This window comes from Micromonospora sp. CNZ309, assembly GCF_002846525.1.
Genome location: NZ_PJNG01000001.1, coordinates 1,044,522 through 1,101,588, shown reverse-complemented (window position 1 = coordinate 1,101,588; position 57,067 = coordinate 1,044,522). Strand labels below are relative to the sequence as shown.

Here is a 57,067-nt window from a genome sequence, read left to right as displayed (position 1 = left end):
TTCCCCACCACCGGGAGGCAATGTGTCCACCAGACTCGCAGGAAGAGCGCGCCGCTCGACGCTCGCCCTGTTCACCGGGGCGGCGCTGGCGACGCTGTTGTCCGTCACCGCGGCCGGCGCCGCGCCACTGGCCGGCCCGACGGACAGCCGCGCCACCGCCGCCGCCGTCGACGTGTACATGCAGGACACTCCCGCCGACGTGGGGATCGAGCCGCACGCGCTCAATCCTCTCTGGCAGAGCTCGGACATCAAGGTCTGCCACACCGCCGTCGAGTGCGCGACCAGCCAGAACCCGATCGTCGGCCAACGCAACTACATCTTCATCAAGCTGCGTAACCCCGGCCCGTACGGCGACAGCGTCATGGAGCAGGGCACGATCTTGGTCTACCGGACCACGCCCGGCGGCGGGGCGGCCTGGCCGGGCGCCTGGACGCAGATCGGGGCGATGGCGGTACCGGTCTACCCGGGGGTCACCTCCGTCACCATCCCGTGGGACGACGTGCCCGGCCCCGGTCACTTCTGCCTGCTGGCCCGCTGGGTCTCCCCCAACGACCCGATGACCTTCGAAGGCCCGGACATCGGCGTCAACACCCGCCACAACAACAACATCGCCTGGCGCAACGTCGACTCGGTGGCGCTGACCGCCGGCGGCCAGGCGCAGATCCGCCCGTTCGCCATCGGCAACACCCTGACCCGTCCGGCCCGCAGCAGCGTGGTCTTCAGCCAGAACGGTGCCCCGTTCCAGACCGCCGGTGGCCGGCTCGTCGCCGACCTCGGCCCGACCCTGTTCGAGCGCTGGGCCAAGGGGGGCAAGGCCGGCAAGGGCGTGCGCGAGGTGGGCCGCAACCAGGTCGAGATCGTCGACATCGGCCAGGCCAGCCTGGACAACCTGGAGCTCAACCCCGGTGAGCGGCTCGCCTTCTCCCTGAGCTTCACGGCGACCGTGCCGACCCGGGAGAAGACCGCCGTCAACGTGACCCAGGTCGGCCCGGACACCACCGGCGCCGCCCGGGCCGACCTCGGCGGCGTCCGCTACGACGTCACCGTCGGCCAGCGGGCCGGGTAGCCCTCCGAGGGCGGGAACGGAGGTCGCGGACGGGGCCCGCGACCTCCGTTCCACCCGTCCGGCCGGCACCACGGCCAGACCCGCGTCGCCCGGCACCGGACCTGCGGGGCGAGGACGAGCCGCACGTACGCCGCCCGCCCCGCCCGCAGCGGCCCACCGCCCACCCGGATCGGCACGGACCGGGCACGCTGCCGGGCGCACACCGGTCGCCCGGCTCGGACCGGAACGCCGCCCGGCGCGGATCGACGCGGACCGGAACGCCGCCGGGCGCGCGCGACGGCGGCGAGGTGGCGTCCGGTCAGCGCAGGCTGACCCAGGCGGTCGCCACGGCGTACCCGGCGGTGCGGGCACAGAGCTGGACCGGGCCGGCGGGCGGCACGCCCATCGAGAAGAAGCCCACCGCGTCCACCGGCACCTCCTCGTACGCACCGACCGACGTACGCGCGGTGACCCGCCCGCCCCGGGCCGGCGAGAGCTGCCCGACGATGCCGGCCCGGGTCACCTCGATCTCGACGACGACCGCACCGGCCCGGAACGTCAGCGTGCGCGCCGATCCGGTGGACCGGGTGAGACCGGCCGGCTCCGGGTCGCAGGACGAGTCGAAGGTCAGCTCGGCGAGCGCCAACTCGGCGTCGACGGTCCGCCACCCGTACGCGGCCAGCGCCCCGGCCACGAACTCCTCCGGCACCGGACCGGGCTCGCGCAGGGCGGCCCTCAACTCGGCCAGCAGGGCGTCGTCAGCGGCTGGCGGCCACGGCTCCATCCCGGTCACCTCCGCTCCCGTCGTTGCCCGGGTGCGCCCCGACGAACGGGGCGAGCGCCGGGCAGTTCCGCAGCTTGTGCAGGCACCGGGCCTGGGTGGGACCGACGCTGCCCACCGGCATGCCCAGCCGCGCCCCGATCTCGCGGTAGCTGACCGGCGGCTCGGCCATCAGCAGGGTGAGCAGTTCCCGGCAGCGCGGCGGCAGCTGTGCGAACGCCTCCCGCAGCGCCTGCCGCCGCTCGGCGCGCAGCAGGTCCTCGTCGGGGGTGACCGGGTCCACCAGCAGGGACGCGCCGACGTGCCCGCCGACCGAGTCGTCGTACGGGTCGAACGGCTGGGTCCGCCGGCCGAGGCGCAGCAGCCGGTAGCACTCGCGCCGGGTGGTGGTGATCAGCCAGGCGGGCAGCGCGTTGGACTCCCGCAGCCGGCCCAGCTGTTCCACGGCACGCAGCCAGACGGTCTGGTTCACGTCCGCCGCGTCGACGTGGTCGAGTCCGTGGGACCGGATCACCGACAGCACCAGTGGCGTGTAGCGGCGGACCAGCTCGCCCCACGCCCCCTCGTCCCCGCAGGAGGCGGCGGCGACCAGCCCGACCGTGCCGCGCTCGCTCATCCGGCCACCGCCCGGCGCGCCGCTACCGGCCTCACGCGACGAGTACGCCGTAGTCGGGATGCCAGCGGGGGCCGGCGATCAGCGCGGCGTGGGCCGCCTCCGCGCTGAGCCCGGCGCTGGTCATCAGCGCGGCCAGCCGGCCGGCGACGTGGCCGGTGGCGAACGAGGTGCCGGCCCAGGCGGCGAATCCGTCGAAGTAGCGGGTGGGATGGCCCGGCAACGGGAGCCGGCCCCGGACGTAGGTGCTGTGCCGGTCCCCCAGGGCGCAGGCGTCCACCCACGACCCGTGGCTGCTGTAGGGCGCCGGCACCGGGCCGGTCGGCCCGGCGCTCACCGCGCCGACCGCCAGCACCCGGTCGAGGGCGGCCGGCCACGTCCGCCGGCTGGTGCCGGCGTTGCCCGCCGAGGCCACCACGGCCCTGCCGGGCAGCCCGGCCAGCGCGTCGACCAGTGGCAGCGGAGGTTGGTCGTCCTGGGTGAAGTAGCCCAGCGAGAGGTTGACGACCGACACCTGTGGACCGAGCCGCCCGAGCGCGGCGACCAGCATCTCCTCGTCGCCGACGCCGGTGGCGTCCAGCGCGGCCTCGGGATCGAGACGTACGCCCGGCGCGGCCTGCCGGACCACTCCGGCGACGAACGTGCCGTGGCCGCCCTGAAGCGCCAGCACGTCCGCGCCGACGTAGACCGCGTCCTCGTCGTCGACCTCGGGCAGGTAGCTGCCGCCCAGCCACTGCGGATGGCGGGAGCCGGCCTGCCGCCAGATGCCGGTGTCGCAGATTCCCACCGTCACCCCCGCGCCCTCACCGGCGCGCGCCGGATCCGGCGCCGGCAGGGCGGCGGCGACGCGCGGCGGGCCGCCCGGGTTGCCCATGATGTTGCCGAAGCCGACGAGGACGTGGTGCGGCTGGACCAGGGGAACCGGCTGCCCGGGCCACTGCTGCGGGTCGCGCAGCCTGGTCACCACCGACGGGATGTCGGTCTCGACGGCGAAGAGGAGCCGGGCGACCCCGCCGAAGCCGACGCCCTCACTGACCGGGTGGCCGTAGCCGCGCAGCCGAGCCATGACCCGCTGCACGTCGGGGCGGGCCACCAGGAGTTGCCGTGGCCGGTGGAGGAACTCCCGGCCGGCGACGGCGTACCGGCGCACGTCGGGGTCCGCGGCCAGGGCCTCCAGGAAGAGCCGCTGGTAGGTGGCGTCGGGAGACTCACCGGCGGCGGCCGGCGCGCCCGCCCCGACGAGACCGAGCGGCGCCGCCGCGACGGCGAGGGTGGACCAGGCCACGACCTGCCGGCGGGACAACCCGGCGGGCGGGCGCGGCACGAAGGAGTCGTCGGACGGCACCGGTCCTCCAAGCGGTCGGAGATGCGTGGTCGGCGACGGGCCGGGCAGCCACGGAAGCGCTCCGAGGCACGGGACGATTATTTCAAATGATAGTCGGGTGTCAATTGACCGTCGTTCCGGCGACGGATTTCCGATACCGTCCGCGCGATTGACCGAGGAGCGCGACTGCGGGATTCTTCTCGGCATGGCCGACAGCGCCGGTTCCGGTGCCGGCACGGCCCAGGCCGCGCTCGACGCCGTCCAGCGTTACCCCCGCGAGGCGATCGCCATCGGCCGGCGAGTCCTCGCCGCCGGGCACGCCGACGCCGACGAGCGCTCAACCGCCGAACGCGCCATCGGGCTGGCCCTGCGGGAGATCAACGACCTGCCGGGCGCCCTGCGGCACCTGCGCCGGGCGGTGCGGGCCGCCGACTCGCCCCGGGTGCGTGCGCTGGCCCGGATGAGCCTCGGGTACGTCCTGGCCAATGCCGGACGCACCGGCGCGGCGTTGCGCGCGGTGACCCTGGCTCTGCCCCGGTTGACCGGCGCCGACGCCGGCCGGGCCCGGATGCAGCGGGGCGTCGTGTTGCACTACCGGGGGCGGTTCGACGAGGCGGTCCGCGACTACGGCATCGCGGTGGAGGTCGCCCGGCGCGAGGGCGACCTGCTGCTGGAGGCCCGCGCGCGCAACAACCGCGGGCTCCTCAACGCCCACCGGGGCACCGGCCGCGACGCCGACGACGACCTGTCCCGCTCCGCGGCCATCTTCAGCCAGCTCGGGCTCGACCTGGCCGCCGCCGACGCCCGCTGGAACATCGGCATCGCCGCCGGGCAGCGCGGCGACGTCGCGGGCGCGCTGCGCGACTTCGCCATCGTCGACGAGGAGTACCGCCGGCTGTCGGTGCCCCGGCCGGCACTGCTGCTGGACCGGTTCGAGCTGCTGTTGTCGGTGCCGCTGGTCGACGAGGCGGTCGAGGTCGCCACCACCGCCGTGTCGGAGCTGCGCCGACGGGGCATGGCCTCGGATCTCGCCGAGGCGTTGCTGGCCCGGGCCCGCGCGGCCCTGCTCGCCGGTGACCTGGACACCGCCGCGACCGCCGCCGCCTCGGCGCGGGCCCGCTTCCGTCGGCAGGGACGCCGCATCTGGGCCGCCTTCGCCCGGCACGTCGAGTTGCGCGCCGAGTTCGCCCGGGGCAACCGTTCGGCGGCCCTGCTCACCGCCATGGTGCGCACCGCCGGGCAGCTCGACGCCACCGGCTGGCCCTCGCCGGCGCTGACCACCCGGATCGAGGCCGCCCGCCTGGCCGAGGCGTTGGGCCGGCCCGCCCGGGCCGCCGGGCTGCTGGCGGTGGCGGCCCGGGCGCACCGCCGGGGCACCGCGCCCCACCGCGCCCAGGGCTGGTACGCGCTCGCCCTGCGCCGCCGACTCGACGGTGACCTGCGGGGCGCGGCCCGGGCCCTGCGCCGGGGACTGGCGGTGCTCGACGGGCACCGGGCCTCCCTGGGTGCCACCGAGCTGCGCGCACACAGCGGGACGTACGGGCACGAACTGGCCGCCGAGGGCCTGGACCTCGCCGTGCGCGCCGGCAGGCCCGCACAGGTGCTGGCCTGGGCGGAGCGCTGGCGGGCCAACGCCCTGCGGATGCGCGCGGTGCAGCCGCCGCAGGATCCCGAACTGGCCGCTGCCCTGGCCGAGCTGCGGATGGTCAGCACCGCCCTGGAGGACGCGCTGCTCGCCGGCCACCCGGTGCACACGCTGCGCCGCAGCCAGGGCCGGCTCGAACAGCGCATCCGGGAACTGGCGCGCGGAGTGGGCGGCGCCGCGCGGGGCGCCGCCGACGACGGCCTGGTGGCACCGCCCTCGGTGCGGGCCCTCGCCGCCACGCTGGGCGACGCCGTGCTGCTGGAACTGGTGACGCACGGGCCCCGGCTGCGGGCGGTGCTCGTCCGCGGCGGGCGGACCAGCCTGCACGACCTCGGTCCGCTCGACGAGGCGCTGGGTCGGGCCCGACGGCACCGCTTCGGCCTGCGCCGGCTGGTCACCACCGGCGACTCGGCCAGCGCCCGGGCCGGCGTCGAGTTCGCCGCCACCGCGCTGGACCGGCAGCTCTTCGACCCCGTACGCCGGCTCCTGGGCGACCGGCCACTGGTGATCGTTCCGATCGGCGCGCTGCACGCCGTGGCCTGGGCCGGCCTACCGACCTGCTCAGGCCGCCCGGTGACGGTGGCGCCCTCGGCGACGGTCTGGTTGCGCGCCGCCGCTCGGATCGTCCCGACCGGCCCGCCGGTGCTGGTGGCCGGGCCCCGGCTGCCCGCCGCCGAGACCGAGGTACGCCAGCTCGGCGCCGCCCTGCCCGGCGCCCGCCACCTCACCGGCGGCGACGCCACGGCCGACGCGGTCACCGACGCGCTGAACGCCACCGCGCTGGCGCACGTCGCCGCACACGGCACCTTCCGCGCCGACAACCCGCTCTTCTCCACCCTGGAGCTGGCCGACGGGCCGTTGACCGCGTACGAGTTGGAGCGGCTGACCCACCCACCTGGCTGTGTGGTGCTCTCCGCCTGCGACTCGGGCCTCTCCGGCGTCCGGCCCGGCGACGAGGTCATGGGTTTCACCGCCGTGCTGCTTGCCATGGGTGCGCGCACCCTCATCGCGACCGTGTTGCCGGTCCCGGCCGACCTGACCACCGCGCTGATGCTGGACCTGCACCGGCGGATGCGCGCCGGCGCCGCCCCCGCGGTGGCGCTCGCCGACGCCCAGCGCGCGTTCGCCGCCGGGGGCGCAGCCGCGCACGCCACCGCCGCCGCCTTCGTCTGCTTCGGCGCCGGCTGAGCGCCGCGGCCGGGAGGGCGGTGTTTCGGCGCCCACGAGGCGGGGCACAGACCGCAGCCGACGACAGATTCCTCGGCCCGTCCCGCGCGGGACGGGCCGACGCATACCCGGGGCGCGACGCCGGCAGAAGACCCTGACGGACGGGTGTCGTGTCGTAGGACGCCCCGATCGACACATGTGACGAGGGAGAACCAACCGATGGCGGCTGAAGGCAGCACCAAAGCCGTGGTGACGGCCCTGATCGCGAACCTGGGCATCGCGGTGAGCAAGTTCGTCGCGGCCGCGATAACCGGCTCGGCGTCGATGCTCGCCGAGGGCGTGCACTCGGTCGCGGACTCGACCAACCAGGCGCTGCTGCTGATCGGCGGCAAACGCGCCCGCCGCGCCCCCTCGGCGCTGCACCCGTTCGGGTACGCCCGGGAACGCTACATCTACGCCTTCATCGTCGCGATCGTGCTCTTCAGCATCGGCGGCCTGTACGCCCTCTACGAGGGCTACCACAAGATCAGCGATCCGCACGAGCTCACCTCGCCCCTGATCGCCGTCGCCGTCCTGGTCATCGCGATCGCGTTGGAGAGCTACGCCCTGTACACCGCCGTGAAGGGGGCCAACAAGGTTCGCGGCAGCCGGGGCTGGGTCTCCTTCGTTCGGCACGCCCGCGCCCCCGAGCTGCCGGTGATCCTGCTCGAGGACGCGGGCGCCCTGCTCGGCCTGGTCTTCGCGCTGGGCGGCGTCGGACTCAGCGTGCTCACCGGCAACGCCATCTTCGACGGCATCGCCACCCTGTGCATCGGCGTCCTCCTGGTCGTCATCGCGGTCGTCCTCGCCGCCGAGACCAAGAGCCTGCTCATCGGCGAGGCCGCCCTGCCCGAAGAGATCACCGCGATCCACACCGAACTGGTGTCCACCCCGGGCGTGGACGGTGTCATCCACCTGCGCACCCTGCACCTCGGACCGGAGGACCTCCTGGTCGCGGCGAAGATCGCCATCGGAACCGTCGACCGGGGAGCGGACGTCGCCGCCACGATCGACGAGGCCGAGGCGAGAATCCGCAGGGTGCTGCCCACCGCTACGGCGATCTACCTCGAGCCCGACATCGACCGTCGGTCCGTCCCGGCAGTCGAGCCGGCCGGTCACACCGGCTGACCTCCCCGATCCGAACGAGAGGTGCCTGCGCCGTCGGCGGCCCGGTGCGGGAAGGCGTCCCGCACCGGGCCGTACGCGGTCAGCTCGCGGTGCAGGTGGGGGTGCCGGTCGGTCCGGTTCCGGTGCCCTGGAAGCCGAACTCGGTGGTGGTCCCGGCCGCCAGCCGGCCGTTGTAGTCGACGTTCTGGAACGTCACGGCGCCGGTGGCGCCGCTGCCGCGCGCGCTCCAGGTGTTGGTGACCGTCGCGCCGCCCGGCAGGGTGAGGGCGACCGTCCAGCCGTCGATCGGCGAGGCTCCGGCGGTGACCCGTACCGTGGCGACGAAGCCGCCGGTCCACGAGTTCAGCGACACCGACGCGGCACAGCCACCGGACGGCGGCGGGGAGCTGGGCGGCGGGGTCGTCGGGGGCGCGGTGGTGGGAGGCGGCGTGCTGGTGCCGGCGTTGAGGGCTTCGAGGGTGGCGTCGTATGCCGGCTTCTTGTTGCCGTTGCCGTCGAAGAGCAGCGGGGTGCCGCTGGCTCGCCAGGAGTCGGTGTCGCGGATGCCCCAGACGGTGATGCCGGTGCAGCGGGTGACGGCGAGGCAGTCGGTGACGACGTTGCGGTAGGTGGTGGCCTGGGTGGTGCCGGAGCCTTCGATGTCGAGTTCGGTGATCTGGACGTCGACGCCGAGGGCGGCGAAGCTGGACAGGGTGGTGCGGTAGTTGCCCGGGTAGGGCGAGCCGCTGTTGAAGTGCGACTGGAGGCCCACGCAGTCGATCGGCACGCCACGCTGCTTGAAGTCGCGGACCATGTTGTAGACGGCCTGGGTCTTGGCGTGTGTCCAGTTGTCGGTGTTGTAGTCGTTGTAGCAGAGCTTCGCGCCGGGGTCGGCGGCCCGCGCGGCCCGGAAGGCGGCTTCGATCCAGTCGTTGCCGGTGCGCTGGAGGTTGGAGTCGCGGCGGGCGCCGCTGGACCCGTCGGCGAACGCCTCGTTCACCACGTCCCACGAGTCGATCTTGCCGCGGTAGTAGGTGGCGACCTGGGTGACGTGGTTGAGCATCGCGGAACGCAGGGCGCTGCCGGACATGTTCTGCATCCAGCCGGGCTGCTGGGAGTGCCAGGCCAGGGTGTGGCCGCGCACCTTCATCCCCCGGCTGCGGGCGTGGTTGACGATCCGGTCGGCGTTGGCGAAGGTGAACTGCCCCTGCTGCGGCTCGGTCGCGTCGATCTTCATCTCGTTCTCGGGCGTCACCGAGTTGAACTCGCGGTTCAGGATCCCCACGTACGTGCTGTCGGAGAGCTTGTGCGCCGCCACCGCAGCACCGAAGTAGCGCCCCTTCTCGGCGGCGGACGCCCCCAGGGTCGTGCCGGCGTTGGCGCCCGACGCCACCGCCATCGTCGCTGCGGCGACGGAGAGACCGACCACGACCGACGCCAGCGCGACGCGCGGCCGGCTGCGGGCCACCGGGCGCCCGCCGGCGGGGGTTGGATTGTTGTCCATGGCAGAGCCTTTCGATGAATCGAACGGATGGGCAGGGCCACCTCGACAACCGCCCGCCACGGTGGGGCCGATGGAGTGGTCGCCCGGAGACCACGCCGCCGTCAGCATCCTCGACACCGTGTGTTGATCGAAGCCCTTCCATGGGACCGTATCGGAAGGTGTCCGGAACCTCAACGCCCGATTATCGGATTCTTCCGGCGCTGGCGTTCCGCTCCGCCCGCCTCGTCGGAGCCTCACCCGGACGAATGGCCCTCCCACAGCCGGCCAGGGCGTCGGAAGTTTCGGGAATCAGTCCACACCGCGGCGGAGAACGTCGACCATGGCGGCCGGTTCGATGGTGGACGGTCGATCGCTGACCTGCCCGTCGCCGAGCTCGACGATCCGCCATCCGCCGTCGGCACGCAGGGCCAGGTCCACGGTCACGAACGGCAGTGCCAGCGCCGCCACCGACCCGCTGACCAACCCCGCATCGAACGCCTCCGGCGGGGTGTCGTGCGGGCTGTCGGGATGGGCGCCGACCAGGACGCAGACGCCGTCCACCCACCACGTACGGACCTCGGCGCCGGTGAACCGCTCGAACCGGCGCAGCACCAGGCCGCCCACGAGATCGTCCCCGCGCAGCTCGACGAAGCGGCTCGCGATCCGCCAGGCGGCCTCGCCGTCGTCGAGATCCGGGATGAACGCCGCCTCGTGCCAGTGGTGCTTCATCGACTTGGTGAAGTCGCGCAGCACCGCCGCCCCGCCGCCGAGCGCGTGCCGCGCCCGGTCGAAGTCGGCGCGCCGCGTCCCGACCGTCCACGCCGAGCGCGGCGTCAGCTCGGCCAGGCCCGGATACCAGCCGGGCAACTCGTGGGCGCGCCGGTACTGCTCCCCGGTCGTCCGCAGGGCGACACCCCGACGGGCCAGCGCGTCGGCGAAGGCGGCGTACCGCTCGCTGCGCAGCATCCAGCCCCGGTAGACCGCGACGCCCTCCCCGGCCACCCGCGACACCGCTCGCGGCACGTCGCCGCCACGGGCCAACGCGTCGTGGTCGACGACGGCGACCTCGACGCCGGCGTCCCGGGCGGCGTGCGCCTCCGGGGCGAAATGGGCATCCGGGTGGCGCGGACGCAGGGGATCCGCCGGAACGAGCAACAGCACGGGTGCATGCTCCCCCATCGACGCCGACGACGCGAGTGCCGCCGCACGGCGCGGGTAGGTCCGTCGCCCACCCGGTCGCGGCGCGGATCGGGCAGACCGGCTGGCGCACCTCGCTGTTCCCGAAGGACGGGCGCTACCTCGTGCCGGTGAAGGCGGCCGTACGACGGGCCGAGGGGCTGGCGGTGGGCGACCAGGTGACCGTCCGCCTGGTCGTCGACGGCTGAACGCCCGGCTCCACCCGCACGGCGTACGCCATCTTTCCTGATCGCAGGAGTAGCGCCGGCGGGGCCCAGGGGGTAGAAACATGCCATCCCTTCCATCCCGACGTGAGGTAAGCCCGCGGCGGCGAGAGAGCGCTCTCACGGATGCGCTGTCCCCGCCGTCGCCCCCGGCGGCAGGTCGACGACGACCGTCCGCCTGACACCGGCGCACCCACCCGCACCCAGCGCCGGAGCGCCTTCCCCCACCGCGTCGCCGCGCCCGGCACCCGCCCCGGCCGGCGGAGAGGAACACCATGAGAATGCAGTCCCCCGACGAGCGACGGCGGCTGCGCCGCGCGCTCGCGCTCGGTCTGGTACTGGCGGCGGTCGCCGGCACGACCGGCACGGCGGCCGCCGCTGGTCCGGCCCGCCACGGGGCCCCGGACTTCGGGCCCAACGTGACGATCTTCGATCCCGACACACCGCTCGCCGAGATCCAGGCGACCCTCGACGCGGCGCACGCCCGACAGGTCGACGCCGAGATGGGCACCGCACGGCACGCGTACCTCTTCAAACCCGGCAGCTACGGCACGCCCGCGCAGCCCCTCCAGGCGAGGGTCGGCTACTACACCGAAATCTCCGGCCTGGGCGCCTCCCCCACCGACGTCACCGTCACCGGCAAGATCGAGGCCTACAACCGCTGCCTCGCCGACGGCGGCACCGGCAACTGCATCGCCCTGGTCAACTTCTGGCGCACCCTGTCGAACCTGTCGCTGTCCGTCGACGCAACCGGCCAGGACGGCTGCCGGGCCTCGGCCAACTTCTGGGCGGTGTCCCAGGCGGTGTCCATGCGCCGCCTCGACGTCAGCGGCGGCGGACTGTCGCTGATGGACTACTGCACCGCCGGCCCCCAGTACGCCAGCGGCGGGTTCATCGCCGACTCCCGGCTGCCCGCCACCACCAACGGCTCCCAGCAGCAGTGGCTGACCCGCAACAGCGAGGTCGAGAGCTGGTCCAACGCCGTGTGGAACCAGGTCTTCGCGGGCACGGTGGGCGCTCCGGACGACGCCGGCTTCCCCGACCCGCCCTACACCACGCTGGACACGACGCCGCTGAGCAGGGAGAAGCCGTACCTGTTCGTCGACGACCGCGGCAGGTACCACGTACGGGTCCCCGCCGCCCGGCGCGACACCCGGGGCGTCTCCTGGGCCGACGGCATGACGCCGGGCCGCACCATCGACATCCGGGACTTCTTCGTCGCCAGGCCCTCCGACCCGGTGCACGTCATCAACGCCCAACTCGCCCGCGGCAGGCACCTGCTGCTGACCCCCGGCGTGTACGACATCGCCCGCAGCATCGAGGTCAGGCGGCCCGACACCGTGGTCCTCGGCATCGGCCACGCCACGCTGACGGCCGTGAACGGCGCGATCCCGCTGGACGTCGCGGGCGTACCCGGCGTGGTGGTCGCCGGGGTCACCGTCGACGCGGGTCGCACCGAGTCGCCGGTGCTGCTGCGGGTCGGGCACCGGCACGGCCGCAACGCCAGCACCCCGCGCAACCCGATCACGCTCTCCGACGTGTACTTCCGCGTCGGCGGGCCGCACGTCGGCAGGACGCACACCGCGCTGGAGGTCAACGCCGACCACGTCCTCATCGACCACACCTGGGTGTGGCGCGCCGACCACGGCGTCGAGGGCTTCACCGAGGGCGTCAACGGCGACACCGACCGCTGGCGTACGAACACCGGTCGCTACGGCGCCGTCATCAACGGCGACCACGTGACGGCCACCGGCCTCTTCGTCGAGCACTTCCAGCGCCACAACACGGTCTGGAACGGCGAGCACGGCACGACGGTGCTCTACCAGAACGAGCTGCCGTACGACCCGCCGGCGCAGGCCGACTGGATGAACGGCAGGACCCTGGGATGGGCCGGCTACAAGGTCGGCGACCGGGTGCGCCACCACACCCTGCACGGCGGCGGGGTGTACGTGTTCAACCAGAACAACCCGTCGATCCGCACCGAGAACGGCTTCGAGGTCCCCGTCACCCCGGGTGTGCGGCTGCACCACGTCATGACCGTCAACCTGAGCGCCGGCACGATCGACCACGTGGTCAACGGCGTCGGCGAGGCGGCCGACACGACGCGGGTCGGCGCGCCCGTCTACGTCACCCGCTACCCCGCGCGGTAGCCGAGTGCGGGGCCGGGCCGGACGGGGCGCACATCCCGTCCGGCCCGGTCGTCAGCCTGCGCAGTTGTTGTTGCGTACGGGCTGGGTCAGCTTCTCCTGGGTGCCGAACTTCGCGTAGACCCGCAGGTAGCACGGCAGCTCGACGTCGCCGTAGTAGCTCTGCACCTCGTCGTCGTAGTGCGTGGTGCCGCTCTGCGCGACCTGCCAACCGCCGGCGTCACCCGACTGGATCTCCCAGTAGACGTCGCCCGAGCAGCCCTGCAGGCCCTGCGACCAGGCGATGATGTTGGCCCCGTTGTAGATCTCGGACTGCACGAGCGTGCAGCTCGCGGCCTGCGCCGGGCTGGCGCCGACGAGCAGCCCCACGGTCAGCATCGCTCCGGCTCCGATCGCCGACATCAATCTGCGCATGCTCGATCTCCTCCACGGTGGACGGCGGGTGGGTCCACAGCAGGCTATCGAATCTCGGAGATTAGCTCCATGAGAACCATCAGTGTCGGCGAAAAGTTTTACCGCCCGCCCGCCATCCCGATCGTCCGCCGCCGGCGCTCCGCAGCTTACGTTTAACAAAGTTAACTGATAGCCTGCCGCCATCGACGAGGAGGAATGCCATGCGACTTCGACGTACGATGCCCGCGCTCCTGGCCGGCGCGGCGATGACCGCCGCCCTGGCCGTGCCCGCCGTGGCCGGTCGCGCCGCCGCGCAGCCCGGCGTCCCCGGCGTCGCCGCCGCGGCCTGCGCCGCGCCGGCCTGGGCCGAGGGCACCGCCTACGCCGTCGGCAGCCGGGTCAGTCACGCGGGACGGCTCTACCAGGCGCTGGTGGCACACACACCCCCGCTGGGCGCCGGCTGGCACCCCGCCGCGACGCCCGCCCTCTGGAGCGACCTCGGCGCCTGCGACGGCGGAGGCACCCCGTCGCCCACCCCGACCGCCACCTCCGGGCCCTCCCCCACCGCGACGCCGACCCCGACGCCCACCCCACCCGGCCCGGACACCTGCGCCGGCAAGCCGAAGCCGGCCGGCAAGGTGCTCCACGGCTACTGGGAGAACTGGGACGGCGCGGCCAACGGCGTCCACCCGCCGCTGGGCTGGATCCCGATCACCGACCCCCGGATCCCGGCGCACGGGTACAACGTGATCAACGCGGCGTTCCCGGTCATCCGCGCCGACGGCACCGTGCTCTGGGAGGACGGCATGGACGCCACGGTCAAGGTGCCCACCCCCGCCGAGATGTGCCGCGCCAAGGCCGCCGGCCTGACCATCCTGCTGTCCATCGGTGGCGCGACCGCCGGGATCGACCTCAGCTCGGCGGCCGTCGCCGACCGGTTCGTCGCGACCGTCGTACCGATCCTCAAGCGGTACAACTTCGACGGCATCGACATCGACATCGAGACCGGGCTCACCGGCAGCGGGAACATCTCGCAGCTCTCCCCGTCACAGGCCAACCTCATCCGCATCATCGACGGGGTGCTCGCCCAGATGCCGGCGGGCTTCGGCCTCACCATGGCGCCGGAGACGGCGTACGTCACCGGCGGCAGCGTCACCTACGGCTCGATCTGGGGCGCGTACCTGCCGGTCATCAAGCGGTACGCCGACAACGGCCGGCTCTGGTGGCTGAACATGCAGTACTACAACGGCAGCATGTACGGCTGCTCCGGCGACTCGTACCCGGCCGGGACCGTGCAGGGCTTCACCGCCCAGACCGACTGCCTCAACGCGGGGCTGGTCGTCCAGGGCACCACCATCCGCGTCCCGTACGACAAGCAGGTCCCCGGCCTGCCGGCGCAGCCCGGCGCCGGGGGCGGCCACATGGCCCCGGCGACGGTGGCCCAGGCGTGGAACACCTACCGGGGCGGCCTGAAGGGCCTGATGACCTGGTCGCTGAACTGGGACGGGTCGAAGGGCTGGACGTTCGGCGACAACGTCCGGGCCCTCCAGGGCCGCTGAGCCGCAGGCCCCCGGGGCGCCGACCGCCGGCCCGTCCCCTGCCGGGAGGAGGGGGTGAGCCGGCGGTCGGCGGCGTACACCGACGCCCTCCGACCGGAGCGCACGGGCGGGGTCCGGCACCCGGACGGGACGGCGTCAGCCGGCCAACCAGCCGCGGATCTCGTCGCCGTGCTCGTCGAGCCCCGGCGGCGGCAGGTCGTAGCGCGGCGGGGTGGCGTTCAGGCCGATCGGGTTGCGGATGCCGGGCACGCCGCCGGCGCTGACCACCGGGTCGAGCCCGAGGTGCCGGGCCAGGTCGACGCCGTCGGCGACGGTGTTGATCGGGCTGCACGGCACGCCCGCAGCGCGCAGCTCCCGGAACCACTCGTCGCGGGTGCGCTCGGCCAGGCGCGCGACCAGGAGGGGCCGCAGCGCCTCCCGGTTGACCGTGCGGTCCTGGTTGCGCGCGAAGCGGGGGTCGTCGGGCAGGCCGGGCAGGCCGAGCACGTGGCACAGCTTGCGGAACTGCCCGTCGTTGCCGGCGATGACGACGAGGTCGCCGTCGGCGGTGGGCAGCGGCTCGTACGGGAACAGGCTCGGGTGTCCGTTGCCCATCCGGAACGGCGTCGCGCCCCCGGCGACGTGGCCGCTGCTCTGGTTGACCAGGCCGGACAGCGCGGCGGAGAGCAGGTCCACCTCGACGTGCTGGCCGGTGCCGCAGCGGTCACGGTGGTGCAGGGCGGCGAGGATGCCGAGGGCCGCGTGCAGGCCGGCGATCACGTCGAACACGGCGACCCCGGCCTTGTAGGGCGGCCCGTCCGGCTCGCCGGTGAGGCTCATCAGGCCGGACGCGGCCTGCACCACCAGGTCGTAGCCGGGCAGATCGGCGCCGGCACCGGCGCCGAAACCGCTGATCGAGGCGTAGACGATCCGCTCGTTGAGGGCCACGACGCTGTCGTAGTCGAGGCCGAAGCGCCGCAGTCCGCCGGGCCGGAAGTTCTGGATCATGACGTCGGCGCGGCGGACGAGTTCCCGGGCGACGTCCAGGTCGGCGGGGTCGGCGAGGTCGAGGGCGATGGAACGCTTGTTCCGGTTGACGCCGAGGTAGTAGGTGGAGGTCCCCTCCCGTACGGGCGGCAGCCAGGCCCGGGTGTCGTCCCCGCCGGGCCCCTCCACCTTGATCACCTCGGCGCCGAGGTCGGCGAGGAGCATGGTCGCGTACGGGCCGGCGAGGATGCGCGAGAAGTCGGCGACGAGGACGCCGCTGAGCGGCCCGGACCTGTGCTCCCCCATCGCCGCGCCCCTTCCCCATCGACGCCATGCCCGGCGCGTCGTGGCGCCCGCCGGGTGCCGACGTCCGGCGCGTCGATGGAAGGACCACGATGGCACAGCGGGCGCGGCGGCCGGCGCCCGCCCCGGCGGCGGGTGGCGATGGGGCGCCGCCACCCGCCGGCCCGGTCAGCCCTTACGCCACTTCTGGTTGGCGGTGCCCGCGCAGTCCCAGAGCTGGAGCTTCGCGCCGTCGGCGCCGTTCCAGTCCCGGATGTCGACGCACCTGCCGGACGGGAGGTTGACCAGCTCGCCCGCCGCGTTCAGGGTGAACCGCTGTGCTCCCGTGCCGTTGCACGCGTAGAGCTGCACGATCGCGCCGTTGCCGGTGGCGCCGCCGTCGACGTCCATGCACTTGTCGTTCTGGCTGCGCAGGGCGTCGCCGGTGAACGTCCACTTCTGCGCGTCGGTGCCGTTGCAGTTCCACATCTGCAACTGCGCGCGGTCGACGAAGTTCGCGCTCGGCACGTCGATGCACTTGTTGTTCCAGGTGCTCACCACGGGTACCGCGCCGCCGGGGTTCCCCGGCCCGCCGCCCGCGCCGAACGGGCTCAGCACGACGCCGGCCGCGCGGGGGTCGCCGTCGTGGACCAGGGACTCGAACGCGCCGACGTCGTCGAAGGCGAAGGCGTACGCCCTGCCGTCGACCATGTTGGCGTGGATGACGCGGGCGTAGTGGTTGGTCGGGGTGTTGCGGTAGAACTCGGCGGGGTTGGTGCTGGGCTGGGTGTCGATGGTGCCGAGGGTGCCCCGGTTCAGTGCCGCGCAGAGCGTCCGGGAGATCGGGCCGACGACCGGATCGTTGGGTGCCGGCAGATCCCCGTCGCAGCCCCAGACGCTCGCCGAAGAGGGCCGGTTGAAGGAGGCGACCACCTGCCCGGCGCCGTTGGTGAAGGTCATGACGTTGCCGGAGGTCCGCCCGAAGTAGCGGGTGTTCGGCTGATCGGCGAAGGGCACCACAGTCAGCGTCCTGGTCGTGTACGCGTTCCACGCCCACGCGATGTAGGAGTCCAGGTAGGTGGCGCTGAACAGCCCGGCGCCGGCTGCCTTGCCGGGTGCGAGCACCCGCAGCACGGTCCCGTCGGAGCGGGTGTGCACGGTGTTGGCCCAGCCCGGCTGCGACCGGATGCCCTCGATGATCGCGTTGCGGCCGCCCGCCACGACGTCACCGGTGCGCTTGGTGACGCCGTTGGCGCCGGTCACCGTGACCGCGTGCGGCACCGCGAACATGTCGACCTGCGAGCTGTTGAGCCACAGTCCGGCGTCGTTGTAGGTGAACTCGCTCCAGTCGAACAGGATGTCGCGGTTGGCGTCGCCGGCCGCCCAGGGCGCGGGTTGCACCAACCCGTCCGGGGTGAGGAAGAACCTGAGCTTCTCGCCGAAGGAGAAGTAGACGCGGCCGGAGAAGCCGCGCGGGAACCGGATGATGGTGCTGCCGTCGTTGCCGGGGCCGGGGATCGAGGCGTCCGGGGCGGGCGACGGCGGGAGCTGCCCGCCCGACCACGGGACGAAGGTGCCGCCCTGGTTGACGTAGCCGAGGCGGCCGCTGGAGAGCTGCACGCCGATAACGTACAGGTGGACGGCCTCGCCCCGACCGGTGCTGTTGGTGATCGTGACGGGCAGCAGCGCGGGGCCGACGGCGTGGGCGGGGGACGCCGCGACGGTCACCGGGACGGCGGCGACCAGCGCGGACACGACAGCGAGCAGCCTTCTTCGGAGCTTCACGCGTACTCCTCCTCAGGGGGTGGTGGACAGCTGAGAGAGCGCTCTCTCAGAGTCCGACCGACGTGCCCTCCTGTCAATAGAAGTACGCCGATGGGTGGCCGGGATCAGAGCCGGCGCCCCGGCGCCCCGGTCCATTCGGCGCCGGTCACCCGGGCGACCGCCTCGCCAAGACTGTCGTACGCCGGGAGCACCTCGTCCAGGCGCAGGGTCCGCAGGACGGTCCGCAGGAACGGCGACGGCGCGGCCAGGCTGAGCGTGGCGCCCCGCGCGGCGCAGTCCCGGTGGGCGCCGACGAGCAGGCCCAGCCCGGTGGAGTCGATCAGCCGGACGTTGGTCAGGTCGACGATGACGTGCCCACCCATGTCGGTGGCGTGCAGCAGGGCCGTACGCAGGGTGCCCGCACCGTCGACGTCGATGTCTCCGGCGCAGGTGATGACGGTCGCGTCGCCGCGATGGTCGATGCCGAGGATCCCGCCCGGCCCCGGCCCCGGGCCGCCCGCGCTCGCCTCTCCGGAGCCCGCCAGCAGGGTGCAGTGGGCGCAGCGGTGCGGGCCGTCGGCGAGCGGCGAGCCGGTCCAGTCGTGCTCGGACACGAGTTCCCAGACCACGTCGCTCGGGCCGCCCGCCGCCTCCACGACCGTCTCGCCGCAGACGTCGCAGATCAGAGTCGTGTGCTCGTCACCCCGGACGACGCTCATCGTGCCGGTCCCTTCCTTCCGCCCATCCGTACGGCGTCGCCGCCGCGCGTTCACGCGCGGGCGCTGCCGTTCGGTCCACAACCTGCCGGGCGCGGTTCGCGGTCACCCTTCGGGCGGATGACGGTTGTGTGACAACTCCGGCCCGGGCGGGCCCGGGGCGCGTGAGCGCCGACAGTAGGGTGGCGCCGTGACCTTGACGCCTGCCACCGCCTCGTCCGCTCCCGGCGACACGTTGCTCGCCGAGACCGAGCGGGTGACGGCCGCCGAGCCGCTCGACGCCGCGCACCTCGAAGGGTTGTGCCGTGAGATCGACGGCCGGATCGTCCGCGGGGACGTGATGATCGGGATCCTGCCGATCCGGGCGTACGAGGTGCTGGTCCGGGGCTACCTGGCCGCCGCGCGGGCCGGCCGGACCGACGCGTGGGTGCCCCTGGGGCGTCGGCTGCTCGACCTGCCGATCGGGCAGCCGCCGGCGTGGCCGTCGCCGCACCCGTTCGCCACCAGCGGGAACGACGTCCTGGACGCGGCCCTGCGCTGCTTCGCCGAGGCCGCCGGGCAGGGCAACCGCCAGGGCGCGTACCTGTTCGCCGCCGTCGGCCGGGAGGCCGTGGGCCGGGTCGGGCGGTACGCGCTGACACTGCTGGAGCCGCTGCGCGCCGACGACCCGACCGGGGAGGCACGCTACTGGTCCGGCATCGTGCACTACCTGCTGGGCGAGGGCGAGGCGGCGGTCGCGTACCACCGGCAGGCCGCCGAGGCCGGCAACGCCGACGCGATGTTCGAGCTGCACGTCCTGTACGACACCGGGGACATGGTGCCGCGCGACGAGGCGGTGGCGCGGCAGTGGCTGCTGCACGCCGCCGAGCGGGAGCACCCCCGCGCCCTGTACAACGTCGCGGCCGGGCACGCCAGCGGCCGGGGCTTCCCCCGGGACGAGGCCGTCGCCGCCGGCTGGTACGAGCGGGCGGCGACGGCCGGGAACGCGCGGGCGGCGGCCACCCTTGGGGTGATGTGTCTGCTCGGCTCCGGCGTGCCCACCGACCCGGCCCGCGCCGCCCGGTGGCTCGACCAGGCCGAGGAGCAGGGGTTCGACGTGGACGGCTGGCTGGACCAGCTCGGCATGCGCCGCCCCTCCTGACCCGACGGCCTCGGCCACCCCGGGGCCAGGTCCTCCGCCTCGACGGCCGCCCGAGCCTCGCCGCGCGCCGTCAGGCCGGGTCGGCGGCGCCCCAGGCGGCGCGCACGAGGGCGGGAAGCACCTGGGCGGCCGGGCCGCGCAGGTTCACGTCGGCCACGGCGTCCAGGGGCGTCTCCTCCGGGTTGACCTGCACCACCGGGGCGCCGAACCGGGCGGCCACCCGGGGGATCTCGGCGGCGGGATACACCAGTCCCGAGGTGCCCACGGTCAGCAGCAGGTCGCATGCGGACGCCGCCTCGACGGCGGCCTCCAACGCGGCGCTCGGCAACGCCTCACCGAACCACACCACCCCGGGCCGGACGGGGCCCGCGCAGTGCGCGCACCGGGGCGGCGCCACGCGGCGACCGTCACCGTGCTCGTCGGGCGTCCCGCTGGGCAGCGGCGGCTCGGCGCGCAGCGTTGCCCCGCCGGACAGCGGCGGTGCCTCGGCGGATAGGGACGTCGCGTCGGGCAGCGGCGGCTCGGCGGGCAGCGGCGCGGGGCGGGCGCAGGCCGAGCAGCGCGGCGCGGACAGGCTTCCGTGCAGGTGGATGGGTGCGACGGAGCCGGCGCGCTCGTGCAGGTCGTCGACGTTCTGCGTCACGACGACCGCGTGGGGGACGCGAGCCTCGATGGCCGCCACGGCCACGTGACCGGCGTTCGGGCGGGCCCGCCCCGCCGTGGCGCGCCGCCACTCGTACCAGCCCCAGACCAGGGCGGGATCGTCGCGGAAGGCGTCCGGCGTGGCGAGCCGCCGCGCGTCGAAGCTGCGCCACAGGCCGGTGAGGGCGTCGCGGAAGGTCGGCACGCCGCTTTCGGCGGAGATGCCCGCGCCGGTGAAGACCACGACGCGCCGCGCCTGCGCCAACAGCGCCGCGGCCTCGCGCACCGACCGCTCCCCCACCGGACCCGCCCCTTCCGTCACGTACCGCGCCGCAAGACCAGTGCGGCGTCCGGGACCGCCCGGCGGGGATGCGCGGGGCGGCCCGTCGGACCCGCCCGACGAGCGGGTCGCCGGCCCCCACCGCCGGTGGGCCGGTGCGGCCCGTCCCGCCGTCCGTACGCCACCGGCTGTCCCGCCGCGCGACGGCGCGCCGCGATCCGCGAATGGAACGGGCGCGTCGGCGAATTTATTCTTCCTTGCTCACTTGCCCGGCGTACGTCACCCGCGGACCCCCGCGCCAGAGGCGGCCCGGAGAACCGGCCGGACAGGCCGACCTGCCCGTTGTCGCCTGCGCCGGGGAAATTGCCGCCACGGACAACGGAAATGGGAATCCCACCGCGCCGGACGGAGGCTGGTGTGATCGCGTATCGCCCGATAAGAATGGCGCAGGCGCTTCAGCGGAAAGGCGTGTCGTCGATGACTATCAAGGTCGTGTCCCGGGACGAGTGGGTCGAGGCCCGCAAGGAACTCCTCGATCGCGAGAAGGAGATCACCCGCCGCCGGGACGAGGTCAACGCGCTGCGACGCGAACTGCCCGCGGTCGCCGTCGAGAAGGACTACTCCCTCACCGGGCCCTCCGGCTCCGTCCGGCTGGCGGACATGTTCGAGGGGCGGCGACAACTGCTCGTCTACCACTTCATGTTCGATCCCGAGTGGACCGAGGGCTGCACGAGCTGCTCACTGCTGGCCGACAACTTCGGCCACCTCGCGCACCTGCACGCCAGCGACACGACCCTCGCCGTGGTCTCCCGGGCGCCGTACGCGACCCTCGCGTCCTTCCGGAGCCGGATGGGCTGGGGCTTTCCCTGGTACTCCTCGCACGACAGCGACTTCAACTACGACTTCCACGCCACCAACGACCCGGACGTCGCACCGGTGGAATACAACTACAAGGACGCCGAGACCCTGGCCGCGCAGGGCCTCACCGGCTTCATCAAGGGCGAGGGCCACGGCCTGAGCGTCTTCGTCCGCGACGGCGAACGGATCCTGCACACCTACTCGGTGTACGGCCGGGGTCTCGAGACGCTGCTCAACACCTACAACTTCCTGGACCTCACGCCGCTGGGCCGGCAGCGCTACGTCAACGAGTTCCCCCTGCACGACACCTACGACACGGCCACGGCCGGCGGCGACTGCCACTGCCACTGACGGCGACCGGCGCCACGCTCACCCGGGCGGGCAGTTGTTGCTCTTGCGTCTGACCGTGTACTCGGTGTCGTCGTGGGTGATGCCCGACGGCGCGCCGTCGAAGTACGCCTCGACCTTCTCCCAGCCCCGCCGCTGCTCGTAGTGCAGGTGCGGGGCGCCGGAGTTGCCGGTGCTGCCCACCCGCCCGATCTGCTCGCCCTGGGCGACCCGCTGACCGACCCGGACCAGCGGCGGCTCCAGCAGGTGCAGATACTGCGTCTCCCACTTCCCGCCGTGGTCGATCTTCACCCAGTAGCCGCCGCCACGCCCGCGCGGCCCGTCCGGGTCCTCGGGCGTACGGCCACCCACCGACCCGTTGATGCCCGCCACCGTGACCTTCCCCGCGTACGACGCGAGCACCGGTCGCCCCCACGCCTTGCCCTCGGTCGGGAACAGGTCCACGTCGTAGTCGTCGTGACCGGGATAGGTGCCCAACTGCCACGTCTCCCCGCACGCGACGGGCAGTTGGAAGAGCGGACGCGGCCCCGCCGGTCGCACCAGCGGGACGACCACCGCGACGACGAACACGACGGCGGCGAGGAGCAGCGCGAGCGCGCCGGAGGCGAGCGCGATCCGAAGGCCGCGGCTGCGGACACGGCGGTGGGTGCGGGGGCTGCTGCGGGGGCCGGTCGTCACCGGCCCGAGCATGGCAGACGCCGGCAAGGCCGCGCGGAACGGGTGTGCGGTGCGGCGTCCCGACCGACACAATGAGCGGCGTGCGAAGATCGACCCGCCGGCTGCTCGGTGAACTGGACGCGCTGACCCACCGGGAACGGATGGTGGCGCTCGCCCGCCGCGCCCGCGAACTGGACGCCACGGGCGAGCTGCCGGGGAGGCGCCTCCGGCTCAGAAGTCGTCGTCGAAGGCCACCGTGCCGCTCACCCCGACCTGGTACGCCGACACGCGCCGCTCGAAGAAGTTCGACAGCTCCTGGACGTCCTGCAACTCCATGAACGCGAACGGGTTGGTCGACCCGTAGTGGGCGGGGATGCCCAGCTGCGCGAGCCGCCGGTCGGCGACGTGTTGCAGGTACTCGCGCATGTCGGCCAGGGACAGCCCGGGTACGCCCTGGCCGAGCAGGTCCTCGGCGAACTGGACCTCGCACTCGACGGCCTCGGTGAGCATCTGCCGCACCTGCTCGGTCAGCTCGTCGTCGAACAGGTCCGGCTCCTCCCCGCGGACCGTCTCCACCACGTCGAAGGCGAAGGCCATGTGCATGGACTCGTCGCGGAACACCCAGTTGGTGCCGGACGCCAGGCCGTGCAGCAGCCCCCGGGAGCGCAGGAAGTAGACGTAGGCGAAGGCGCCGTAGAAGAACAGCCCCTCGATGCACGCGGCGAAGCAGATCAGGTTGAGCAGGAACGCCCGCCGGTCCTGTCGGGTACGCAGCTCACGCAGCTCGCCCAGCGAGTCGATCCAGCGGAAGCAGAACTCGGCCTTGCGCCGGATCGACGGGATGTTCTCGATGGCGTCGAACGCGGCGAAGCGTTCGGCCTCGTCGGGCACGTACGTGTCGAGCAGGTTGAGGTAGAACTGGACGTGCACGGCCTCCTCGTACAGCTGCCGCGACAGGTAGAGCCGGCCCTCCGGGGAGTTGACGTGCTGGTACAGGTTGAGCACGAGGTTGTTGGCGACGATCGTGTCGCCGGTGGCGAAGAACGCGACGAGGCGGCTGACCAGGTGCCGCTCAGCCGGCGAGAGCCGGTCGAGGTCGGCGAGGTCGGCGTGCAGGTCGACCTCCTCCACGGTCCACGTGTTGCGGATGGCGTCGCGGAAGCGGTCGAAGAAGTGCGGGTAACGCATCGGGCGCAGGGTGAGATCCATCCCCGGGTCGAGCAGCATGTGGGCGGTCCTCGGTTCGCTGGTGGTCGGGGTGGTCACTGGCAGGCCTCGCACGACTCGGGGTTCTCCAGGGAGCAGGCCAGCGCCTCGTCGACGGTCGCCACCGCAGCGACGAGGCCGGCGGCGCGGGCCGGCCCGGCGGGCGCGACCGTGGCCTGCTGGATCCGGGTGGCCGGCCGCGACCGCAGGTAGTACGTCGTCTTCAGCCCGGCCTTCCAGGCGTACAGGTACATCGAGGAGAGCTTGCCGATCGTCGGCGCGGCCAGGAACAGGTTCAGCGACTGCGACTGGTCGATGTACGGGGCGCGGGCCGCAGCCAGGTCGATCAACGCCCGCTGCGGCAGCTCCCACGCGGTACGGAACAGCTCCCGCACCTCGGCCGGCAGTTCCGCGACGTCCCGCACGGAGCCCTCGGCGCGCTTGATGGCCGTGCGGATCCGCTCCGTCCACAGGCCACGCGCCTTCAGCTCGCGGACGAGGGCGGTGTTGACCTGGAGGAACTCCCCCGACAGGGTCTCGCGCTTGAACAGGTTGGACACCTGCGGCTCGATGCACTCGTAGCAGCCGGCGATCGAGGCGATCGTGGCGGTCGGCGCGATCGCCACCAGCAGCGAGTTGCGCAGCCCGTACGCGGCGACCCGCTCCCGCAGCGCGGCCCACCGCGCCGGCTGGCTCACCGTCACGCCCCACAGGTCGGGTTGCAGCTGCCCGCGCGCCGCCCGGGTCTGCCCGTACGCCGGGTGGGCGCCCGAGCGTTCCGCCAGGTCGGCGGAGCACTCCAGGGCGGTCAGGTACAGCTCCTCGCTGATCCGGGTGGACAGCTCCCGCGCGGCCGGGGAGTCGAACGGCAGCCGCAGCGCGAAGAACACGTCCTGCAAGCCCATCAGCCCGAGCCCGACGGGCCGCCAGCGGGGGTTGCTCGCCGCCGCCTGCGGCGTCGGGTAGTAGTTGATGTCGATGACCCGGTCGAGGAACGTCACGGCGGTGCGGACGGTGGCGCGCAGCCGCTCCCAGTCGATGCCGTCGGCGCCCAGGTGGGCGGCGAGGTTGACCGAGCCGAGGTTGCACACGGCGGTCTCGCCGTCGCTGGACACCTCGATGATCTCGGTGCACAGGTTGGACAGGTGCACCACGTTGCCCGCCTCGGCGGTCTGGTTGCACAGCCGGTTCGCGGCGTCCTTGAACGTCATCCACCCGTTGCCGGTCTGGGCGAGGGTACGCATCATCCGCCCGTACAGCTCGCGCGCCGGGACCTGCCGCACGTAGCGGCCCTGCTCCTCGGCGGCCCGGTACGCCGCGTCGAACTGCTCGCCCCACAGGTCCGGCAGCTCCGGCACCACGTCGGGGTCGAACAGCGACCACATCCCGTCGGCCTCCACCCGCCGCATGAACTCGTCCGGGATCCAGTTGGCCAGGTTCAGGTTGTGGGTGCGCCGGGCGTCCTCACCGGTGTTGTCGCGCAGCTGGAGGAACTCCTCGACGTCCGGGTGCCACGGCTCCAGGTAGACGCAGGCCGCGCCCTTGCGCCGGCCGCCCTGGTTGACCGCCGCCACCGAGGCGTCGAGCGTCCGCAGCCACGGCACGATCCCGTTGGACTGACCGTTGGTGCCCCTGATCAGCGCGCCCCGGGAGCGGACCCGGGAGAAGGCGATGCCGATGCCGCCGGCGAACTTCGACAGGTTCGCCACCTGCGCGTACCGCTGGTAGATCGAGTCCAGCTCGTCGCGCGGGGAGTCGACCAGGTAGCAGGAGGACATCTGGGTGTGCCGGGTGCCGGAGTTGAACAGCGTCGGCGAACTCGGCAGGTACGCCAGGCTCGACATCAGCCGGTAGAACCCGACCGCCTCGTCCGGCGCCTGCGACAGGCCGCAGGCCACGCGCAGCAGCCAGTACTGCGGGGTCTCCAGCACCAGCCGGCTCGTCGGGTGACGCAGCAGGTAGCGGTCGTAGACCGTACGCAACCCGAAGTACTCGAAGCGCAGGTCGCCGCGCGGGTCGACGGCGGCGTCGAGGACGCCGGCGTGGGCGGCGACGAACGCGGCGGTGTCGTCGCCGATCAGCCCCTCGGTGTGGCCGCGCCGGATCGCCTCGCTGAAGGAGCCGATGCCCTGCCGGCGGACCTCCTTGTCGACGTAGCCGGCCAGCAGGCGGGCCGCCAGCCGCGAGTACTGCGGCTCCTCGCCGATCATCTCCGCGGCGGTCTGGATGGACAGCCGGTCCAGTTCGGCCGTCGTCGCCCCGTCGTACAGGCCGCTGATCGTCCGGGTCGCCACCCGCAGCGGGTCGACGTCGGCGAGGTCGTCGGCCCACCGCTCGACCGCCCGGACGATCCGGTTGACGTCGACCGCCTCGGCGCCGCCGTCGCGCTTACGGACCCGCATCTGCGGTCGCCGCTGGCCCGCCACGGCCGCATCGTCGGCCGCCGTGCCGGCGGCCGGAACAACCTCGGTGACTGTCACCACTCACTCCTCGCGAGCCTTGATCCCAGACGGATTTCCTGGGCACGCGGGGAGCGGACACCGACGACGACGCGCGCGAGCACGCGTCGGGATGGCGTCGGCCGTCCCACGCGGCCTCGGACCGCCACACACCCTGCTGCGGGCGTACGGCGCACTGGCAGGTCTTCGGACTCGCGGGCGCGACCGGACTCGCCGGTCTCCTACTGGCCGTCGCTTCCCAGGCCGTTGGCGGCCCAGTGCTGATGACGGCGGTCGTTCCCACTCACCGCTGCGGGGCAGTCCCGGATTCCCACCGGGTTCCCTCTTGCCTCGACCGCTCCGGATGAGCGGCCGAACCAGCTGCGCCGACACCATATATAGGGTTGGCCGCGTTGTCACACCCCACATGTCGGTCCCGGGCGTGTCGTCGGCGAGGCGGATGACGCCTGTCGATCGCACGCCGGACGCCCGCGTCGATGCACCGCCGGACGAACTCCACGGCACGCTGCGCCCGGCAACGAGCGGTGATCGGGACGCGTCGGACGTCAAGACCGCCGGGTGCGGTCCACAGGGTCCTGATCACCGGGTGACGACCCACGCGGGCGGGGCGCGGCGCTGCGGTAGCGGCTTACGGACGCCGGTAGCGCGCCAGCGGGGCCGCTGCCACCGGCGGGGCCGCGCCCGTCGACACCCGGCCCGCGAGGCCAGCGCAGACCGCGCCGCCTCCGATCGGTACATCGTCGACTGTACTATCGGGGCGTGGAGACGTTGACGTACGGCACGGTGCTGGCGCGCTTCGGTCACGCCCTGTCCGATCCGACCCGGGCGCGGTTGCTGCTGGCGCTACGCGACGGGCCGGGCTATCCCGCGGAGCTGGCCGAACTGCTGGGCACGACCCGGCAGAACCTGTCGAACCACCTGGCGTGCCTGCGCGGCTGCGGCCTCGTGGTCGCCGCGCCCCAGGGGCGGCGCACCCGCTACGAGTTGGCCGACGCCCGACTGGCCCACGCCCTGACCGACCTGCTCGGCCTCGCCCTGACGGTCGATCCCGCCGCCTGCCCGGGCTCCGCCGAGAAGGGCTGCTGCTGATGAGCCTGCCCCTGATCGACCCGGCACTGGTGAGGCCGTCGCCGGCACGCCGTCAGGTGCTCGCCCGCCGGGTACGGCTGCTGGTCGCCGCCACCATCGCCTACAACGTCGTCGAGGCGGTCGTGGCGATCACCGCCGGCACGCTCGCGTCGTCGACCGCGCTGATCGGCTTCGGGCTGGACTCGGTGATCGAGGTGTCGTCGGCGGCGGCGGTGGCATGGCAGTTCGCCGGCCGTGACCCGGAGTCCCGCGAGAGGGTCGCGCTGAGGATCATCGCAGTCTCGTTCTTCGCGCTCGCGGCGTACGTCACGGTGGAGTCGACACGGGCGCTGCTCGGCGGCGCCGAGGCCGCGCATTCCAGCGTCGGCCTGGTGCTCGCCGCGCTGTCGCTGGCGATCATGCCAGGGCTGTCGTACGCGCAGCGCCGCGCCGGCCGGGAACTCGGCTCCCGCTCGGCGGTCGCGGACTCCAAGCAGACCCTGCTGTGCACCTACCTGTCCGCCGTACTGCTCGTGGGCCTGGGGTTGAACAGCCTGTTCGGGTGGTCCTGGGCCGACCCCGTCGCCGCGCTGGTCATCGCTGCGGTGGCGGTGAAGGAGGGCCGCGAGGCGTGGCGCGGTGACGCCTGCTGCACGCCCGGCCCCGGCCCGGCGACGAGCAGCCGCACGACGGACTGCGCAGGCGGATGCTGAGCGGGCCGTTCGGCAACTCCCGGCGCGGCCGCCACCGGGTCCCGTCGTCGACCCGCCGGTGATCGCGTCGCCGCCGCGAAGCACCAGGCTCCGGCAGCGGCGACGCGATCACCGTCCACGCCTCGTCGGTCACCTCGCCACGACGTGCCACCGGCACGTCGTCGACGACCGGGCACGGACCGGCGGCACTGTCAGACGCGGGTGACCCGGACGGCGTCGGCCACCACGTAGCCGGTGGCGCTGGTCCAGCGGCTGACCGCGACCAGGTTCCGGTCGCCGGCGGCCAGCCCGAAGGTGCCCAGCGAACGCCAGACGCCGCCGCTGGAGCGCTGGTCGACGTTGACCGTGCGGTTGCCCGAGGCGGTGACGACGACGTGCGGGGCCGAGCTGTTGTAGCCGGGGTCGGCCGGGTGCCGCACCTCGACGCGGTAGTTACCTGCCGCCGGGATGTTCACCTTGAACCAGGCGGCGTCGCTGGCCGGCGTGGGGTTGGCGAAGCGGTAGTCGGCCCCGTAGCGCTGGGCGGAGTACGAGGAGGTGCCCCAGTTGGTGCTCGCCGTGAACCGCCCCGCCGTGGCGTTGTCCACGATGGTGCTGAACGTGGGCGGGTTGGGCGCGCTCAGGCCGAGGTAGGCGGCGATGCCCTCGGCGTGGCCACGGGCGGTGGCGGTGATGAAGTCGGCGCGCTTGAGCAGGTTCGAGTCGGCGACGGAGTCGATGAAGAGGTTCTCGGTCAGCACCGCGGGCATGGCCGACTCGCGCAGCATGTGGAAGTTCGCGGTCTTCAGCCCCCGGTCGGTGACCCCACCGATCGTCCGCATCTTGCCGAGCACCCTCGGGTGCAGGGCGTTGTGCAGGTTGACGGTGGCGGCGTTCGCCGTCGGGTACCGGTAGCTCTCGAAGCCGGTGCCGCCGCCGGAGTTGATGTGCACGCTCACGAGCAGGTTCGCGCCCCACGCGTTGGCGTCGTCGGTGCGGTACGCCAGGCTGCGGGTGATGTCGGTCGTACGGGACATGCGGACGTCGACGGCCCAGTTGGCCAGCAGGATGTTGCGCAGTTGCAGGGAGATGTCGAGTGTCAGGGCCTTCTCCTGCAGCCCGTTGCCGACCGCGCCGGGGTCGGTGCCGCCGTGGCCCGGGTCGATGTAGACCTTGGGCAACGCGGCCCAAGCGGGGCCGGCGACCACGGGGACGGCCGCGGCGCCGGCGACGGCCGCCAGGAGGGTACGCCGCCGCAGCGTCGGGTTGTCGAACATGTGCACCTCGTCATCGGGAGAGATCGACAGTGCCCGCAATATAGTGGAGCCTCGATGCCCGATGAAAGATGTCTACGCCTGCTGATCTGAGCTTCGAAGGATTCTTCCTCCCCTGGGGGCCCGGAGCCGGGTGGCTCCGGGCCCGGTCTCGCCGCGCTCAGGGGCTGGTGCAGGTGATGTTGCCGGGCGCGGTGGCGCCGTTGCCGGTGGCGGTGAACCCGAAGGTGGTCGAGGCGTTCGCGCCCAGCGTGCCGTTGTACGCGGCGTTGCGGACGGTGACGTCGCCGGTGGTGGCCGTGTGGGTGCCGTTCCAGAGGCTGCTGATGGCCTGGCCGCCGGCCAGGGTCAGACGCACGGTCCAGCCGTCGACCGTGGTGGTGCTGGCGTTGGCCACGACGACCTCACCCTGGAACCCACCGGGCCAACTGTTCACCGTGCGGTAGGTGGCGGTGCAGGTGCCCGGCCCGCCGGTGGGCGGGGGCGTGGTGGGCGGTGCGGTGGTGGGCGGTGCGGTGGTAGGCGGCGCGGTGGATGGGAGCTGGGTGAAGAACCTCCAGATCTCCCCCGAGGTCCAGGTCCTGGCGTCGTTGGGGCTGGACGATCCGTCGACGGGACTCGGGGTGTGGTCTCCGTCGAACGCGGCCCACTGCACGGGGTATCCGGGTCGGCAGCCGGAGTAGCTGGTGGTGATGTGGGTGAGGCTGCCTCTGCCCGGCTCGCGCGGGTTCTGCGCGGTACAGCCGTTGTTCCTGACGAACGTGTCGCGAAGTGACCGGCCCATCGAGATGTTCAGCACGCTGTCGTAGAGGCCGTGGATGCCGAAGTACGCGACGGGTTGGGTACCGCCGTTGCATCCGCTGAGGTTGGCGCCGGACAGGACGGTGACTGCCCGGATGACGGTGGGCCGGGCGCAGGCGACCGCGTAGCTCATGGCCCCGCCGTAGCTCCAGCCGAGCGCGAAGCGCTGGGTCGTGTCGACGCAGAGGTCGTTCTCGACCTGTCGGGAGATGTCGTCGAAGAGGGCCAGGTCCCGACCGTTGGTGTTGGCCCAGCCGGCGTCGATGCCCTGGGGCGCGACGAAGATCGTGCTGTTGTTCGACAGCGGCGCGAGCCCGTAGTAGCCGGCGGAGGCCACGCTGCTGGCCGAGCCGTTCAGCCAGTGGAAGCCGAAGATCAGCCGATAGGGACGGTTCCTGTCGTACCCGTCCGGGATCCGCAGGATGTAGCTGCGATTCTGTCCGCCGCTCTGAATCGTGCGGGTCCCGCTGGTGAGCGTGGGTGCCTTGCCGCAGCCCGCGGTGGTCGCGAGGGTGCCATTCGTCGCGGCCACCGTCATTGCGCGGAAGCCGCCGCCCAGCGCGCCGGCGGTCGCCGCGAGAAGAACTGCCGCGGCCGCGATGGATGAGAGAAGGTGCCGGTGTCTCAGCATTGCCTGACCTCCTGGCCATTGATCCTGTGCCGGTTGCGCTGCGCGACGTCGACGCGGCGACCGCCGGCCGCACTCCCGCCGTCGCAGAGGGGCGCAGACGACTCGCACCACCCCTTGTCGCCGTCGGCGAGCCGGTTCCGGGGCCGCCGGCGACAGGGCGAGGGAAGTTGGGCGTACGACCGGACGGAGTCGCCCGGCCGCGCGCGGTCACGTGGCATCGGCGCAGCGGCCCGGACTGGTCCTCGACCGGCAAGGCGGTGAGCGGGCGCACCCCTCGGGGCGCCTGCCGATCGACTGAGGTGACGGGGAGCGTGCCCTTCACTCCCGCCGGAAAGATAGCAGGTTATCGATAACATCCTCAACCGGCCACGTTCCGGAAGACACCGCGGCACGCTCGTATCCGGCCCTCCGGGGCGCGGCGGGAAAGGCCCCGGTGGCCCTCGGCGGCTCCCGGCCGGGCCACCACCTCATCGGGTCCGGCCAGCTTCCGGCTCAGGCCTTTCCCGTCACCCACTTCATCGACGATCGCGAAACTATCGCTTGACAGTCCGCAACTTCCTGAAAATCCGTGGTCATCAGTGAGTGTGAGCGCTAACAGGATCTGGTTTCCGCACCCGCCGATGCGCCCCTCCGCTTCGCGACCCGCGCATGCGGACGCGGACGCGAGCAAACCTTCGTGATACCTTCGGCGTCGCTGTGCGCTGCTGCGAACCGAGGAGGTGAGACCGATCAACGCTGTGACAGGTCGGGGCTCCCTCCCTCGCATGGCCTAGGGAGCGCCCGCAAAGGCATCCCGAAAGGCGTGAGCGCTATGCGCTTCAACTCTGCGACGTCGTCCGACGGCGTCCGCGAACAGATGTTCATCCTCGGTGACATTCCCGGCGTGCTGTGGACGGCGGAAGGTGCCGCCGGTACCCGCCCCCTGATCCTGATGGGACACGGCGGCGGCCAGCACAAGAAAGCCCCCGGCATCGTGGCCCGCGCGCGCCGCTTCGTGGCCGAGTGCGACTTCGCGGTGGCGGCGGTGGACGTACCTGGCCATGGCGACCGGCCGAAGGATGAGGAGTACGACCGGATCGCGACCGAGAACCAGGCTCGCGTGGACGCCGGAGAGGAGCTGGCTCCGCTGATCGCTGGTTTCCAGGCGCTCGTGGCCCGCCAGACCGTCCCGGAATGGCGGGCGGTTCTGGACGCGGTCCAGGACCTCGACTACGTCGGTTCTGGTCCGGTGGGCTACTGGGGTGTGTCGTTGGGTTGCGGGCTCGGCGTGCCGTTCGTCGCCGCCGAACCCCGGGTCCGCGCGGCGGTGCTGGGCCTGGGCGGTGCACTGGCATCAGCGGAGGCCGCCGCGCGGATCACCGTCCCGGTGGAGTTCCTGCTGCAGTGGGACGATGAGCGGGTGCCGCGGGCCCAGGGCTTGGCACTGTTCGACGCCTTGGCCTCGACCGAGAAGACCCTGCACGCCAACCCTGGCAGGCACGGCGAGATCCCTGCATTCGAGCTGGACAGCGCGCTACGGTTCTTCGCCCGGCACCTCGGCCGATAACGCCCGCGGTCCGCGACGCGCCGATCGGGATCCGTTCCCGGTCGGCGTGTCTCCCAGCTCCTGAGGGCCGATCATCGGCAGCGGCGCGCTCACACAGGTCCTGATAGACGATCATCGGCGGGCGGACGGGCGCTCACGCAGGGTCAGCGCTGAGCGGATTCCCACCACACCAGATTGGCCGCCACCTGCGCCGTCGGCTCGATGATCTCCCACCCCTCGGCGATCAGCCCGTCGTCGATCCGCCAGATGTCGACGACCGCGATCTCCGGTCCCGCATCGGGAAGCCAGCGCCGCGAGTACACCACGACATGATCACCGTCGGCCAGCATCTGACGGATCTCGACCTGCATGCCGGCGAGCGGCGCCAGCGCAGCGCCGACGGCGGCGAGCCACTCCTCCCTGGTCGACGTCGACGCACCCGGTCTGTGGTGGACGAAGTCGTCGCTCAGGAACCGTGCGAGCGCGTGCACGTCGCCCGTCTCGATGAGCCCGGTCAGCGCCTGTTGGACGATGCTCTTGTTCTCGATGGTCACGGACGCAGTGTTTCCGCGACTGCTTCGATTGTCGATGAACTCGGACTTCATGGCGTCCGCCGCGACGACGGGTACGCTTCGTGATCGTGCACACGGTCGGGGAGCTCCTGCGGCAGTGGCGGCACCGGCGGGGACTCAGCCAACTGGATCTCGCGATCGCGGCGGACGTCTCGGCCCGTCACGTCAGCCTGGTCGAGACGGGCAGGTCAAAGCCGAGCGCCGACATGATCCTCCGACTCGCGGACCACCTCCACGTGCCGCTGCGGGATCGCAACCGCCTCCTGCTCGCCGGCGGCTTCGCACCCCGGTACGCCGAGCGTCCACTCGACGACGGCGCCTTGGCGGCCGTCCACGACGCCGTCCGCAGGGTCCTGCGCGCGCACGAGCCGTACCCGGCAGTGGTCTTCGATCGCCGGTGGAACATCGTGATGACCAATCGCGCTGTCGACCCGTTCTTCGCGCAGGCCGATCCCGACCTGCTGCGGCCGCCAGTCAACCTGGTGCGGCTGGGACTGCACCCGCGCGGGTTCGCCCGCATCGTCGTCAACCTCGCCGACGTACGCGCGGTGTTCCGCAGCCGCATCTCCCGCCAGCTCGCCGCGGCTCCCGACCCCGCACTCGCCGCACTCTACGAAGAGCTGCTGGCGCCCGAACCCGGCGAAGCGCCGAGCCGTGGCATCGACACGGACGTCGTGATCCCCATGATCCTCCGCGTCGGCGGACGGGAGCTACGGCTGTTCTCGACCATCACCACGTTCGGCACACCGACGGACATCACGGTCGACGAGATCGCAATCGAGTCCTACTACCCGGCAGACGCGGAGAGTGCGGCGTACTTCACGAGGTAGCCCGACCGCCGGGCGATCGACACCGCCTCTGGGCCCGACCTGCGGACCCGGACGGCCCGACACCGCCCCGGGACCGCGTTCGCGCAGCCCGGGACGGGTACGGCGTCACTTGGCGTTGTATTGATCGAGAGTGAAGGCGTAGTGGATCAACACGGACAAGATGCCGGCTGAGCTGCCCGTTCGTTGGTGGTCGGTGGTCAACGTTCGTTGCTTCTGGTCCACCTCTGACGGCCTGGAAACGGCATGATCTTGGGGATCCCTCGGGCTCCCGACCTCTCGCTTGTAAGTTCTGGGCACTCCGTCCGGGCTCGTCCGCACACGTCTCTGACGTCGGGCGTTGATCCGTCGCAAGCCGGCTTCGGCTCCCACTGTGCGGCCCTGTTGCTGTCACCGTTGCTGTCGACAGCAACAGGGCTGACTGCTTCGGTGTGAACGCGGATGGGCCTCACCGTTCGGTGCTGTTCGACACCGTTCTGTGTTGCCGGCCATGGCCGCTTTGCTGTCCCGTGTCGCCTGCCGCTGGTCGTTGCTGCTGCTTTCGCTGCCTCCTGGCTGCCTCACCTCGCCCACCTGACCGTCGCAGCCGGCGCAGCCTTCTCACCAGCCACCAACCCGCCAGCCCCCATCCGAACGCCACCAGCACCAGCACGGCCAGGCTCTTTACTGGGGCGAGGGGTATCCCCTCACCGTAGACAACCCTTCGCGCTCCTGTATCGCGTGCAGGCACGGCCAGGCCGATCCGCATCCGATCAGGCGGCGTATCAAGGACCACATCGCGACGGATGGTCCTCTGATCCGTGCTGACATATGTCCCCCGCCACTCCTGATGACGGCCACCTCGCCCGGCAGCATCCACCCGCTCGGGTGTGAATGCCCCCTCTACGCCGTGTCCCGTCGCCGCCCGCAACGACGGGCCGAATTCGTCGAACGACTGCCAAACGCCGAGTACAGAGATAGCCGCTATGGCGGCGACCAGCACACCGACCAGGAAGTAACGCGAGGCTTGCCTCACGCTCCTCGCGAGCCCGCTTTGAGACATCAGCACGTAGGCCAAGGCGAGCCAGGCTGCCAGACAACCAGCAGGACCGGGAGCTTCATGATCGGATTGTACGAGGGCTAGTCACCTCGGACGGCCTGCCGACGGCCTGGACCTGGTCCCGGATTGACGCCGGACAGGGGCCGGCACCGTCAGCTTGGGAATCGGGTTGATCTGCACGGTGGGTAATGATGCCTCCGTGCAGCGTTAGACGGAGAGTGTCTATTCGGCCCGTGCGCCGAACCCGACCGGCGCTGACCGCTGTATCGGGCACGCTGCGGGCACGGGCGGCTGAGCGCCTACGCTGATGCCCGTGGAAGGCATCGGGGCTGGGGTCGTGTTGCTGTGTGGCGCGCTGAGTTGCCTATTCGTCTGCCTCATGCTTTGCGCCGTCGCTGCGGCATGGGCCGCTCGGCCCGAACGTAGGCGCTGACCCTACGGCTTGACCTCTTCGTCCCGAAGGAACCATCGCTGGCTAATGAGCTGCGCAGCCGACAGAGGTGACCTCGGCGAACGGTCCGCCAGAGTCCGCAGGCGTCGTCTTCGCTCACCTCGGTCGTCACCCGGTTAGTCACTCAGTCCAGGGGCGGGCTTCCTTGGCCGCGTGCGTTCTAATGGCCTCGTGCCGAAACCCTCGACCCCCACACTTCTCTACTACCTGCGGTTCCCCTTGTGGCTCTTCATGTTGCCCGTGCTGCTGTTCGCCGGCCTCCCTGCCCTGATGTTGGCCGGTCACGGCGAGTTTGGCGCAGCTGCGCTGGTTCTGATCGGCAACGTCTACGCGATCATCCTCGGCCGCCTGCTCCTCGCTAGAAAGCTTCTCGGGAAGGGAAGGGTGAAGCCCGAGGACTTAGCCTGAACGCTGCCCAACTCGCCCCCGTCTGCGCTCGCTAGTCATCCCTGTCTGCCGCCGACCCGCCCTCCTGGGAGGCCGGCCGCCGCCCGGTCCGCCACGTCAAGACGGCCTTGACGCACGTACGGACGCTGCCGGAACAGCCTGAGTCGGTGTCGGCTCTCGTGTCACGGACCGCACCCCCGGCGGACACCGCCACAGTGGCGCAGTTGACCCAACCTCGCCCGGCACGGACCCGGCTCCCGGCGTCGAAGCTGGCCACCGGCGGCCACCCCTCCCCCTCCCAGGTGAGCGGTTGACCTGACCCTGAGCGGCTGCGAGCCGGCTCCTGGGCGACCAGCATGCCGCCGCGCGGACACCGCCCCCATGCTTGGGGCTTGCCGCGCGGACCCGGCACGCGCCCTCCCTGCGCCGCGCTGCTCGGGCGCGGCGCGGCCGGCTGGGTCGCGTCCGCGCTGGTGGTGTAGGAGACGGCCATCGCGGGATCCGGTTTGATGCTATGCGGCGATCGGGGTGGGGTCGGTCTGGTCGGTGTCGTGTTGGCTGGTGTCGATCGTGACCATGCGGGCTTTGGCGAGGAGTTCCAGGCCCATGTAGCGGCGGCCTTCGGTCCACTCGTCGGTCTGCTCGGCCAGGACGGCGCCGACGAGGCGGATGATCGACGGCCGGTTGGGGAAGATCCCGACGACGTCGGTGCGGCGGCGGATCTCCTTGTTCAGCCGTTCCTGCGGGTTGTTCGACCAGATCTGGCGCCAGATCTCGCGGGGAAAGCCGGTGAACGCCAGGAGATCGTCGCGGGCGGCGTCGAGGTGTTCGGCGGCGGCCGGGAACTTCGCCTCGATCGTGGCCACGACCCGGTCGAACTGGGCGCGGACGGCGTCGGCGTCGGGCTGGTCGAAGATCGTGCGCACCAAGGTGGCGATCCACGGCTGCGCCGATTTGGGCACCTTCGTCAGCAGGTTGCGCAGGTAGTGGGTCCGGCACCGCTGCCACGACGCCCCGGGCAGAGCCGCGCCGATGGCGGCCACGAGGCCGGCGTGGGCGTCGGAGATGACCAGACGCACCCCGGTCAGACCACGGGCGGTCAGGCTGCGCAGGAACGCCAGCCAGCCGGCGCCGTCCTCATCCGAGGCCACGTCCAGGCCCAACACCTCACGCTGGCCGTCGGCGTTGACGCCCACGGCGATCAGCGCGTGGACGTTGACGGTGCGGCCGTGCTCTCGGACCTTCATCGTGAGCGCGTCCATCCACACGAACGTGTAGTGGGCGGCGTCGAGGGGCCGGTTGCGGAACGCCTCAACCTGGACGTCCAGGTGCGCTGCCATCTCCGAGACCTGCGACTTCGACAACTGCCGGATGCCGAGCTGCTCGACCAGCTTCTCCACCCGCCGCGTCGACACCCCGAGCAGGTAGGAAGTGGCCACGACCGACACCAACGCCTGTTCGGCCCGCCGCCGGTGAGTCAGCAGCCAGTCCGGGAAGTAACTGCCCTGCCGCAGCTTCGGGATCGCCAGGTCGATCGTCCCGGCGCGGGTGTCCCACTCCCGCGGCCGGTAGCCGTTGCGGGAGTTGACCCGCTCGTCGCTGCGCTGCCCATAACCAGCACCGCAGATCGCGTCGGCCTCGGCGGACATCACCGCCTGCGCGAACGTCTTGATCATCGCCTGCAACAGATCCGGCGACGCGCCCGCGATCTGCTCGCACAGCAGCTCAACAGGGTTCACACTCTCAGATGCGGCCATCGCGCATCACTCTCCTTCACTGGGCTTAGCCGTCTCGAAGGATCGCGCGGTGGCCGTCTCCTATCTACCCAACACGCCCATCACGGGCAAGTCGTACACCACTTCCGTGGACGCAACCGCCGGCGCTGCCGGCGACGAACCTCCACCACACTCAACTACCCCGCCCCGTCTACGGCGGCCCCTCCGGGCTTTCCGCTCTCCGCGCCAGCCGCCGGGCGTGTTGCGTGGCCGGAGTCGGAGCGCCAGCGGAGCGACGGACTCGCGCCCAGGCGGCGGCGCGTGCGGCCCGTTCAGGGCCGCCTTGAAGACGTACAGAAAGTTTGAACCACTTCGCCGGCAGCCGGCCTGTCCCGTGACGGGACATGCTTGACAGTCGCGTCCCACCAGATGCTTGACATGATCGCGGCGCTTCCGGCAAGGGCCGGCTTACCCGGCGACGGCCGAGATCCGGCACGATGAGGCCGTGGGTATGAGTGTGCAGGTCCGGGAATTCAGCGGTGTTGTTGTCGAGCGGCTTACGGACGCAGCGGGCGTCGGGTCCCTCTGCGCCTTCGCTGCATCGGAGCCGTCCCACTACCCACTGCTATCCGGAATTGATCCCTACGACGACACCTGCTTCAATCCCCGCCAGACGGCCAGCCTGACGGCCGAACTTCGGTCGATCATCGAGCAATCCAAGGATGGCCGAGTGCGGGCGGCTGCCCAGGCGCTTCTTCAGCTTGCTTCGCTCTTGGAGGTCGCGCCTCGACGTCCTCATCACCGGCGGCTTCTGTTCATCGGAGACTGACTTCGAAGGTTCGCCGGCACGCCCTAGGTCAACTGTCGGCCATGTGGTGGGACTAGACACGCCGGCAGCCGGCCGGCCCCGCCTCGCCACCGTCCGGACACGGGATGGCGTGGGCTGGGTGTTGCGCTGAGGTTCCCCCGGTAGCTCGGAGGCTTTCGATCATGCTCTGATGGAGCTGAAGGGAGTCATCCGTGGCAGCACCGAAGAAGTACCCCGATGAGCTGCGTGAACGTGCGGTGCGTTTGTATCGGGAGTCGGACCCGAAGCCCGTGATCCGCCAACTGGCGCGGCAGCTTGGGGTGCATCACGAGGCGTTGCGCAACTGGATCCGCCAGGACGAAGCCGACCGAGGCCAGCGCGACGACCGGCCCACGACCTCCGAGCTGGAGGAACTGCGTCGGCTGCGGCGGGAGAACGCCGAGCTGAAGCGCGCCAACGAGATACTCAAGGCCGCGTCGGCTTTTTTGCCTCGGAACTCGACCCGACCCGGCGACGGTCGTGACGCTCGTCAACGAGCTGCGCGATCGCTTCGGGGTCGAGCCCGTCCTCCGGGTCATCGGCGTGGCCGCCTCCACCTACTACGGCTGGCTCACCCAGGCCGTGAATCCGTCCGCTCGGCGCCGCGAGGACGCGGAACTGGCGGTCGAGGTCGCCGAGATCCACGAGGTCTCCGGCGCCACCTACGGCAGTCCGCGGGTGCATGCCATGCTGCGCCGCCAAGGCCGCCAGGTGGGCCGCAAGCGGGTCGAGCGGTTGATGCGCGACGCCGGCCTGCAGGGCGCGTTCCTGCGCAAGAAGTGGCGCATCCCCTCGACCCGGTCGAACCCAAGGGCGACACCGGCACCGGATTTGGTCAACCGGCAGTTCACCGCCGCCTTCCCGAACCGGCTGTGGGTCGCCGACGCCACCCGCATCCCCTGCGGCGAGGGCGTGTTCTGGCTCGCCGCGGTGCGGGATGTCTTCTCCAACCGCATCGTGGGCTGGCGGTGCTCCGACCGCTGCGACACCGACCTGATCCTCGGCGCCCTCGAATACGGCATCTGGTCCCGTGACGTCCGCGACGGGCAACTGATCCACCACTCGGACAGGGGCTCGAACGGCGGATTCAACCGGTCGTCGCAACACCGCTGCTTTGGATGGAGAGTAACTGTTCGTTCATGGCTTCGGCTGGCGTTCTCCAGCCGAGTGTCTTACGTGGTCGGTTGTTGAGGGTGGCGGCCACGGCGTCGAGGTCGTAGCGGCCCCAGCGGGCCAGGTCGGTGCCCTTCGGGAAGTACTGGCGCAGCAGACCGTTGGTGTTCTCGTTGGTGCCGCGCTGCCATGGGCTGTGCGGATCGGCGAAGTAGACCCGGACGCCCGTGTCGATCCTCAGCTGGGCGTGCTGGGCGAGTTCTTTCCCGCGGTCCCAGGTCAGTGTCCGGCGCAGCCGATCCGGCAGGAGGGTGATCGTTGCGGCGATCGCATCGCGGACGGCCTCAGCACCGCGACCGGCCAATGCTGGGCCGTTCTTCACGCGCGGCTCGACGCCCCAGCCGTCCATCCGTGGCAGAGACGGCATGATCATGGTTCAGCAGCCCTCCGAACGCCTTGAACCGCAGCTCAGGGCACCTACGCCCGTCACTTGGCGTTGAAGTAGCTGGCCTCCGGGTGGTGCACCACGATCGCGTCGGTCGCCTGCTCCGGCATCAGCTGGAACTCTTCCGACAGCTGCACGCCGATCCGCTCCGCGTCCAGCAGTTCCACGATCTTCGCCCGGTCCTCCAGGTCGGGACAGGCCGGGTAGCCGAACGCGTACCGGCAGCCCCGGTAGTCGGTGCGCAGCAGGCCCGCCAGGTCCGTCGGATCGTCGTCGGCCACCGTACGGCCGCCCGGCAGGGTCAGCTCGGCGCGGATCCGCCGGTGCCAGTACTCCGCCAGTGCCTCGGTGAGCTGCACGGACAGCCCGTGCACCTCCAGGTAGTCGCGGTACTCGTTGCGGGCGAACATCTTCGCCGTGTACTCGCTGATCGGATGCCCCACCGTGACCAGCTGCAACGCCACCACGTCCAGCTCGTCGCCGCGCGGACGGAAGAAGTCGGCCAGGCAGAGCCGCCGCTCCTGCCGCTGCCGCGGGAAGGAGAACCGCGCCCGCTCGGAGTGCCCGTTCTCGTCCAGCACCACCAGGTCGTTGCCCTCGGCGTACGCCGGGAAGTAGCCGTACACCACGGCCGCCTCCAGCACCTGGTCGGAAATCAGCCGGTCCAGCCAGTAGCGCAGCCGGGGCCGGCCCTCGGTCTCCACCAGTTCCTCGTAGGACGGCCCCTGCCCGCTGCGGGCGCCCCGCAGGCCCCACTGCCCGAGGAACGTGGCCCGCTCGTCGAGCAGCGCCGCGTAGTCGGCCAGCGGCACGCCCTTGACCACCCGCGTGCCCAGGAACGGCGGGGCGGGCACCTCCACGTCGGTGGCCACGTCGGAGCGCACCGACGCGTCGTCCAGCTCCGGCAACGACTCGCTGACGATCGCCCGTTGCCGCTCGCGGCGCGCCCGGCGGGCCGCCAGCGCCGCCTCCCGCTCCGCGTCGATGACGGGCGCGCCGCCGCGCTTGGCCGTCATCACGCGGTCCATCAGTGACAGTCCCTCGAAGGCGTCGCGGGCGTAGTGCACCTGGCCGGGGAACATCGCCCGCAGGTCGTCCTCGACGTACGCCCGGGTCAGCGCCGCCCCGCCCAGCAGGACCGGCCAGCGCTCCGCAACCCCGCGCGACGCCATCTCGGCGAGGTTCTCCTTCATGATCACGGTGCTCTTGACGAGCAGGCCCGACATGCCGATCGCGTCGGCCCGGTGCTGCTCGGCGGCCTCCAGGATCGCGCTGATCGGCTGCTTGATGCCGATGTTGACGACCTCGTAGCCGTTGTTGGACAGGATGATGTCGACCAGGTTCTTGCCGATGTCGTGCACGTCGCCGCGCACCGTGGCCAGCACGATGCGGCCCTTGCCGCCGTCCTCGGCGGTCTCCATGTGCGGCTCCAGGTACGCCACCGCGGTCTTCATCACCTCGGCGGACTGGAGCACGAACGGCAACTGCATCTGCCCCGAGCCGAACAGCTCGCCGACGACCTTCATGCCGTCGAGCAGGATGTCGTTGATGATGGACAGCGGGCTGCGCCCCTGCGCCATCGCCGTGTCCAGGTCGGCCTCGAGGCCGTTGCGCTCCCCGTCGATGATCCGCCGCTTGAGCCGCTCCTCCAGCGGCAGGGCGGCCAGCTCCTCCGCCCGCCCGGCCCGCGCCGACGCGGCGTCCACGCCCTCGAAGATCTCGATGAACCTCTGCACCGGGTCGTAGCCCTCGCGGCGCCGGTCGTAGACCAGGTCCAGCGCCGCCTCCCGCTGCTCGTCGGGGATCTTGTTGAATGGCAGGATCTTGCTGGCGTGCACGATGGCGCTGGTCAGGCCGGCCTCGCGGCACTCGTGCAGGAACACCGAGTTGAGCACCTGCCGGGCCGCCGGGTTGAGCCCGAAGGAGACGTTGGAGATGCCGAGGGTGAAGTTGACGCCCGGCCAGCGGCGGGCGATCTCCCGGATCGCCTCGATCGTCTCGATGCCGTCGCGCCGCGTCTCCTCCTGGCCGGTGGCGATCGGGAAGGTCAGCGCGTCGATCAGGATGTCCGCGCGGTCCATCCCCCACCGCCCGGTGAGGTCGTCGATCAGCCGGCCCGCGACCCGCACCTTCCAGTCGGCGGTGCGCGCCTGCCCCTCCTCGTCGATGAGCAGCGCCACCACGGCGGCCCCGTGCTCCTTGACGATGGGCATCACCCGGGCGTAGCGGGACTCCGGACCGTCGCCGTCCTCGAAGTTGACCGAGTTGACCACGCACCGGCCGCCGAGCATCTCCAGCCCGGCCTCGACGACCGCCGGCTCGGTCGAGTCCAGCATGATCGGCAGGGTGGAGGCGGTGGCGAAGCGGCCGGCGAGCTCCCGCATGTCGCGCGTGCCGTCGCGGCCGACGTAGTCGACGCAGAGGTCCAGCAGGTGCGAGCCGTCGCGGGCCTGGCTGCGGGCGATCTCGACGCAGGCCCGCCAGTCGCCGGCGAGCATGGCCTCGCGGAACGCCTTGGAGCCGTTGGCGTTGGTGCGCTCCCCCACCATCAGCAGGGAGGCGTCCTGGGCGAACGGCACCGGGTGGTAGACCGACGACACGCCCGCCTCGTGCCGCGGCTCGCGCGCTGCGGGGCGCGTGCCGTGCAGGCGCTCGGCCAGGACCCGCACGTGTTCGGGGGTGGTGCCGCAGCAGCCGCCGACGAGCGAGACGCCGTACTCGGTGACGAACCGCTCCAGGGCGTCGGCCAACTCCACGGGGGTCAGCGGGAAGTACGCCCCGTCGGCGGTCAGCACCGGCAGGCCCGCGTTCGGCATCACCGACAGCGGGATCCGGGAGTGCTGGGAGAGGTAACGCAGGTGCTCGCCCATCTCGGCCGGCCCGGTCGAGCAGTTCAGCCCGATCAGGTCGACCCCGAGCGGCTCGATGGCCGCCAGCGCCGCCCCGATCTCGCTGCCGACCAGCATGGTGCCGGTGGTCTCCACGGCGACGTGGCAGATGATCGGGACCGGCCGGCCGAGCCGCGCCATGGCCCGCTTCGAGCCGACCACCGCGGCCTTGACCTGGAGCAGGTCCTGGCACGTCTCGACGATCAACGCGTCCGATCCGCCCTCGATCAGGCCCTCGGCGTTCTCCTGGTAGGCGTCGCGCAGGGTCGCGTAGTCGGCGTGCCCGAGGGTGGGCAGCTTGGTGCCCGGGCCGATCGAGCCCAGCACGAAGCGGGGCCGCTCCGGCGTGGCGTACGCGTCGGCGGCCTCCCGGGCGAGGCGGGCCCCGGCCTCGGAGAGCTCCCGGATGCGGTGCTGGATGTCGTACTCGGCCAGGTTGGCCAGGTTGGCCCCGAACGTGTTGGTCTCGACACAGTCGGCGCCCGCCGCCAGGTACGCCTCGTGCACCCCGCGTACGACGTCCGGCCGGGTCACGTTGAGCACCTCGTTGCAGCCCTCGTAGCCCTCGAAGTCGTCCAGGGTGAGGTCGGCCGCCTGCAGCATCGTGCCCATGGCGCCGTCGGCGACGAGAATCCGGTCTGCCAGTACGTCGAGCAATGAGGTCCGCACGGGATCAGGTTAGTGCCGACGCGGCGCGACCGATCCCCCCGTACGCGCCTTCCCACATTGTGTCAGCGGGATCACGCTATCCGGTTCATCGTGGTATGACCGACCGCCCCCGGGCACGACCGGCGCGGCCGACGGGCCGCATCCCGCCCCGACACGTAGGCTGACGGACGTGAAGGACTACAGCGACAGCACCACGCCCGGCGGGCGGACGACCGGGTCCGGTCCCGGTACCGCCCCCGACGAGCAGGGTGAGGTGACGGCGTGACCGAGTTCGACGGACTGCCGGTGCTGCGGTCCCCCGTGGCGATCGCCGCGTTCGAGGGCTGGAACGACGCCGCCGACGCGTCCACCGCCGCGGTCGAGCACCTGGAGCAGGTGTGGCAGGCCCGGCAGGTCACCGAACTGGACCCGGAGGACTTCTACGACTTCCAGGTCAGCCGCCCCACCATCACGATGGCCGAGGGCGAGACCCGCCGGGTCGAGTGGCCCACGACGCGCTTCATGGTGGCCAGCCCCGAGGGCACGGAGCGGGACGTCGTGCTGATCCGGGGCATCGAGCCGAGCATGCGCTGGCGCACCTTCTGCGAGCAGGTGCTCGAGATCTGCCACAGCCTGGAGGTAGAGCGGGTGGTCGTGCTCGGCGCGCTGCTGGCCGACGTGCCGTACACCCGGCCGCTGCCGATCAGCGGCAGCGCCTCCGACGCGGAGGCCGCCCAGCGCTACCAGCTCACCCCCACCCGCTACGACGGGCCGACCGGGATCGTCGGCGTCCTGCACGACGCCTGCAACAAGGCCGAGGTCGACGCCGTCTCGTTCTGGGTGCACGTGCCGCACTACGCCAACAACCCGCCCTGCCCCAAGGCCACCCTCGCCCTGCTGCACCGCGTCGAGGAGGTGCTCGACCTGCCGGTGCCCATGGCCGACCTGGCCGAGGAGGCCGCCGAGTGGGAGCAGCGGGTGCGCAGCGCCGCCGAGCAGGACGCCGAGCTCGGCGAGTACGTGCGCGAGCTGGAGGAACGCGTCGGCGACGCGGGCATCACCCCGCTGACCGGTGACGAGATCGCCCAGGAGTTCGAGAAGTACCTGCGCCGCCGCGGCGGCTCCGCCGGCCCCACCGCCGGTTCCTGGTAGCACTCCCGCTTTCCCACCGGCCCCGGGCGCGTGTCGTCCGGGGCCGGTCTTTTGGCGTGTTCGGGGTGGCGCCGTCACCACCTCTACGGCATCCTAGGAACCTAGCTGTCATCGAGGAGGCGGGCATGCAGATCAATCCGGGGGCGGCCGAGTTCCCGCACCGGCAGATCGCCGCGCAGCTCAAGGCCCAGATCCGTCGCGGCGACTGGGGCCCGGGCGAGCGGCTGCCGTCCATCCCGGCCATCGCCGAGATGTTCGGCGTGGCGAAGCAGACCGTGCAGCGCGCCGTCGACCAACTGCGGGTCGAGGGCATCCTGATCACCAAGCCCGGCTCCGGGACGTACGTCCGAGGCACCCGGCGGCGGCTCAACCGGCTCTCCCGGGGCCGCTACGGCGGCTTCCGCGGCTACCACACCGACCTGGCCGCCCGGTACCGGCAGCAGCTCGTCTCGGTCGGCCGGGCCCCGGCTCCGCCGGAGGTGGCCGACGCGTTCGGCGTGGCCGACGGCACCGACCTGCTCTGCCGGCGCCACCTCGTACGCACCGAGGACTCCCCCGTCGAGGTGGGCGCCTCGTGGTTCCTGCCCGCCGACACCGCCGGCACCTCACTGGAGCGCGCCGAGGCCTTCGGTCGCCCGCTCTACCAGGAGGCCGAGGAGGCCACCGGCCGACGGTACGTCTCCGCCACCGACACCATCAGCGCCCGCCAACCCAGCCGGGAGGAGGCCGAGATCCTCCAGATCCGCCCCGACACCCCCGTGCTGCACCTGCTGCACGTCGCCTACGACGGCCAGCGCAAGCCCATCGAGGTGGCCCAGGCCACCTGGCCCGGCCCGGTCACCACGCTGACCGAGGAATACAAGATCCCCGCCCCGGCCCCCGACCCCACCCCGGACCCCGGCCTGGTCCTGGGCTGAACCTCGACCCCCCGCCCCGTCGACGCGGAGGGGGTGGATCAGAGGTGGAGCCCGAGGAGGGCGTCCAGGGTGGTGGCGAAGAGGGCGGGGGCGGCCGGGTCGTCGGCGTTGCCGGCGAGGGTCGCGTCGGCCCACGCGTCGGCCAGCGCCAGGGCGCCCGGGGAGTCGAGGTCGTCGGCGAGGCGGGCGCGTACGCCGGCCAGGAACTGCTCGCCCGACGGGCCGGCGGGCGCGGCGGCGGCCCGCCGCCAACGGTCCAGCCGCTCCAGCGCGGTCGCCAGCAGCTCGTCGGTCCAGGCGCGGTCGGCGCGGTAGTGCCCCGAGAGCAGGGCCAGCCGCACCGCCATCGGGTCGACCTGGTCGGCACGCAGCCGGGAGACGAAGACCAGGTTGCCCCGGGACTTCGACATCTTCTCGCCGTCGAGGCCGATCATGCCGGCGTGCACGTAGTGGTCGGCGAACGGCGCGACGCCGGTGAGGCGCTCGGCGTGCGCGGCGGAGCACTCGTGGTGGGGGAAGATCAGGTCGTTGCCGCCGCCCTGCACGTCGATCCGGTCACCGAGCAGGTTGAGCGCGATGACCGCGCACTCGATGTGCCAGCCGGGACGCCCGGCGCCCAGCTCGCCGCCCGGCCAGGACGGCTCGCCCTCGCGGGCGCCACGCCACAGCAGCGGGTCGAGCGGGTCGCGCTTGCCGGCACGGTCCGGGTCGCCGCCGCGCTCGGGGAAGATCTCCATCATCTGCTCGCGGGTCAGGTTGGACTCGTAGCCGAAGCGGGGCGCGGCGGAGACGTCGAAGTAGACGTCGCCGGTGCCGTCGTCGAGGCGGTACGCGGCACCGTCCTTGAGCAGCAGGAGCACCTTGTCGGCGATGTCGGGGATCGACTCGACCGCGCCGACGTAGTGCGCCGGCGGGATCATCCGCAGCGCCTCCATGTCCTCCCGGAACAGCGCGGTCTCCCGCATCGCCAGGACCTTCCAGTCCTCGCCGTCGCGCTCGGCGCGCTCCAGCAGCGGGTCGTCGATGTCGGTGACGTTCTGCACGTAGTGCACGTCCAGGCCGGCGTCCCGCCACACCCGCTGCACCAGGTCGAACGCGATCATGGTGGCGGCGTGGCCCAGGTGCGTGGCGTCGTACGGGGTGATGCCGCAGACGTACATGGTCGCGGTGCCGCTCGGGTCGCTGGGGTGGGCGCCCTGCCGCGCCGAGTCGAACAACGACAGCGGCTGGCCCCTGCCCGGCAGCCGCGGCACCTCGTGTCCCGCCCAAGAGTCCATGACCGTCAGCCTAACGAGCCGGCGCCGCGCGGCAGGACCGGCCCACAGTGATCAACATGACAGCGCCGCGCGACGGTCGGCCGGCACTCACATGGGGGGCCAGGGCACCGCCGGCCAGTCCTGCGACGGCTGCGGGAACAGGCCGGTGTGCCGTAGCCGGTCGACCCGGGCCGCCACCTCGGCGACCTCCCGGACGGTCAGGTGTTCGGCCAGCTCGGCGCCGAGCGCCCCGGGCAGCTGGCCCGCGAGCGCGTCGAGCATCTCCACGGCGTCCGCCGGCAGGTGCCGGCCGGCCCAGCCCCAGAGCACCGTGCGCAGCTTCTCCTCGACGTGGAAGCTCACCCCGTGGTCGACGCCGTAGATCCGGTCGTCCGCGCCGATTAGCACGTGCCCGCCCTTGCGGTCCGCGTTGTTGATCACGGCGTCGAGCACCGCGAGCCGGGCCAGCCTCGGATCGTCGGCGTGGGCCAGCGCGTACGGCGTGCCGTCGTCGTCGCGCGCCGCGGCGATCGGGAACCAGCGGGGTGGCAGCGCGTCGGCCGGCACGAACCCGACCAGGGGCTCGGCCTCCTCCGGCTCGTCGATCCAGAGCTGGCAGGAGCCGGGCCCGAACGGGCCGTCGCGCAACACCGTCGGCGGGACCAGGTCCCAGCCGGTGGCCCGGGAGACCACGTACGCCGAGACCTCCCGGCCGGCCAGCGTGCCGTCCGGGAAGTCCCACAGCGGGCGCTCACCGCGCACCGGCTTGTAGACGCAGCGTGCCGTCACCCCGTCGAGGGTGAGGATGCCGCGCAGGGTGGTGTTGGAGGCGTCGACGAGCCGCCCCTCCAGGTCGAGGTGGCCGTCGCGGAGCAACCGGAGCGCGGCCTCACCGTCCTGTCGGGGTTGCAGGTCCGACGACGTCACCGGTGGTAACCGTTGTGGCGCGGGCAGAGGTGACCGGCGGGATCGAGGGGCTGGCCGCACAGCGGACAGGGCGGCCGGCCGGCGTTGACCACCCGCCGGGCCCGCTCGATGAACTGGCGGGTCGTCTCGGGGGTCAGCCGCACCCGGAGCCGGTCGAGGTCCTCGTCCGGTTCCTCGTCCTCGTCGTCGGCGTCCTCGTCGTCGTCGGGCTCGCCGAGGTCGACCTCGGCCTCCGCCTCGCCCACGGCGATGGCCTCGATCACCACGGTCGCGGTGTCGACGTCGAACGCCAGCCCGAGCGTGCCGACCCGGAACTCCTCGTCGACGGGCGTGTCCAGCGGGTCGTTGTCGCCGACGACGGCCACCGGCTCGGGCAGCTCCACGCCGAAGCGGCGCTGCGCCTCGGAGAGCAGTTCCTCGAGCTTCTCGGCGAGCAACGACACCTGGACCTTCTCCAGCGCGACGCTGACCAGCCGGCCACCGCCGCGCGCCTGGAGGAAGAACGTGCGCTCCCCCGGCGGCCCGACCGTCCCGGCGACGAACCGCTCCGGCGGCTCGAAGGCGTGCACCTGGTGGGTCATACCCACGACCCTATCCGGCGCGCCACAGCGCCGCGCACCCCACCGACGTGAATCGCCGCGCGCCCGCCGCGCCCGGCACACCGTGCGCCGCACCCGGGCGTGGCGGCCGGCCAGACGCCGGTCCCGCGCCGCAGCGTCGCGGACGGGACTCCCGGCCCGCACCGGCGCGCGGACTCCTCGTCGGCCGGGGCGAGCGTCGCGGGCAGGACGGCCGCCACGCCCGGGTACCGCCCCGCCCTGCGGCGAGGCCGTGGGTCGGGTCGCCGCCGGCCCGTCACCGGCCCGCCCCCGCGCCGCCGCCGACCGGCGCGTCGGAGTCGGCCGCCCCGGCCGCCCGCGTCGCCCGTCGGCGCCGCTTGCGCGGCGGCGGCACCAGCCCGGCCAGGTCGCCGCCGGTGTCGTTGAGTCGCATCAGGAACGGCCGCAGCGGGGTGTAGCGGATCGCCGTCACCGAGGCCGGGTCGGCCACGATCCGCTGGAACATGTCCAGGTGTACGCCGAGCGCGTCGGCGACGATCGCCTTGATCACGTCGCCGTGGCTGCACGCCAGCCAGACCGCCTCGGGGCCGTGCTCCGCCGTGATCCGGGCGTCCCACGTACGCACCGCGGTGACCGCCCGCGCCGCCATCGCCGCCATCGCCTCCCCCTCCGGGAAGACCGCCGCACTCGGATGCTGCTGGACCACCGGCCAGAGCGGCTCCTTGGCGAGCTTCTTCAGCGGCTGCCCCTCCCAGGCGCCGTAGCCGCACTCGATCAGCCCCTCCTCCACCACCGGGGCGACCCCGGGCAACGCCAGCTCCAGGGTCTGTCGGCACCGGATCAGCGGGCTGGTCACCACCGCCGCGAGCGGCACGGCCCGCAGCCGCTCGCCGACGGCGCTCGCCTGGGCCCGGCCCGTCTCATCCAGTTCCACGGGCTGACGGCCGGCCAGCCCGCCGTCGGCGTTCGCGGTCGTCCGGCCGTGTCGCAGAAGCAGAAGGGTCGCCACGGGACCACCCTATGACCTGCGTCCGGCCACGGGTGCCTCCCCGGTGCGCGGTATGGCCCGCGTCGGCGTCGGCGTCGGCGTCGGCGTCGGCGTCGGCGTCGGCGTCGGCGTCGGCGTCGGCGTCGGCGTCGGCGTCGGCGTCGGCGTCGGCGTCGGCAGATCTTGGAACGAGTGTGCCCCTCCGGGGGCCGGCCCTCGCCAAGATCTCGCAACCGGGGCCGGCCCGACCGGCTCGGCTGACCATTGACCGAGCCCGGAAGCCACCAACGGACATCACCCGACACCCACGTGTCGGGTTCATCCCCTGACACGCGCTTCGCCACCCCTCCACCCCGACCGACAGCGATCCGGAACGCCCCACCACAACCCGCATCAGACCCGTCCGAAACGAGTCGACAACGAGACGCATGTCCGGTTTCGAGGTGTGACCGGGACCATCGTGGGGGCGGAATCGTGGCCGGCCCCGGGTCGTTACACCATGCGTACGACCGAGCAGGGCACGCCCGCCTCCCGGGCAGGTGGCCAGAGCCCGGGCCCCGGAATGATGGCGGTCGGCCGGTCGTTACACATGGTCCCGGCCCACGTGCAGGGCATCCCCCTCCGCCCCACGCGGCCGACTCTGATCTTTCCTCCGGCAGGCCGCCGGAGGCTCCCCGTTGTTCATCGAGCGCCGGACGGTGCTTGCACCCGCACACCGAGTCGATCCCCCTTCGGTGTGTGGTGCCAACCCCCGAATGGAGCGTCCCCCATGAACACGTTCATTCGTAACAGCGTTCTCGGTATCGCCGGTCTGGCGTTCGCCGGTGGTGTGGCCGCCGGCCCGATGACCGACAGCACCCCGACGACTGTCGACACCACGCCCGTGGCGGCTGTGGCCATGCAGGCTGACAAGCCGGCCGTGGACAAGGGCAAGCTGGTGCCGCACGGTGTGCAGGGCGCCCAGTCGCGCATCGACCTGTCCGACGAGCAGGTGGAGAACGTGAAGGCGATCATCGCGGCGACGAAGAAGGCCGGCATGGACGAGCGTGCCGCCGTCGTGTCGATCGCGACCGCCCTGCAGGAGTCGAAGCTGGAGAACCTGGGTCATCTGGGTGACCGCAACGACCACGACTCGCAGGGCCTGTTCCAGCAGCGTCCGTCCAGTGGTTGGGGCACGGTCGAGCAGATCACCGACCCCGAGTACTCGACCACCGCGTTCCTCAAGGGTCTCAAGCAGGTCGACGGGTGGCAGGACATGCCCCTGACCAAGGCCGCGCAGACCGTGCAGGTGTCGGCGTACCCGGACCACTACGCCCAGTGGGAGCAGATGGCCGCCGACCTGGTCGCCGAGCACTGGAACAGCTGACCCGCAACCACGGACACAGACTTTCCACCACAAGGGGATCGCTGGCCGGCACCCGAACCCGGGGTGCCGGCCAGCGGCACATCCACCACGACACCCCACCACCCCACGGCCGGCACCCCGACAGGGGCGCCGGCCGCTGGCGTCTCCGCCACCAGATCTTGGACAGTTACCGCTCACCCAACGACAACCGTCCAAGATCTCGACGTGAGGACGGCGAGCACGGCTGACGCGATCCGGCGAGAGAGTGCGGCGCCAGACGCCAAGGCGCCAGGCAGGCAGTCACGGCCGGCGGTGGGCCGGACACGGACCGGCCCCCGTCCGCTGCTGCGGAACGAGGGCCGGTGTGGAGGTGGGTGGCGGATCAGGTGGCGCTGATGGTGCCCGTCATCAGCAGGGCGAGCACCAGGGTGCCCAGCGCGACCCGGTACAGCACGAAGACATAGAGGGTGTGGTGGGCGACGTAGCGCAGCAGCCAGGCGATGGCCGCGTACCCCACGCCGAAGGCGATGATCGTGGCGACGACCATCTGGGCCACGCTCGGCACCGAGGTGCCGGGGGCCGCCGGCTCGAAGACATCCTCGAGACTGAAGATCCCGGACATCACCACCGCCGGGATGGCCAGCAGGAACGAGTAACGCGCCGCCGCCTCCCGGGTGAGGTTGAGCAGCAGCCCGGCGGTGAGCGTGCCGCCCGAGCGCGACACCCCCGGGATGAGCGCCATCGCCTGGGCGAAACCCATCACCACACCGTCGCGCATCCGGAAGTTCGCCAGGGTGCGGGTCTGCCGCCCCCAGTACTCGGCGAACGCCAGCACGAACGCGAACACGATGAGCGTGGTGGCCACCAGCCAGAGGTTGCGGCCGGCGGTGCGGATCTGCTCCTTGAACAGGAGGCCGAACAGCCCGATCGGGATCGAGCCGACGATGACGTACCAGCCCATCCGGTAGTCGAGGCTGGAGCGCACCGACTTGTCCCGGATGCCGACCAGCCACGTACGGGTGATGCGCCAGATGTCCTTCGCGAAGTAGATCAGCACCGCCGCCTCGGTGCCCAACTGGGTGACCGCGGTGAACGACGCCCCGGCGTCCTGGTCGAAGAAGATCGCCGAGGTGATCCGCAGGTGACCGGACGAGCTGACCGGGAGGAACTCGGTCAGTCCCTGGACGATGCCCAGGACGATGGCCTCGATCCAGGTCACTCCCCGACTCCCGAGAGGTCCAGCGCCTCGGCGACGGTACGCAGGGTGTGCAGGCCGCTGTCCCGGTCGGCGGCGAACAGGCTCACCGACAGGGTGGTGACGCCGGCCGCCGCGTACTCCCGCATCCGCTCGGCGATGCGCTCCTTCGGGCCCAGCAGCGAGGTGCGGTCGATGAACTCCATCGGCACCGCGGCGGCGGCGTCACGCTGCCGCTTGGCCAGGTAGAGGTCCTGCACCTCGCGGGCGGCGTCGCCGTAGCCCATCCGGGTGGCGAGCTGGTTGTAGAAGTTCTGCTGGCGGCTGCCCATGCCGCCGACGTAGAGGGCCGCGTACCAACGGACCAGTTCCGCGCAGGTGGCGATGTCGTCGCCGACCACCACGGGCACCGACGGGACCACGTCGAAGCCGGCCAGCTCCTTGCCGACCTTCGCCCGCCCGGCGCGCACCGACGCGAGCTGCTCCTCGGCGAACTCCGGGGCGTAGAAGACGGCCAGCCAGCCGTCGGCGATCTCGCCGGCCAGCTCCAGGTTCTTCGGGCCCACGGCCGCGAGGTAGATCGGGATGTGCTCGCGCGGCGGGTGGAAGCCCAGCTTCAGCGCCTTGCCCGGCCCGTCCGGCAGCGGCAGCGTGTAGAACTCGCCGTCGTACGCGACCGACTTGCGCGCCACGGCCAGCTTCACGATGTCCACGAACTCGCGGGTCCGCGCCAGCGGCTTGCCGAACCGCACGCCGTGCCAGCCCTCGGAGACCTGCGGGCCCGACACGCCCAGGCCCAGCCGGAACCGGCCGCCGGAGAGCGCGTCGATGGTCGCCGCGGTCATCGCGGTCATCGCCGGGGTACGGGCGGGGATCTGCATCACCGCGCTGCCCAGGTCGATCCGTTCCGTCTGCCCGGCCATCCAGGCGAGCATGCTCGGCGAGTCGGAGCCGTAGGCCTCCGCCGCCCACACCACCGAGTAGCCGAGCCGGTCCGCCTCCTGGGCGAACGCAAGGTGATCGGCTGGTGTGCTCCACGCCGTCTGGTATCCGAGGCTGAGCCCGAGTCGCACTAGGTCCTCCCCCATCCGCACCACAGGTCGCATCAGGTTACGCAATGCCGGAAGACGGCCCGACCACCGGTCGCCCCCACCGGGGCGTCGCCCGGACGGTCGGAAAGGCGACGCGCCCGACACACTTGACGGCGGCGAGGATATCGGCGGGCCCTGGTTCGAAATAAGGTTCACCCATGCAACAGCGACCGCTCGGCCGAAGCGGGCTGGCGGTTTCGCGGCTCGCGCTCGGCACCATGACCTGGGGCCGGGACACCGACGCCGACGATGCGGCCGCCCAGCTGAAGAGTTTCCTCGACGCGGGCGGCAACCTCATCGACACCGCCGACGTCTACGGCGACGGCGACGCCGAGGCCGTCATCGGGTCGCTGCTGGGTTCCCTGGTACCCCGCGACGAGCTGCTGATCGCCACGAAGGCGGGGCTGCGCCCGGGCAGCGGCCGGCGCCGCGACGGTTCCCGGGGCCACCTGCTGCGTACGCTGGACGCCTCGCTGCGCCGGCTCGGCACGGACCACGTCGACCTGTTCCAGCTGCACGGCTACGACCCGGACACCCCGCTGGAGGAGACGCTCGCGGCGCTCGACCACGCGGTGGCCAGCGGCCGGGTCCGCTACGTCGGGGTGTCGAACTTCGCCGGCTGGCAGACCGCGCGGGCGGCGGCCTGGCAGACCGCCTGGCCGGGGCGCGCCCCGGTGGTGGCCGCGCAGGTCGAGTACTCGCTGCTGGAGCGGGGCGTGGAGCGGGAGGTGCTGCCCGCGTGCGAGGCCCTCGGGCTGGGGGTGCTGCCCTGGTCGCCGCTGGGTCGCGGGGTGCTCACCGGCAAGTACCGCCACGGCCGGCCCGCCGACTCGCGGGCGGCCTCGCCGCACTTCGAGCGCTTCGTCGCCACCTACCTGGAGCCCCGCTGCTCCAGCATCGTGGAGGCGGTCGCCATCGCGGCCGGCGGGCTGGGTGTCTCCCCGACGGAGGTGGCGCTGGCGTGGATCCGCGACCGGCCCGGGGTGGTGGCCCCGATCCTCGGCGCGCGGACGGTCGGGCAGCTGCTCGGCGCGCTCCAGGTGGAGCGGGTGACCCTGCCGGACGAGATCGTCACCGCGCTGGACGACGTGTCGGCGGTGCCGGTGGGCTATCCCGAGCGCGACGGCTGACCCCGCGTCGCGCGGGGCGAGCGCGCGGTCAGGCCGCCGGGCGAGCGCCGGGCAGCTCGCGTACGGCGGCCAGGAAGCGGGCCTGGTCGTCGCGGGTGGCGGGGTTGACGATCCTGATCCAGGACCCGTCGTCGAAGACGATGGTGGACGGGAACTGCATCAGGCGGGCCCCGTGCTCGGATTCGATGCGGGCGACGCGCTGCCGCGGCACGCTCCACAGCACCTGCGGGCGCCGGCGGTCCTCGCGGTCGGGGTCGGGGCGGCGGCCCATCCGCAGCAGGTGCAGGTGGGTGTCGGTGACCGCCAGCGGGGTGCCGGTGTAGCGCTCGAGGAACAGCAGCAGGCTGCCGGCGAGCGTCGCCAGGTCGCCGCTGAAGACGTACCGCCGCCGGTAGGCGATCTCGGCGAGCTGGTCGGCCAGCGGCCGGTAGCGGCTGAGCCGGAACAGCGCCCGGAACGCCTCCTGCTCGTCGGTGAGCGGCAGCGGCTCCCGGGACGCGGCGCCCGGCGCGGGTTCGGGCTCGGCCGCCTCCGGGGTGCCCGCGGCGAGCACGGCGGCCTTGCCCGGCAGCAGCAGGACGCCGGCGGCGACGCGTACGGGTGTCAGCACGGCGTCCACCCAGGCGACCGGGTTGACGATGTTGAGCAGCCCGAACAGCGCGCGGGGGTCGAGCGCCTCGGCCAGTTCCGCGTTGACCCGGTCGGCGAGCTGGCTGCCGGCCCGGTGGTTCTCCGGAGCCCGCACCGGCGCCAGGCCGACGTAGCGGATCTCCTCTCCCGGCAGCAGGGGCGCGACGAGGGCACGCTCGGGCTCGTCGGTGGTACGGAACTCGTCGCGCAGCTCCCGGGCCTTCTCCCGGGCGGCACGCGCGCCGCCCAGCACCGCGTCGGTCAGCCGGCCCAGCCGGCTGCGCCCCTCGGACACCTCATACCCCCTCGGTCGGCCGTCACCTGCCGGCCGGTTGCCCCGCCGGCGGCTGCCCGAAGACATTCTGGTCGATCCACTCGGCGCCGCCCTGCACCGCCGCGTCGACCTTGTCGCCGACCTGGTCCATGCCGGGCACGGACAGCCCGGAGACCATCGCCACGGTGCCCCAGGTGACGCCGTGCACGACGGAGTTCGGGATGTTCCACGGCAGGTTGGTGGCCCAGTCCCGGCCGATCATCCGTGCCCCGTCGGCCATGCCGTGCGCCCGCAGTGCGCCGAGGCGCTCGAACGTGCTCATGTCGAACGGCGTGCCGGACTTGCCGAGCTTCCAGGTGCCCTTCGCCGGGTCCGTGAACCTGTGGTGCCACTTGTCGGCGTCGCCGGCGGCGCGGCGCCTGTCGGCGTACTTCTGGCCGGCGCGCAGCGCCTTCTGCTTGTCGACCAGCTTGTCCAGGTGGTTGCGCAGCTTGCGCAGGTGGAGCAGGACCCGTTGCAGCAGCCGGATGACCTTCTGCAGGTGCGTCGCCAACGGTCGGATGATCTTCAGCATCCGGGCCAGCGCGATCATGCCCCGGGTGACGCCCAGCGCCACGCCGGCCGCCCAGGACGCACCGGCGGTGAACGGGGCCATCAGCAGCGCGGTGACCAGCGTCACCAGCAGGAAGTTCACGAACTCGACGCAGATGTCGACCAGCACGTCGTGCACGGTCTGCAACGCGTCGGCGACGCCACGCAGGTATTCGGCCGTGGCGGCGAACTGCTCGGCGACGTCCAGCAGCTGCTGCTCGACGTCGGCCATCCGCCGCCCGTACGCCTCGCCGGACGGCGAGCGCCAGCCGGCCTGTTCGGCCAGGCGTACGCTGCGGTGGCCCATCGCCAGCTCCCGCACCTGCGTGGCCAGCGCGTCCCACTCGGTGGCCTTGGCGCGCAGCGCGGCCGGCTCGCCGTCGACGAGGTCGACGAGCTGGATCAGCGGCCAGGCGAGGGTGCGGCAGACGCTGTCGACCACCTTGTCCACGCCGGACAGGGCGTTGTCGATGCCGTTCCAGAGCTCGACGGCGGTGCCCGCGGGCCCGCTCACCGGGGCATCCCGGCGCCGATGGCGCGGAACGAGGCGTCGATGTCCTGCTCGTTGCGCTCGTAGGACTCGGCCGTCGCGCCCAGCGCGCCGCCGACCCGCTCGAACGCGTCGTGGCCGGAGCGGAACAGCTCCATACCGCCGGTGACCTGCTCGGCGTACTTGTCGCGGAGCATGTCGCTGACGAACGGCAGGTGCCCGAAGGCCCCGTCCGGGATGTCCCCGGCGGACGTGAGCCGGCTCTCCAGCGCGCTCAGCGAGGTGGCCACCCGCTTCGCCGTCGCCTCCAGCCGACGTACCGCCTGCACGTCGACGTCGATGTCAGGCACGCCGTTCCTCCCCCACTCGCACCGGCGGGACGACGATACGATCATGCCGCCGCCCGCCGCCACCCCGGGCGACACCGCGTACGGGAGGTTCCCATGTCTGACCCGCTGTCCGCGTTCGACGCCCTCGCCGGACGGCTCGCCGACATCGAGCGGCGCTTCGCCGGGCTCACCGACGACCTCGACGAGCTGAGCGGCACCGCCACGGACGACAGCGGCCTGGTCTCCGCGACCGTCGACGCCACCGGCGAGCTCACCGACCTGAGCTTCGCCCCGACCGCGCTGCGGGTGGGCACGGAGGATCTCGCCGCCATGGTGCTCCAGGCGTACCGGCAGGCCCGGGCGGCGGCGACGGAGCAGCTCAACGAGCGCACCGAGGGTCTCGACGCGACGCTCGGCGCCGGGCTGAACGGCATCTTCGGCACGCCCGGCGACTTCGCCTCGCTGGGTCGCCTGGAGGAGGCCATGGGACGCCTCGGGCGCCTCGACGGGCGGCTCGCGGGGCCGCCGGCATGACGTCGCCGGGCTGGCCCGACATCGTCGCCCGGCTCCACGACACGCTGTCGGGCTGCGACCGCGACACCGACCTGGAACTCGCCGCCGGCCCCCGCCGGCTGCACCTGATGGTGCGCCGGAACACCGTGCGCGGGGTATGCCCGCCCTACGACGAGCCACGCCTGGCCGAACTCGGCTGGCAGGCGCCGCGCGGGGCCGGCGGCTGGTGGTACGAGACGCCGCGTACCGCCGAGGGACTGCGCTGGTGGAGCGGGTTCGCCGCGCGGACCGCCGCCACGGTGCTCACCACCGAGCCCGGCGCCCTGTCCTGCCAGATCCTCCCGCCCACCGGCCCCCGGGTGCGGCCGGAGCCGACCGTCCCGCCGGTGCCCCGCGTCCGGGCCGCCGGGGAACCGCCCGCCGACCCGCTGGCCGCCGAGGAGCGGACCGCTGGGCAACCGCCCGCCGGTGAGCCGCCCGCCGGTGAGCCGCCCGCCGGTGGGGTGTCCGTGCTCGACCTGCTCAGCGACGCCGGCGCGCGGCGGGACCTGCCCGGCTACCTCGGCATCCTCGCCGCCGCGGCGGTCTGCGTACCGCTGGCGGCGGAGCCGGGGCCGGACCGCGACGTGCCGTGGACGATCGTCACCGACCCGACCGGCGCGCCGCTGCTGCCCGTCTTCACCTCCCCCGACGCGCTGACCGCGTTCGCCGGGGAGGGCGTGCCGTTCGTCGCC

The 57,067-nt window shown here is 72.4% G+C and carries 49 protein-coding genes, 2 pseudogenes and 1 riboswitch (1 of these 52 running past the window's edge); of the genes and pseudogenes, 22 read left to right on the top strand and 29 right to left on the bottom strand.

The features are described from left to right. Positions 1-22 precede the first annotated feature (22 nt). Positions 23-1,066 (top strand): hypothetical protein, encoded by a 1,044-nt coding sequence (locus CLT72_RS04255; RefSeq protein ID WP_144082176.1) that lies wholly within the window; start codon positions 23-25, stop codon positions 1,064-1,066. A gap of 298 nt (positions 1,067-1,364) precedes the next feature. Here the strand turns inward: CLT72_RS04255 and CLT72_RS04250 are convergent, their stop codons facing one another. The 3 genes from CLT72_RS04250 to CLT72_RS04240 are packed head-to-tail and all read right to left on the bottom strand — an operon-like array spanning position 1,365 to position 3,784. Then, positions 1,365-1,829, bottom strand: a complete 465-nt coding sequence (locus CLT72_RS04250) for a hypothetical protein (RefSeq protein WP_101409603.1) — start codon at positions 1,827-1,829, stop codon at positions 1,365-1,367. Further along, positions 1,804-2,442, bottom strand: a complete 639-nt coding sequence (locus tag CLT72_RS04245; RefSeq protein ID WP_089000588.1) for an RNA polymerase sigma factor — start codon at positions 2,440-2,442, stop codon at positions 1,804-1,806. Before CLT72_RS04245 ends, CLT72_RS04250 begins: the two co-directional genes overlap by 26 nt. Positions 2,443-2,473: 31 nt before the next feature. After that, positions 2,474-3,784, bottom strand: coding sequence for a S8 family peptidase (locus CLT72_RS04240; protein WP_250100185.1), 1,311 nt, complete (start codon positions 3,782-3,784; stop codon positions 2,474-2,476). A 148-nt stretch (positions 3,785-3,932) separates the two neighbouring features. Between CLT72_RS04240 and CLT72_RS04235 the strand changes: the two genes are divergently transcribed. Beyond that, on the top strand, positions 3,933-6,596 hold the full coding sequence (locus CLT72_RS04235; RefSeq protein ID WP_199184475.1) for a CHAT domain-containing protein: 2,664 nt from the start codon (positions 3,933-3,935) through the stop codon (positions 6,594-6,596). A gap of 198 nt (positions 6,597-6,794) precedes the next feature. Continuing rightward, on the top strand, positions 6,795-7,742 hold the full coding sequence (locus tag CLT72_RS04230) for a cation diffusion facilitator family transporter (protein WP_101409600.1): 948 nt from the start codon (positions 6,795-6,797) through the stop codon (positions 7,740-7,742). 79 nt (positions 7,743-7,821) lie between these two features. Here CLT72_RS04230 and CLT72_RS04225 read toward each other — a convergent pair whose 3' ends face one another. Together CLT72_RS04225 and CLT72_RS04220 are read right to left on the bottom strand one after the other, a co-directional pair. Further along, the gene (locus CLT72_RS04225) at positions 7,822-9,225 is read right to left on the bottom strand and encodes a glycoside hydrolase family 10 protein (RefSeq protein WP_101409599.1); all 1,404 of its coding nucleotides are present in this window, start codon (positions 9,223-9,225) and stop codon (positions 7,822-7,824) included. A gap of 288 nt (positions 9,226-9,513) precedes the next feature. Next, positions 9,514-10,365, bottom strand: a complete 852-nt coding sequence (locus CLT72_RS04220) for an ATP-grasp domain-containing protein (protein ID WP_199184474.1) — start codon at positions 10,363-10,365, stop codon at positions 9,514-9,516. A gap of 2 nt (positions 10,366-10,367) precedes the next feature. Between CLT72_RS04220 and CLT72_RS04215 the strand changes: the two genes are divergently transcribed. Both CLT72_RS04215 and CLT72_RS04210 read left to right on the top strand, forming a co-directional pair. After that, positions 10,368-10,589: a DUF1905 domain-containing protein gene (locus tag CLT72_RS04215; RefSeq protein WP_101414926.1), complete on the top strand. Its 222-nt coding sequence runs from the start codon at positions 10,368-10,370 to the stop codon at positions 10,587-10,589. 296 nt (positions 10,590-10,885) lie between these two features. Then, positions 10,886-12,754 (top strand): adenylyl cyclase, encoded by a 1,869-nt coding sequence (locus tag CLT72_RS04210; protein WP_101409597.1) that lies wholly within the window; start codon positions 10,886-10,888, stop codon positions 12,752-12,754. 51 nt (positions 12,755-12,805) lie between these two features. Here CLT72_RS04210 and CLT72_RS04205 read toward each other — a convergent pair whose 3' ends face one another. Then, on the bottom strand, positions 12,806-13,165 hold the full coding sequence (locus tag CLT72_RS04205) for a hypothetical protein (RefSeq protein ID WP_144082175.1): 360 nt from the start codon (positions 13,163-13,165) through the stop codon (positions 12,806-12,808). Positions 13,166-13,365: 200 nt separating this feature from the next. Between CLT72_RS04205 and CLT72_RS04200 the strand changes: the two genes are divergently transcribed. After that, positions 13,366-14,703, top strand: a complete 1,338-nt coding sequence (locus tag CLT72_RS04200) for a carbohydrate-binding protein (RefSeq protein WP_101409595.1) — start codon at positions 13,366-13,368, stop codon at positions 14,701-14,703. Between the two features lie 135 nt (positions 14,704-14,838). Here CLT72_RS04200 and CLT72_RS04195 read toward each other — a convergent pair whose 3' ends face one another. The 3 genes from CLT72_RS04195 to CLT72_RS04185 all read right to left on the bottom strand — a co-directional run bounded on the left by CLT72_RS04195 (position 14,839) and on the right by CLT72_RS04185 (position 18,434). Further along, the gene (locus CLT72_RS04195; RefSeq protein WP_101409594.1) at positions 14,839-15,975 is read right to left on the bottom strand and encodes a CaiB/BaiF CoA transferase family protein; all 1,137 of its coding nucleotides are present in this window, start codon (positions 15,973-15,975) and stop codon (positions 14,839-14,841) included. A gap of 165 nt (positions 15,976-16,140) precedes the next feature. Beyond that, entirely contained in the window at positions 16,141-17,736 is a 1,596-nt protein-coding gene (locus tag CLT72_RS04190) for a glycoside hydrolase family 64 protein (protein ID WP_101409593.1), read from the bottom strand. 104 nt (positions 17,737-17,840) lie between these two features. Then, positions 17,841-18,434 (bottom strand): STAS domain-containing protein, encoded by a 594-nt coding sequence (locus CLT72_RS04185; protein ID WP_101409592.1) that lies wholly within the window; start codon positions 18,432-18,434, stop codon positions 17,841-17,843. Between the two features lie 187 nt (positions 18,435-18,621). Here CLT72_RS04185 and CLT72_RS04180 point away from each other — a divergent pair, with 187 nt between their 5' ends. Then, the gene (locus CLT72_RS04180) at positions 18,622-19,572 is read left to right on the top strand and encodes a tetratricopeptide repeat protein (protein WP_101409591.1); all 951 of its coding nucleotides are present in this window, start codon (positions 18,622-18,624) and stop codon (positions 19,570-19,572) included. A gap of 70 nt (positions 19,573-19,642) precedes the next feature. Here the strand turns inward: CLT72_RS04180 and CLT72_RS04175 are convergent, their stop codons facing one another. Further along, positions 19,643-20,500: an SIR2 family NAD-dependent protein deacylase gene (locus CLT72_RS04175; protein WP_199184473.1), complete on the bottom strand. Its 858-nt coding sequence runs from the start codon at positions 20,498-20,500 to the stop codon at positions 19,643-19,645. A gap of 471 nt (positions 20,501-20,971) precedes the next feature. On the opposite strand from CLT72_RS04175, the gene CLT72_RS04170 reads away from it, so the two are divergent. Beyond that, positions 20,972-21,703: a DUF899 domain-containing protein gene (locus CLT72_RS04170; RefSeq protein WP_101409589.1), complete on the top strand. Its 732-nt coding sequence runs from the start codon at positions 20,972-20,974 to the stop codon at positions 21,701-21,703. Positions 21,704-21,721: 18 nt separating this feature from the next. Here CLT72_RS04170 and CLT72_RS04165 read toward each other — a convergent pair whose 3' ends face one another. The 3 genes from CLT72_RS04165 to CLT72_RS04155 form a co-directional block, all read right to left on the bottom strand. Beyond that, positions 21,722-22,390: a M23 family metallopeptidase gene (locus CLT72_RS04165; RefSeq protein WP_101409588.1), complete on the bottom strand. Its 669-nt coding sequence runs from the start codon at positions 22,388-22,390 to the stop codon at positions 21,722-21,724. A gap of 198 nt (positions 22,391-22,588) precedes the next feature. Beyond that, positions 22,589-23,584, bottom strand: coding sequence for a ribonucleotide-diphosphate reductase subunit beta (locus CLT72_RS04160; protein ID WP_101414925.1), 996 nt, complete (start codon positions 23,582-23,584; stop codon positions 22,589-22,591). A 35-nt stretch (positions 23,585-23,619) separates the two neighbouring features. Further along, on the bottom strand, positions 23,620-25,965 hold the full coding sequence (locus CLT72_RS04155) for a ribonucleoside-diphosphate reductase subunit alpha (RefSeq protein WP_101414924.1): 2,346 nt from the start codon (positions 25,963-25,965) through the stop codon (positions 23,620-23,622). A gap of 218 nt (positions 25,966-26,183) precedes the next feature. Then, a riboswitch (cobalamin riboswitch) is annotated at positions 26,184-26,398 on the bottom strand. Between the two features lie 383 nt (positions 26,399-26,781). Here CLT72_RS04155 and CLT72_RS04150 point away from each other — a divergent pair. Then, on the top strand, positions 26,782-27,111 hold the full coding sequence (locus tag CLT72_RS04150) for an ArsR/SmtB family transcription factor (protein WP_199184472.1): 330 nt from the start codon (positions 26,782-26,784) through the stop codon (positions 27,109-27,111). After that, entirely contained in the window at positions 27,111-27,803 is a 693-nt protein-coding gene (locus CLT72_RS04145; protein WP_101409586.1) for a cation efflux transmembrane domain-containing protein, read from the top strand. Before CLT72_RS04150 ends, CLT72_RS04145 begins: the two co-directional genes overlap by 1 nt. A gap of 191 nt (positions 27,804-27,994) precedes the next feature. On the opposite strand, the gene CLT72_RS04140 is transcribed toward CLT72_RS04145, so the two are convergent. Beyond that, on the bottom strand, positions 27,995-29,059 hold the full coding sequence (locus CLT72_RS04140; RefSeq protein WP_101409585.1) for a golvesin C-terminal-like domain-containing protein: 1,065 nt from the start codon (positions 29,057-29,059) through the stop codon (positions 27,995-27,997). 157 nt (positions 29,060-29,216) lie between these two features. After that, positions 29,217-30,488: a cellulose binding domain-containing protein gene (locus tag CLT72_RS04135; protein ID WP_101409584.1), complete on the bottom strand. Its 1,272-nt coding sequence runs from the start codon at positions 30,486-30,488 to the stop codon at positions 29,217-29,219. A gap of 811 nt (positions 30,489-31,299) precedes the next feature. On the opposite strand from CLT72_RS04135, the gene CLT72_RS04130 reads away from it, so the two are divergent. Next, on the top strand, positions 31,300-32,034 hold the full coding sequence (locus tag CLT72_RS04130) for an alpha/beta hydrolase family protein (RefSeq protein WP_101409583.1): 735 nt from the start codon (positions 31,300-31,302) through the stop codon (positions 32,032-32,034). Between the two features lie 143 nt (positions 32,035-32,177). Here the strand turns inward: CLT72_RS04130 and CLT72_RS04125 are convergent, their stop codons facing one another. After that, the gene (locus CLT72_RS04125) at positions 32,178-32,567 is read right to left on the bottom strand and encodes a nuclear transport factor 2 family protein (RefSeq protein WP_101409582.1); all 390 of its coding nucleotides are present in this window, start codon (positions 32,565-32,567) and stop codon (positions 32,178-32,180) included. An 86-nt stretch (positions 32,568-32,653) separates the two neighbouring features. Between CLT72_RS04125 and CLT72_RS04120 the strand changes: the two genes are divergently transcribed. Together CLT72_RS04120 and CLT72_RS04115 are read left to right on the top strand one after the other, a co-directional pair. Beyond that, complete coding sequence (locus CLT72_RS04120) at positions 32,654-33,415, top strand: helix-turn-helix transcriptional regulator (protein ID WP_101414923.1); 762 nt, start codon at positions 32,654-32,656, stop codon at positions 33,413-33,415. Between the two features lie 1,658 nt (positions 33,416-35,073). After that, positions 35,074-35,310 (top strand): hypothetical protein, encoded by a 237-nt coding sequence (locus tag CLT72_RS04115; RefSeq protein WP_101409581.1) that lies wholly within the window; start codon positions 35,074-35,076, stop codon positions 35,308-35,310. 491 nt (positions 35,311-35,801) lie between these two features. On the opposite strand, the gene CLT72_RS04110 is transcribed toward CLT72_RS04115, so the two are convergent. Then, entirely contained in the window at positions 35,802-37,046 is a 1,245-nt protein-coding gene (locus tag CLT72_RS04110) for an IS256 family transposase (protein WP_101409309.1), read from the bottom strand. Between the two features lie 463 nt (positions 37,047-37,509). Between CLT72_RS04110 and CLT72_RS31475 the strand changes: the two genes are divergently transcribed. The 3 genes and pseudogenes from CLT72_RS31475 (at position 37,510) to CLT72_RS04100 (ending at position 39,042) form a co-directional block, all read left to right on the top strand. Then, positions 37,510-37,833: a hypothetical protein gene (locus CLT72_RS31475; RefSeq protein WP_144082174.1), complete on the top strand. Its 324-nt coding sequence runs from the start codon at positions 37,510-37,512 to the stop codon at positions 37,831-37,833. Between the two features lie 191 nt (positions 37,834-38,024). Then, positions 38,025-38,240: pseudogene (locus tag CLT72_RS04105) on the top strand (transposase); the annotation flags it as partial. Between the two features lie 91 nt (positions 38,241-38,331). Further along, positions 38,332-39,042 (top strand): IS3 family transposase, encoded by a 711-nt coding sequence (locus CLT72_RS04100; RefSeq protein WP_101409580.1) that lies wholly within the window; start codon positions 38,332-38,334, stop codon positions 39,040-39,042. Here the strand turns inward: CLT72_RS04100 and CLT72_RS04095 are convergent. Both CLT72_RS04095 and metH read right to left on the bottom strand, forming a co-directional pair. Continuing rightward, positions 38,939-39,394 (bottom strand): annotated as a pseudogene (locus CLT72_RS04095) (IS30 family transposase); the annotation flags it as partial. The gene CLT72_RS04100 and the pseudogene CLT72_RS04095 overlap by 104 nt on opposite strands. 56 nt (positions 39,395-39,450) lie before the next feature. Further along, the gene (metH, locus tag CLT72_RS04090) at positions 39,451-42,966 is read right to left on the bottom strand and encodes a methionine synthase (protein WP_199184469.1); all 3,516 of its coding nucleotides are present in this window, start codon (positions 42,964-42,966) and stop codon (positions 39,451-39,453) included. 261 nt (positions 42,967-43,227) lie between these two features. Between metH and CLT72_RS04085 the strand changes: the two genes are divergently transcribed. Continuing rightward, the gene (locus CLT72_RS04085) at positions 43,228-44,097 is read left to right on the top strand and encodes a PAC2 family protein (RefSeq protein ID WP_101409578.1); all 870 of its coding nucleotides are present in this window, start codon (positions 43,228-43,230) and stop codon (positions 44,095-44,097) included. 125 nt (positions 44,098-44,222) lie between these two features. Continuing rightward, positions 44,223-45,014, top strand: a complete 792-nt coding sequence (locus tag CLT72_RS04080) for a GntR family transcriptional regulator (protein ID WP_089000611.1) — start codon at positions 44,223-44,225, stop codon at positions 45,012-45,014. A gap of 38 nt (positions 45,015-45,052) precedes the next feature. On the opposite strand, the gene mshC is transcribed toward CLT72_RS04080, so the two are convergent. The 5 genes from mshC to CLT72_RS32140 all read right to left on the bottom strand — a co-directional run bounded on the left by mshC (position 45,053) and on the right by CLT72_RS32140 (position 49,175). Further along, entirely contained in the window at positions 45,053-46,291 is a 1,239-nt protein-coding gene (mshC, locus tag CLT72_RS04075; RefSeq protein ID WP_101409577.1) for a cysteine--1-D-myo-inosityl 2-amino-2-deoxy-alpha-D-glucopyranoside ligase, read from the bottom strand. Between the two features lie 87 nt (positions 46,292-46,378). Continuing rightward, positions 46,379-47,197: an SCO1664 family protein gene (locus tag CLT72_RS04070; protein ID WP_101409576.1), complete on the bottom strand. Its 819-nt coding sequence runs from the start codon at positions 47,195-47,197 to the stop codon at positions 46,379-46,381. Continuing rightward, the gene (locus tag CLT72_RS04065) at positions 47,194-47,778 is read right to left on the bottom strand and encodes a DUF3090 domain-containing protein (RefSeq protein WP_101409575.1); all 585 of its coding nucleotides are present in this window, start codon (positions 47,776-47,778) and stop codon (positions 47,194-47,196) included. The genes CLT72_RS04070 and CLT72_RS04065 overlap by 4 nt, the downstream gene beginning before the upstream one ends. 274 nt (positions 47,779-48,052) lie before the next feature. Continuing rightward, a complete protein-coding gene (locus CLT72_RS04060; RefSeq protein WP_101409574.1) occupies positions 48,053-48,766 on the bottom strand; it encodes a histidine phosphatase family protein in 714 nt (237 codons plus the stop codon). Next, positions 48,678-49,175: a hypothetical protein gene (locus CLT72_RS32140; RefSeq protein ID WP_199184468.1), complete on the bottom strand. Its 498-nt coding sequence runs from the start codon at positions 49,173-49,175 to the stop codon at positions 48,678-48,680. The genes CLT72_RS04060 and CLT72_RS32140 overlap by 89 nt, the downstream gene beginning before the upstream one ends. 339 nt (positions 49,176-49,514) lie before the next feature. Between CLT72_RS32140 and CLT72_RS04050 the strand changes: the two genes are divergently transcribed. Continuing rightward, the gene (locus CLT72_RS04050; protein WP_101409572.1) at positions 49,515-50,111 is read left to right on the top strand and encodes a hypothetical protein; all 597 of its coding nucleotides are present in this window, start codon (positions 49,515-49,517) and stop codon (positions 50,109-50,111) included. Positions 50,112-50,472: 361 nt separating this feature from the next. Here the strand turns inward: CLT72_RS04050 and CLT72_RS04045 are convergent, their stop codons facing one another. After that, entirely contained in the window at positions 50,473-51,309 is an 837-nt protein-coding gene (locus CLT72_RS04045) for an undecaprenyl-diphosphate phosphatase (protein WP_101409571.1), read from the bottom strand. Further along, complete coding sequence (locus CLT72_RS04040; protein WP_101409570.1) at positions 51,306-52,358, bottom strand: LLM class F420-dependent oxidoreductase; 1,053 nt, start codon at positions 52,356-52,358, stop codon at positions 51,306-51,308. Before CLT72_RS04040 ends, CLT72_RS04045 begins: the two co-directional genes overlap by 4 nt. A gap of 176 nt (positions 52,359-52,534) precedes the next feature. Between CLT72_RS04040 and CLT72_RS04035 the strand changes: the two genes are divergently transcribed. Continuing rightward, positions 52,535-53,506 carry an aldo/keto reductase gene (locus CLT72_RS04035; RefSeq protein ID WP_101409569.1) on the top strand — a complete coding sequence of 324 codons (972 nt, stop codon included), beginning with the start codon at positions 52,535-52,537 and terminating at the stop codon, positions 53,504-53,506. Between the two features lie 28 nt (positions 53,507-53,534). On the opposite strand, the gene CLT72_RS04030 is transcribed toward CLT72_RS04035, so the two are convergent. From CLT72_RS04030 to CLT72_RS04020, 3 genes are read right to left on the bottom strand one after another with little or no spacing between them, the layout of a single operon-like run. Beyond that, entirely contained in the window at positions 53,535-54,431 is an 897-nt protein-coding gene (locus tag CLT72_RS04030) for a hypothetical protein (protein WP_101409568.1), read from the bottom strand. A 22-nt stretch (positions 54,432-54,453) separates the two neighbouring features. Next, the gene (locus CLT72_RS04025) at positions 54,454-55,515 is read right to left on the bottom strand and encodes a WXG100 family type VII secretion target (RefSeq protein ID WP_101409567.1); all 1,062 of its coding nucleotides are present in this window, start codon (positions 55,513-55,515) and stop codon (positions 54,454-54,456) included. Beyond that, entirely contained in the window at positions 55,512-55,841 is a 330-nt protein-coding gene (locus CLT72_RS04020; RefSeq protein ID WP_101409566.1) for a hypothetical protein, read from the bottom strand. The genes CLT72_RS04025 and CLT72_RS04020 overlap by 4 nt, the downstream gene beginning before the upstream one ends. 93 nt (positions 55,842-55,934) lie before the next feature. Between CLT72_RS04020 and CLT72_RS04015 the strand changes: the two genes are divergently transcribed. After that, positions 55,935-56,354 carry a YbaB/EbfC family nucleoid-associated protein gene (locus tag CLT72_RS04015; RefSeq protein ID WP_101409565.1) on the top strand — a complete coding sequence of 140 codons (420 nt, stop codon included), beginning with the start codon at positions 55,935-55,937 and terminating at the stop codon, positions 56,352-56,354. Further along, positions 56,351-57,067, top strand: partial view of an SseB family protein gene (locus CLT72_RS04010; protein WP_101409564.1) — the 5' portion only. 138 nt of this gene lie beyond the right edge of the window; only the first 717 of its 855 coding nucleotides appear in the window; the start codon lies at positions 56,351-56,353; its stop codon lies beyond the right edge, outside the window. Before CLT72_RS04015 ends, CLT72_RS04010 begins: the two co-directional genes overlap by 4 nt.

Excerpts from the sequence above, each read along its gene's own strand:
- CLT72_RS04250 (WP_101409603.1), bottom strand. The coding sequence starts at position 1,829 with ATGGAGCCGTGGCCGCCAGCCGCTGACGACGCCCTGCTGGCCGAGTTG.
- CLT72_RS04245 (WP_089000588.1), bottom strand. The coding sequence starts at position 2,442 with ATGAGCGAGCGCGGCACGGTCGGGCTGGTCGCCGCCGCCTCCTGCGGG.
- CLT72_RS04230 (WP_101409600.1), top strand. The coding sequence starts at position 6,795 with ATGGCGGCTGAAGGCAGCACCAAAGCCGTGGTGACGGCCCTGATCGCG.
- CLT72_RS04225 (WP_101409599.1), bottom strand. The coding sequence starts at position 9,225 with ATGGACAACAATCCAACCCCCGCCGGCGGGCGCCCGGTGGCCCGCAGC.
- CLT72_RS04210 (WP_101409597.1), top strand. The coding sequence starts at position 10,886 with ATGCAGTCCCCCGACGAGCGACGGCGGCTGCGCCGCGCGCTCGCGCTC.
- CLT72_RS04205 (WP_144082175.1), bottom strand. The coding sequence starts at position 13,165 with ATGCGCAGATTGATGTCGGCGATCGGAGCCGGAGCGATGCTGACCGTG.
- CLT72_RS04200 (WP_101409595.1), top strand. The coding sequence starts at position 13,366 with ATGCGACTTCGACGTACGATGCCCGCGCTCCTGGCCGGCGCGGCGATG.
- CLT72_RS04195 (WP_101409594.1), bottom strand. The coding sequence starts at position 15,975 with ATGGGGGAGCACAGGTCCGGGCCGCTCAGCGGCGTCCTCGTCGCCGAC.
- CLT72_RS04185 (WP_101409592.1), bottom strand. The coding sequence starts at position 18,434 with ATGAGCGTCGTCCGGGGTGACGAGCACACGACTCTGATCTGCGACGTC.
- CLT72_RS04170 (WP_101409589.1), top strand. The coding sequence starts at position 20,972 with ATGACTATCAAGGTCGTGTCCCGGGACGAGTGGGTCGAGGCCCGCAAG.
- CLT72_RS04165 (WP_101409588.1), bottom strand. The coding sequence starts at position 22,390 with ATGCTCGGGCCGGTGACGACCGGCCCCCGCAGCAGCCCCCGCACCCAC.
- CLT72_RS04160 (WP_101414925.1), bottom strand. The coding sequence starts at position 23,584 with ATGCTGCTCGACCCGGGGATGGATCTCACCCTGCGCCCGATGCGTTAC.
- CLT72_RS04155 (WP_101414924.1), bottom strand. The coding sequence starts at position 25,965 with ATGCGGGTCCGTAAGCGCGACGGCGGCGCCGAGGCGGTCGACGTCAAC.
- CLT72_RS04145 (WP_101409586.1), top strand. The coding sequence starts at position 27,111 with ATGAGCCTGCCCCTGATCGACCCGGCACTGGTGAGGCCGTCGCCGGCA.
- CLT72_RS04140 (WP_101409585.1), bottom strand. The coding sequence starts at position 29,059 with ATGTTCGACAACCCGACGCTGCGGCGGCGTACCCTCCTGGCGGCCGTC.
- CLT72_RS04135 (WP_101409584.1), bottom strand. The coding sequence starts at position 30,488 with ATGCTGAGACACCGGCACCTTCTCTCATCCATCGCGGCCGCGGCAGTT.
- CLT72_RS04130 (WP_101409583.1), top strand. The coding sequence starts at position 31,300 with ATGCGCTTCAACTCTGCGACGTCGTCCGACGGCGTCCGCGAACAGATG.
- CLT72_RS04110 (WP_101409309.1), bottom strand. The coding sequence starts at position 37,046 with ATGGCCGCATCTGAGAGTGTGAACCCTGTTGAGCTGCTGTGCGAGCAG.
- CLT72_RS04080 (WP_089000611.1), top strand. The coding sequence starts at position 44,223 with ATGCAGATCAATCCGGGGGCGGCCGAGTTCCCGCACCGGCAGATCGCC.
- mshC (WP_101409577.1), bottom strand. The coding sequence starts at position 46,291 with ATGGACTCTTGGGCGGGACACGAGGTGCCGCGGCTGCCGGGCAGGGGC.
- CLT72_RS04065 (WP_101409575.1), bottom strand. The coding sequence starts at position 47,778 with ATGACCCACCAGGTGCACGCCTTCGAGCCGCCGGAGCGGTTCGTCGCC.
- CLT72_RS32140 (WP_199184468.1), bottom strand. The coding sequence starts at position 49,175 with ATGCGTCTCGTTGTCGACTCGTTTCGGACGGGTCTGATGCGGGTTGTG.
- CLT72_RS04050 (WP_101409572.1), top strand. The coding sequence starts at position 49,515 with ATGAACACGTTCATTCGTAACAGCGTTCTCGGTATCGCCGGTCTGGCG.
- CLT72_RS04035 (WP_101409569.1), top strand. The coding sequence starts at position 52,535 with ATGCAACAGCGACCGCTCGGCCGAAGCGGGCTGGCGGTTTCGCGGCTC.
- CLT72_RS04015 (WP_101409565.1), top strand. The coding sequence starts at position 55,935 with ATGTCTGACCCGCTGTCCGCGTTCGACGCCCTCGCCGGACGGCTCGCC.